Source organism: Streptomyces sp. NPDC023838 (genome assembly GCF_040639555.1).
Taxonomy (GTDB): Bacteria; Actinomycetota; Actinomycetes; order Streptomycetales; family Streptomycetaceae; genus Streptomyces.
In genome coordinates this window covers 57,672-115,342 of sequence record NZ_JBFAAD010000025.1, presented here as the reverse complement: position 1 = coordinate 115,342, position 57,671 = coordinate 57,672, and the positions used below count along the sequence as shown (strand labels likewise).

The 57,671-nt window shown below is 73.1% G+C and carries 38 protein-coding genes, 1 tRNA gene and 1 pseudogene (1 of these 40 only partly in view); 25 read left to right on the top strand and 15 right to left on the bottom strand.

Annotated features, from left to right (window positions below; all coding sequences use genetic code 11):
- The first annotated feature begins 195 nt into the window (after positions 1–195).
- Entirely contained in the window at positions 196–3,270 is a 3,075-nt protein-coding gene (locus tag AB0G17_RS26610) for a beta-N-acetylglucosaminidase domain-containing protein (protein ID WP_361387818.1), read from the top strand.
- 69 nt (positions 3,271–3,339) lie between these two features.
- Here AB0G17_RS26610 and AB0G17_RS26605 read toward each other — a convergent pair whose 3' ends face one another.
- Positions 3,340–3,876: an HNH endonuclease gene (locus AB0G17_RS26605; protein ID WP_361387815.1), complete on the bottom strand. Its 537-nt coding sequence runs from the start codon at positions 3,874–3,876 to the stop codon at positions 3,340–3,342.
- A gap of 271 nt (positions 3,877–4,147) precedes the next feature.
- Here AB0G17_RS26605 and AB0G17_RS26600 point away from each other — a divergent pair, with 271 nt between their 5' ends.
- The 15 genes from AB0G17_RS26600 to AB0G17_RS26530 all read left to right on the top strand — a co-directional run bounded on the left by AB0G17_RS26600 (position 4,148) and on the right by AB0G17_RS26530 (position 24,963).
- A complete protein-coding gene (locus tag AB0G17_RS26600; RefSeq protein WP_361387854.1) occupies positions 4,148–5,212 on the top strand; it encodes a mechanosensitive ion channel family protein in 1,065 nt (354 codons plus the stop codon).
- A 154-nt stretch (positions 5,213–5,366) separates the two neighbouring features.
- Entirely contained in the window at positions 5,367–6,707 is a 1,341-nt protein-coding gene (locus AB0G17_RS26595) for a tetratricopeptide repeat protein (protein WP_361387812.1), read from the top strand.
- A 642-nt stretch (positions 6,708–7,349) separates the two neighbouring features.
- Positions 7,350–8,609 carry an ROK family transcriptional regulator gene (locus tag AB0G17_RS26590; RefSeq protein WP_361387808.1) on the top strand — a complete coding sequence of 420 codons (1,260 nt, stop codon included), beginning with the start codon at positions 7,350–7,352 and terminating at the stop codon, positions 8,607–8,609.
- 74 nt (positions 8,610–8,683) lie between these two features.
- A complete protein-coding gene (locus AB0G17_RS26585; protein WP_361387805.1) occupies positions 8,684–10,030 on the top strand; it encodes an ABC transporter substrate-binding protein in 1,347 nt (448 codons plus the stop codon).
- Positions 10,031–10,065: 35 nt separating this feature from the next.
- The gene (locus tag AB0G17_RS26580) at positions 10,066–11,007 is read left to right on the top strand and encodes a sugar ABC transporter permease (RefSeq protein ID WP_361387802.1); all 942 of its coding nucleotides are present in this window, start codon (positions 10,066–10,068) and stop codon (positions 11,005–11,007) included.
- A gap of 4 nt (positions 11,008–11,011) precedes the next feature.
- Complete coding sequence (locus AB0G17_RS26575; RefSeq protein ID WP_361387799.1) at positions 11,012–11,899, top strand: carbohydrate ABC transporter permease; 888 nt, start codon at positions 11,012–11,014, stop codon at positions 11,897–11,899.
- A 6-nt stretch (positions 11,900–11,905) separates the two neighbouring features.
- A complete protein-coding gene (locus AB0G17_RS26570) occupies positions 11,906–13,171 on the top strand; it encodes a 6-phospho-beta-glucosidase (RefSeq protein ID WP_361387796.1) in 1,266 nt (421 codons plus the stop codon).
- On the top strand, positions 13,168–14,142 hold the full coding sequence (locus tag AB0G17_RS26565) for a BadF/BadG/BcrA/BcrD ATPase family protein (protein WP_361387793.1): 975 nt from the start codon (positions 13,168–13,170) through the stop codon (positions 14,140–14,142). Before AB0G17_RS26570 ends, AB0G17_RS26565 begins: the two co-directional genes overlap by 4 nt.
- Positions 14,143–14,579: 437 nt before the next feature.
- Complete coding sequence (locus AB0G17_RS26560; protein WP_361387851.1) at positions 14,580–15,854, top strand: hypothetical protein; 1,275 nt, start codon at positions 14,580–14,582, stop codon at positions 15,852–15,854.
- 58 nt (positions 15,855–15,912) lie between these two features.
- On the top strand, positions 15,913–16,890 hold the full coding sequence (locus AB0G17_RS26555) for a glutamate ABC transporter substrate-binding protein (RefSeq protein ID WP_361387790.1): 978 nt from the start codon (positions 15,913–15,915) through the stop codon (positions 16,888–16,890).
- Between the two features lie 59 nt (positions 16,891–16,949).
- Positions 16,950–18,278 (top strand): hypothetical protein, encoded by a 1,329-nt coding sequence (locus AB0G17_RS26550; protein WP_361387787.1) that lies wholly within the window; start codon positions 16,950–16,952, stop codon positions 18,276–18,278.
- 50 nt (positions 18,279–18,328) lie between these two features.
- Positions 18,329–20,959, top strand: coding sequence for a tetratricopeptide repeat protein (locus tag AB0G17_RS26545; RefSeq protein WP_361387848.1), 2,631 nt, complete (start codon positions 18,329–18,331; stop codon positions 20,957–20,959).
- A 4-nt stretch (positions 20,960–20,963) separates the two neighbouring features.
- Positions 20,964–22,280, top strand: a complete 1,317-nt coding sequence (locus tag AB0G17_RS26540) for a PP2C family serine/threonine-protein phosphatase (RefSeq protein WP_361387784.1) — start codon at positions 20,964–20,966, stop codon at positions 22,278–22,280.
- A 66-nt stretch (positions 22,281–22,346) separates the two neighbouring features.
- Complete coding sequence (locus AB0G17_RS26535; RefSeq protein WP_361387781.1) at positions 22,347–23,705, top strand: VWA domain-containing protein; 1,359 nt, start codon at positions 22,347–22,349, stop codon at positions 23,703–23,705.
- Between the two features lie 106 nt (positions 23,706–23,811).
- Positions 23,812–24,963 carry an FHA domain-containing protein gene (locus tag AB0G17_RS26530; protein ID WP_361387778.1) on the top strand — a complete coding sequence of 384 codons (1,152 nt, stop codon included), beginning with the start codon at positions 23,812–23,814 and terminating at the stop codon, positions 24,961–24,963.
- Here AB0G17_RS26530 and AB0G17_RS26525 read toward each other — a convergent pair.
- Positions 24,960–25,937: a methyltransferase domain-containing protein gene (locus AB0G17_RS26525; protein WP_361387775.1), complete on the bottom strand. Its 978-nt coding sequence runs from the start codon at positions 25,935–25,937 to the stop codon at positions 24,960–24,962. The genes AB0G17_RS26530 and AB0G17_RS26525 overlap by 4 nt on opposite strands.
- Before the next feature lie 168 nt (positions 25,938–26,105).
- Here AB0G17_RS26525 and AB0G17_RS26520 point away from each other — a divergent pair, with 168 nt between their 5' ends.
- The 4 genes from AB0G17_RS26520 (at position 26,106) to AB0G17_RS26505 (ending at position 33,693) form a co-directional block, all read left to right on the top strand.
- On the top strand, positions 26,106–26,510 hold the full coding sequence (locus AB0G17_RS26520; RefSeq protein WP_361387772.1) for a globin: 405 nt from the start codon (positions 26,106–26,108) through the stop codon (positions 26,508–26,510).
- A 166-nt stretch (positions 26,511–26,676) separates the two neighbouring features.
- Entirely contained in the window at positions 26,677–29,979 is a 3,303-nt protein-coding gene (locus tag AB0G17_RS26515) for an FtsX-like permease family protein (protein ID WP_361387769.1), read from the top strand.
- Between the two features lies 1 nt (position 29,980).
- A complete protein-coding gene (locus AB0G17_RS26510) occupies positions 29,981–32,692 on the top strand; it encodes an FtsX-like permease family protein (protein WP_361387766.1) in 2,712 nt (903 codons plus the stop codon).
- Positions 32,689–33,693 carry an ABC transporter ATP-binding protein gene (locus AB0G17_RS26505; protein WP_361387763.1) on the top strand — a complete coding sequence of 335 codons (1,005 nt, stop codon included), beginning with the start codon at positions 32,689–32,691 and terminating at the stop codon, positions 33,691–33,693. Before AB0G17_RS26510 ends, AB0G17_RS26505 begins: the two co-directional genes overlap by 4 nt.
- A gap of 309 nt (positions 33,694–34,002) precedes the next feature.
- Here the strand turns inward: AB0G17_RS26505 and AB0G17_RS26500 are convergent, their stop codons facing one another.
- The 7 genes and pseudogenes from AB0G17_RS26500 to AB0G17_RS26470 all read right to left on the bottom strand — a co-directional run bounded on the left by AB0G17_RS26500 (position 34,003) and on the right by AB0G17_RS26470 (position 44,013).
- Positions 34,003–34,656, bottom strand: a complete 654-nt coding sequence (locus tag AB0G17_RS26500) for a hypothetical protein (protein WP_361387760.1) — start codon at positions 34,654–34,656, stop codon at positions 34,003–34,005.
- A gap of 146 nt (positions 34,657–34,802) precedes the next feature.
- A pseudogene (locus AB0G17_RS26495) lies at positions 34,803–35,201 on the bottom strand (thioesterase family protein); the annotation flags it as partial.
- Positions 35,202–35,206: 5 nt separating this feature from the next.
- Positions 35,207–36,871: an energy-dependent translational throttle protein EttA gene (gene ettA / locus AB0G17_RS26490; protein WP_361387757.1), complete on the bottom strand. Its 1,665-nt coding sequence runs from the start codon at positions 36,869–36,871 to the stop codon at positions 35,207–35,209.
- 211 nt (positions 36,872–37,082) lie between these two features.
- Positions 37,083–38,438, bottom strand: a complete 1,356-nt coding sequence (locus tag AB0G17_RS26485; protein WP_361387754.1) for an LAETG motif-containing sortase-dependent surface protein — start codon at positions 38,436–38,438, stop codon at positions 37,083–37,085.
- Positions 38,439–38,738: 300 nt separating this feature from the next.
- Positions 38,739–39,341 carry a single-stranded DNA-binding protein gene (locus AB0G17_RS26480; RefSeq protein WP_361387751.1) on the bottom strand — a complete coding sequence of 201 codons (603 nt, stop codon included), beginning with the start codon at positions 39,339–39,341 and terminating at the stop codon, positions 38,739–38,741.
- Between the two features lie 377 nt (positions 39,342–39,718).
- Entirely contained in the window at positions 39,719–41,674 is a 1,956-nt protein-coding gene (locus AB0G17_RS26475; protein WP_361387748.1) for a GTPase, read from the bottom strand.
- A 740-nt stretch (positions 41,675–42,414) separates the two neighbouring features.
- A complete protein-coding gene (locus AB0G17_RS26470) occupies positions 42,415–44,013 on the bottom strand; it encodes a dynamin family protein (RefSeq protein ID WP_361387745.1) in 1,599 nt (532 codons plus the stop codon).
- Between the two features lie 342 nt (positions 44,014–44,355).
- On the opposite strand from AB0G17_RS26470, the gene AB0G17_RS26465 reads away from it, so the two are divergent.
- The 3 genes from AB0G17_RS26465 to AB0G17_RS26455 all read left to right on the top strand — a co-directional run bounded on the left by AB0G17_RS26465 (position 44,356) and on the right by AB0G17_RS26455 (position 47,182).
- A tRNA-Arg gene (locus AB0G17_RS26465) sits at positions 44,356–44,428 on the top strand.
- 332 nt (positions 44,429–44,760) lie between these two features.
- Positions 44,761–45,270 carry a hypothetical protein gene (locus AB0G17_RS26460; protein WP_361387742.1) on the top strand — a complete coding sequence of 170 codons (510 nt, stop codon included), beginning with the start codon at positions 44,761–44,763 and terminating at the stop codon, positions 45,268–45,270.
- A gap of 571 nt (positions 45,271–45,841) precedes the next feature.
- Positions 45,842–47,182 carry a hypothetical protein gene (locus tag AB0G17_RS26455; protein ID WP_361387739.1) on the top strand — a complete coding sequence of 447 codons (1,341 nt, stop codon included), beginning with the start codon at positions 45,842–45,844 and terminating at the stop codon, positions 47,180–47,182.
- A 76-nt stretch (positions 47,183–47,258) separates the two neighbouring features.
- On the opposite strand, the gene AB0G17_RS26450 is transcribed toward AB0G17_RS26455, so the two are convergent.
- Complete coding sequence (locus AB0G17_RS26450; protein WP_361387736.1) at positions 47,259–49,481, bottom strand: ATP-binding protein; 2,223 nt, start codon at positions 49,479–49,481, stop codon at positions 47,259–47,261.
- A 456-nt stretch (positions 49,482–49,937) separates the two neighbouring features.
- Between AB0G17_RS26450 and AB0G17_RS26445 the strand changes: the two genes are divergently transcribed.
- Together AB0G17_RS26445 and AB0G17_RS26440 are read left to right on the top strand one after the other, a co-directional pair.
- Positions 49,938–50,126: a hypothetical protein gene (locus tag AB0G17_RS26445; RefSeq protein WP_361387733.1), complete on the top strand. Its 189-nt coding sequence runs from the start codon at positions 49,938–49,940 to the stop codon at positions 50,124–50,126.
- Positions 50,126–50,638 carry a hypothetical protein gene (locus tag AB0G17_RS26440; protein WP_361387730.1) on the top strand — a complete coding sequence of 171 codons (513 nt, stop codon included), beginning with the start codon at positions 50,126–50,128 and terminating at the stop codon, positions 50,636–50,638. Before AB0G17_RS26445 ends, AB0G17_RS26440 begins: the two co-directional genes overlap by 1 nt.
- Positions 50,639–50,674: 36 nt before the next feature.
- Here AB0G17_RS26440 and AB0G17_RS26435 read toward each other — a convergent pair whose 3' ends face one another.
- From AB0G17_RS26435 to mmsA, 5 genes are all read right to left on the bottom strand, one after another.
- Positions 50,675–51,562: an ABC transporter permease gene (locus AB0G17_RS26435; protein WP_361387727.1), complete on the bottom strand. Its 888-nt coding sequence runs from the start codon at positions 51,560–51,562 to the stop codon at positions 50,675–50,677.
- Positions 51,559–54,180 carry an alpha/beta fold hydrolase gene (locus tag AB0G17_RS26430; protein ID WP_361387724.1) on the bottom strand — a complete coding sequence of 874 codons (2,622 nt, stop codon included), beginning with the start codon at positions 54,178–54,180 and terminating at the stop codon, positions 51,559–51,561. The genes AB0G17_RS26435 and AB0G17_RS26430 overlap by 4 nt, the downstream gene beginning before the upstream one ends.
- Positions 54,181–54,318: 138 nt before the next feature.
- Entirely contained in the window at positions 54,319–55,113 is a 795-nt protein-coding gene (locus AB0G17_RS26425) for a maleylpyruvate isomerase family mycothiol-dependent enzyme (protein ID WP_361387721.1), read from the bottom strand.
- A gap of 81 nt (positions 55,114–55,194) precedes the next feature.
- The gene (locus AB0G17_RS26420; RefSeq protein ID WP_361387718.1) at positions 55,195–56,592 is read right to left on the bottom strand and encodes an APC family permease; all 1,398 of its coding nucleotides are present in this window, start codon (positions 56,590–56,592) and stop codon (positions 55,195–55,197) included.
- Between the two features lie 394 nt (positions 56,593–56,986).
- Positions 56,987–57,671: the 3' end of a CoA-acylating methylmalonate-semialdehyde dehydrogenase gene (gene mmsA / locus AB0G17_RS26415; protein WP_361387715.1), read on the bottom strand. It continues 818 nt past the right edge of the window; 685 of the gene's 1,503 nt are visible here — the last part of the coding sequence; the start codon falls outside the window, past its right edge; it ends in the stop codon at positions 56,987–56,989.

Below are 57,671 nucleotides of genomic sequence, written 5' to 3'. Positions count from 1 at the left end.
CCCCGTGGGCGGACTCCCAGACGTACAACGTGGGGCATGTCGCAGTCGTCACCCCACTCCTGTGACTCAGGTCACCGGAACGGGCAATTCCGGCACAACAGTCACGCGCATTGACACCCTCACCGCGGGGGTGGTGGGCTCGGGGCCGGTTGCGGCGCGGGGGTCGCAAGGGCGGGGCCTAATCGAGGAGATGGCGTGCAGTTCGGGCGCGGAAAGCGGGCGGCGGCCGTCGCGGTCGCCGTCGTCGGCGGGCTGCTCGGCGCGGCGCCCGGCGCCCTCGCGGCACCCGCGGACCCCCCGACCCCCGAACAGCCCTCCGCCACGGGCGCGTCGAAGGACGCGGTACGGGACGACGCGGTACGGGACGGCACCCCGGCGGTCTGGCCCCGGCCCCAGTCCGTCAGGCACGCCGGACCGGCGCTGCGCTTCGGCTCGGAAGCCGCCCTGGTGGCCGCCCCCGACGCCGATCCGTACGCGGTGGCCGCGCTCGCGGACGTACTGGACCGGGCCGGTGTCACCACCCTGCACACCGAAGTCCGGGGCGCGGGGCCGGTGTTCCGCGTCGGCGGGAGCGGCGCGCAGGACGCGTTGCGCGCCCTGCGGGTCGCCGAGCGCGGGGACCTGCCGCCCGGCGGGTACCGGCTCGGCGTCGGCCGGGTCGGCGGACGGGACACGGTCGCGCTCGACGGGGTCGGCGAGGACGGGCTCTTCCACGCCGTACAGACCCTGCGTCAGCTCCTGGGCCAGGACCGGCGGGGCGACGCCACGCTGCCCGGCGTACGGGTGCGTGACTGGCCCGCCACGGCCGTGCGCGGCACGACGGAAGGTTTCTACGGGCAGCCGTGGACGCGCGCACAGCGTCTGGACCAGCTCGACTTCATGGGCCGCACCAAGCAGAACCGATACCTCTACGCGCCGGGTGACGACCCGTACCGCCTGGCCCGCTGGCGCGACCCGTACCCGGCCGACCAGCGCGCCGACTTCCGGGCGCTCGCCGCCCGCGCCGCCGCCAACCACGTCACGCTCGCCTGGGCGGTGGCGCCCGGCCAGGAGATGTGCCTGTCCTCGGACAAGGACCTCAAGGCGCTGCTGCGCAAGCTCGACTCGATGTGGGCGCTCGGCGTGCGCGCCTTCCAGCTCCAGTTCCAGGACGTCAGCTACAGCGAGTGGCACTGCGGGCGGGACGCGGACACCTTCGGGCGGGGGCCCGCCGCCGCGGCCCGCGCCCACGCGCGCGTGGCGAACGCCGTCGCCGCCCACCTGGCCGAGCGTCACCCGGGCGCGCAGCCGCTGTCGCTGATGCCGACCGAGTACTATCAGGAGGGCGCCACCACGTACCGGAGCGCCCTGGCGGAGGGGCTCGACGCGCGCGTACAGGTCGCCTGGACGGGCGTCGGAGTGGTGCCGCGCACCATCACCGGGCGCGAACTGGCCGGCGCGCGCGACGCGTTCGGGCATCCGCTGGTGACGATGGACAACTACCCGGTGAACGACTGGGCGCCGGGCCGGATCTTCCTCGGCCCCTACACGGGCCGCGAGCCCGCGGTCGCCACCGGTTCGGCCGCGCTGCTCGCCAACGCGATGGCGCAGGCCTCCGCCTCCCGCATCCCGCTGTTCACAGCGGCCGACTACGCCTGGAACCCACAGGGTTACGAGCCGGAGGCCTCCTGGCGGGCGGCGATCGCGGACCTGGCGGGCGGCGACGCGCCGCTGGGCGAGGCGCTCACGGCGCTGGCGGGCAACGACTCGTCGTCGGTCCTCAGCAGCGCCGAGTCGGCCTATCTGCGCCCGCTGCTCGACGCGTTCTGGAACTCGCGCGGCTCGGCGGACGCGGCGGTACGGGACGGGGCCGCGGCGCGGCTGCGCGCGGCGTTCACGGTGATGCGCCAGACGCCCGCGCGGCTGGCGGACAGCGGCGCGCTCGCCGACGAGGTGCGGCCCTGGGCCGACCGGCTCGCCCGCTACGGCCGGGCCGGGGAGAGTGCCGTGGACATGCTCCAGGCGCAGGCGCACGGCGACGGCGCGGCCGCCTGGCGGGCCACGCTCGCCCTGGAGCCGCTGCGCCGGGACGCCGCGACCGGTTCGGTCACCGTCGGCAAGGGCGTCCTGGACGCGTTCCTGACCCGCGCGGCCGGGGCGTCGGCGACCTGGACGGGCGCGGACCGGCCGCCCGGGGACGTCAGCGTCTCGCCGGACGCGTACACCGTGCGCCTGGGCCGGGTCCGCCCGGTGGAGGCGATCACGGTCATGGACGACTCCGGCGCCGGGCCGAGCCCCTCGGTCGGCCCCGGCTCGGGCCCGCCGGCCTGGGCCACGGCGGGCGCGCGGCCCGCCGAGGACGCTGCGTGGGGGCCGGGGCCCGGTCCGGGGCGGGTCGCCTGGGCCGAGGGCGGGGCGCTGGTGCAGGCGCATGTGCCCGGGGTGGGCTGGCGCAGCCTCGGGCCGCTCTCGCCCAGTGGCTGGACCCAGACCGCCGCGCACGGCGTGCGCGCCGACGCCGTCCGCGTCACCGGCCCGTCCGCCTCCGTACGCTCCGTACGGCATCTGGTCCCGTGGTTCGCGGACGAACCGCGGGCCCGGCTCGATCTGGCCCGGGACGAGGTGGACGCGGAGATCGGCGGGAAGCCGCAGCGGGTGACGGCCGTGCTGACATCCACCCGGCCCGCGGACGTACGGGGCACGCTCAGCGCGAAGGGCCCCCGGGGCATCACCGTCCGGGCCCCCGGCGCGCTCGTGGTCCCGCGCGGCGCGGCGGCGGGCGTGCCGGTGGAGGTGTCGGTGGCGCCGGGCACCCCGGCGGGCGAGTACCGGGTGCCGGTCGCCTTCTCCGGACAGGAGCGCGTCCTGACCGTACGGGCGTATCCGCGCACGGCCGGCACCGATCTGATCGCGGGGGCCGCGGCCTCCTCGTCGGGCGACGAGACTCCGGCGTTCCCGGCGCGCGCGGCGTCCGACGGCGACCCGTCGACGCGCTGGTCGTCCCCGGCGCAGGACAACGCCTGGTGGCAGGCCGAGCTGCCGGCCCCGAGCCGGGTCGGCCTGGTGGTGCTGACCTGGCAGGACGCGTACGCGAGCGCCTACACCGTGCAGGTCTCGGCGGACGGGCGCACCTGGCGCACGGCGGCGACCGTGCGCGACGGCAAGGGTGGCCGGGAGGCGGTCCGCATGGACGCGCGCGACGCCCGCTTCATCCGGGTGCAGGGCGTGACGCGGGCGACCCCGTACGGCTATTCGCTGTGGTCGGTGGAGGCGTACGGCGTGGCGCCGTAGCCGGGCGCGCACGAGCTGGGGACCGGCGGACCGGTCCCCAGGGACACCTGGGACGACGAAGGCCCGGACTCAGGCGGAAATGCCGTCGATCCGGGCCAGGGCGTCGTCCGCGCCGAACGGTTGGAGGTAGGGGAGCCAGCGTGGGTCCCGGTGCCCCGTGCCGATGATGCGCCAGGCCAGGCCGCTGGGCGGGGCGGGCTGGTGGCGCAGGCGCCAGCCGAGCTCCAGCAGGTGCCGGTCGGCCTTGACGTGGTTGCAGCGGCGGCAGGCCGCCACCACGTTGTCCCAGACGTGCTGACCGCCGCGGCTGCGCGGGATCACGTGGTCGACGCTGGTTGCGACGCCACCGCAGTACATACAGCGGCCGCCGTCACGCGCGAAGAGCGCACGGCGGGTCAGTGGAACGGGCCCCCGGTAGGGGACCCGCACGAATCTTTTGAGCCGGACCACGCTGGGCGCGGCGACGGCCCGGGTCGCGCTGTGCATGAAGGCGCCGGATTCCTCTAGGCAGACTGCCTTGTTTTCGAGCACGAGGACGAGCGCGCGGCGGAGCGGTACGACGCCGAGGGGCTCGTACGACGCGTTGAGGACCAGGACGTGCGGCACGTGGATGCCTCCTTGTACGCCGGCGGCGCGTGGCTCGCGCCGGGACGATCTGCCTTCAGTCTCTCCTCATGCCTGGTCGAAGCGCCACCACGTCCGGGTAACGGCCTTGAAGTGTTTTCGACCACACCCCACTACATCCCCAGCTCCGGACGTCCTCTCCCCCGAACACGGCAACGGAGCACACACGTTGCCCCGTTAGTGTGGTTGGTCTGCCGTCGCACCGTCGGCAGCGCAATGCCTGGAGGTTCCCGCCGTGCACTGGCCCGCCGTACTGGCCGCCGGATCCCCGTCCGATCCCACCGCTCCGCCGACCACGCCGGTCACCCTCGACGACGCCCAGAAGTCGGCCACGGAGGCCGCGGGCTGGGTCGAGGAGAACTGGTCGACGTGGCTCGCCATCGGCCTGCGCATCCTCCTGATCGTGATCATCGCCTCCGTGCTGCGGGTGCTGGTCCGCCGGGCACTGACCAAACTCATCGACCGGATGAACCGCAGCGCCCAGGCGGTGGAGGGCACGGCGCTGGGCGGCCTGCTGGTCAACGCCGAGCGCCGCCGCCAGCGCTCGGAGGCCATCGGCTCGGTGCTGCGCTCGGTGGCGTCCTTCCTGATCATGGGCACCGCGGCCCTGATGGTCCTGGGCGTCCTCAACATCGACCTGGCGCCGCTGCTCGCCTCGGCGGGTGTCGCGGGTGTGGCGATCGGTTTCGGCGCGCGCAACCTCGTCACGGACTTCCTCTCCGGTGTCTTCATGATTCTGGAGGACCAGTACGGGGTCGGCGACTCGATCGACGCGGGCGTGGCCTCCGGCGAGGTGGTCGAGGTCGGTCTGCGCGTGACCAAGCTGCGCGGCGACAACGGCGAGATCTGGTACGTACGCAACGGAGAGATCAAGCGCATCGGCAACCTCAGCCAGGGCTGGGCCACGGCGGCCGTCGACGTCCAGGTCCGCCCGACGGAGGACCTGGACCGCGTCCGCGCGGCCATCACGGCGGCGGCGGAGTCCATGGCCAAGGACGAGCCGTGGAACGAGCGTCTGTGGGGCCCGGTCGAGGTCCTCGGCCTCAACGAGGTGCTGCTCGACTCGATGGTGATCCGCGTCTCGGCGAAGACGATGCCGGGCAAGGCGCTGGGCGTGGAGCGCGAACTGCGCTGGCGCATCAAGCGCTCCCTGGACGCGGCGGGCATCCGCATCGTGGGCGGCGCCCCCCTCCCGCTCGAGGACCCGACCCCGGACCCGTCGGCCGCAGTGGCCGCCCCTTCGGCCCTGAACAACCCGACTTCTCCGCAGTCGCTGGCTACGGCGCCGATACCGCCGGGGCAGAGCCTGTCGAAGTAGGCCAAACCTGCCCGCACACCCGCACCGAGGCGCCCCTGCCGGATTCACCGGCGGAGGCGCCTTTTGGCAGCGACGGCCAAGAGCTCGCAATCGTTATCCGTCGAATGAACCTCTACGTCTCATAACAGTCAAGCATTTCCAACAAATGACGGGCATGGCCAAGCGTGAACCGAACGTGGCGCTTGGGCGCCTACTCGCCGAGGGCCGTTGGACTCACCGCCAGTTCGCGCGGGCGGTGAACCGCGTCGGCACCGAGACCGGAATCCCTCTGCGCTACGACGAGTCGGCGGTGAGCCACTGGCTGGGCGGCACCGTCCCTCGGGGTGCGGTGCGCGCATGCATCCTCGAAGCCCTCTCCCGTCGCCTCGGCCGCCCCGTCATCCATGCCGAGGCCGGGCTGCCCGTTCCACACGATCGCTCCTCCGCGGCTGCGGATACCGTGGAAGGGGTGATCGACCTGGGGAGGCTGGATATGGACCCGTCCCGCCGCAGCGTCCTGGGTGTCGGCCTGTTCTCCGTGGCCGTCACCATTCCCGGCTGGCCTGATGTGGTTGGGCGTGCAGATGCCGTCCAGTCCGGCCGCACAGCACGCATCGGCATGAACGAAGTGGACATGGTCGTCGCCATGACCGAGCGTGTCTCGGAGCTGGACGATGAGTTCGGCGGCCGTCACGCACGTCCCATGGCGGCCTCGTTCATGGTCAACACCGTGGCCGCCTACCTGCGCGCCGACGCACCCGAGGACGTACGCAAGGCGATGCTGTCCGCCGCCTCGGACCTGCTCTACCTGACCGGCTACATGGCCGTGGACGAAGGGCTGCACGGTCTCGCGCAGCGCTACTACGTCAAGGCTCTGGAGCTGGCGGGAGCTGCCGAAGACCACCTGACGTACTGCACCACCCTGCGAGGCATGAGTGTCCAGGCAGTTGACCTCCGTCACGGGGCCAAGGCCATGGAGCTGGCCGACGCCGCTGCCGCCGCCTCCCCGAAAGCCGGCCCCCGGATGCTGGCCTTCCTCGTAGGCCAGCAGGCGCACGCCGCCGCGCAGACCGGCGACCGTGCGGGCGCGCTGCGCTACATCCGGGAGGCCGAGGCAGCCATGGACCGTGCTGAGTCACGCGGAAAGGCATTCGGCTCGTATGACCCCTCTTCGCTCAACTACCACGTCAGCCAGGTACGTTACGAACTCGGTGACAAGGCCGGAGCCGTCGAAGCCATGCAGCAAGCGGACCGGCTCCGCCCCAGCGTGTACCAGCGCACACGCGTACACCGTCGTGGCCTGTTGGCAGAGCGGCAGTTGGAACTCGGCCACCTGGAAGCGGCCTGCGTCACCTGGCACCAGGCCCTCGACGACTACCCCAAGGTGCAGTCCGGCCGCGCCGACGAACGCGTGAAGGCAATGTTCGGTTTCTTGCGCCCTCATCTGAAGAACGCGACGGCCCGCGACCTGTACGACCGAGCGCGGACGCTCGCACCACCGTCACTGGTCACCTGATCCCCGTCGCACCTTCAAGCTCAGCCACAGAAAGTCAGCCACGACGGCGGGTGCGCCGAGAGATCACCCGCCACGTGTGCTTCCAGCAACCCCGCACCGACCTCAACCACGCCTCTTCCTTCCGTCACGGCATCCGCCCTGCTCCGGCCTGGCCGCTCGGCAGCGGGATGGGCTGCTCGATCTGTGGCCACGCCTGCGACCGCACGCCGACGACGATCGCGGCTTTCGGCTGCCGCGGCCTGACGTGGTGCTGTGCGGCGTTCGGCGGAGTCGGCCTGGCGGCGCCGCTGCGGGCCGATGCGGTTGCTTCCGGGATCGGGGCCGGCTCGCTTGCCTTGCTTGCGGAGCTCGTCCGCAGTCCGCACGTACGGGGGGCCACCCGCTACTACTCCTACGCCGGTCAGACCGTCGCGGTCCGCCTTCGTGGTGGCGACCAGGGCCGCAGAGCCACTGGCCGCCGCTTTCGAGGTTCGACACTCCCGCGATCACCGCGCGCTCCGCCCAGGTAACGCTTTGGTAGCCGCCCGGGTGCAGGTCATTGACGGCCCCATGGCTTGCGGCCTACTTTCCTTCCACCGGATAGGAAACTTTCCTAACAGTGGGGTTGGGGGAGCCGGGACGGGAAGGGCAGGTGCAGCCGTCGTGGCCGGTACTACCCCGGGAACGCCGCGCGTACTCCGCGCCATGAACGACCGCGCCGCCCTCGATCTGCTGCTGGAGCACGGGCCCCTGTCCCGTACCCGGATCGGGAAGCTCACCGGGCTCTCCAAGCCGACCGCGTCGCAGCTGCTCGCGCGGCTGGAGGCGGCGGGGCTCGTCGTCGCGACCGGGACCACCGAGGGGCGGCCGGGGCCCAACGCCCAGCTGTACGCGGTCAACGCGCGCGCCGCGCACGTCGCCGGGCTCGATGTGACGCCCGAGCGGATCCGGGCCGCCGTCGCGGACGTCGCCGGGGACGTGGTCGGGGAGTTCGAGGTACGCGCCCCGGGGCGGCGGGCCGCCGAGTCCGTGGTGCGGCAGGTCACCGACGCGCTGGACGGGGCCGCGAAGGCCGCCGACCTCGTCCGGGGCGATCTGCACCGCGTCGTCATCGGCACCCCCGGCGCCTTCGACCCCGGCACCGGGCGGCTGCGGTACGCCTCCCATCTGCCCGGCTGGCACTCCCCCGCCCTCCTCGACGAGCTCGCGGCCGCGCTGCCGATGCCCGTCGAGTACGAGAACGACGTCAACCTCGCGGCCATCGCCGAGCAGCGGCTCGGCGCCGCGCGCGGCCACGACGACTTCGTGCTGCTGTGGAACGAGGGCGGGCTCGGCGCCGCGCTCGTCATCGGCGGGCGGCTGCACCGCGGGTTCACCGGCGGCGCCGGCGAGGTCGGCTTCCTGCCGGTGCCGGGCGTCCCGCTCGTACGCCAGGTCACCAAGGCGAACGCGGGCGGCTTCCAGGAGCTGGCGGGCGGGCAGGTACTGCCCCGGCTGGCACGGGAGTTCGGCGTCCCGGACATCCCCGGCGGCTCGCCCGTCGAGGTCGCCACCGCCCTGGTCACCCGCGCGGCCGAAGTCGCGGCTAGGGAAGCCACGGCGGCCGGAGCCACGGAGGGCCCGGCGGGCGAGGGCTCCGACGGCCCCTACCGCCGTCTCCTCGAAACCTTCGCCACCGGGCTGGCCACCGGTCTCGCCTCCATGGTCGCCGTGCTCGACCCCGAGCTCGTCGTGCTGTCCGGCGCGCTGATCTCCGCCGGTGGCGAGCCGCTGCGCGCGCTCGTGCAGCACGAGCTGGGCGAGCTCGCCGCCTCCCGGCCCCGGCTCGTCATCGGCGAGGTGCGCCACCAGCCCGTGCTGCGCGGCGCGTTGGAGAGCGCCCTCGCCGCCACCCGCGACGAGGTCTTCGACACCTCCCGCTAGTCGGCGCGCCTGACACCCACTCGTCCCGTACAACCACCCCGACCCAGACACCCCCTGCCCCGGGAGACTTCGCCATGTCCGGAAACCGCGCAAACCGCCGGAAGTCAGCCGTCGTGCTCGCCGCGACCGCCTCCATCGCCCTGTTCGCCTCCGCCTGTACGGGCCAGAGCGCCTCCTCCGCCGAGGACGACGCCTCCAAGGAGACGACAATCACCTTCTGGCACGGGTGGAGCGCCCCCGAGGAGGTCAAGGCGATCCAGGCCGATGTGGACGCCTTCCAGAAGGCGCACCCCAACATCCATGTGAAGGTCGTCGGCGACATCAACGACGACAAGATCAACCAGGCGCTGCGCGCGGGCGGTTCGAACGCGCCGGACGTGGTCTCCTCCTTCACCACCAACAACGTCGGCAAGTTCTGCTCGTCGAAGGCCTTCGTCGACCTCGCCCCCTTCCTGAAGAAGGACGGGATCGACCCGGCGAAGACCTTCCCGAAGGCGATGAACGAGTACACGCAGTTCGAGGGCGCGCGCTGCACGCTCCCGCTGCTCGGCGACGCGTACGCGCTCTACTACAACAAGGACGCCTTCAAGGCCGCCGGGATCGCGAACCCGCCCAAGACATGGAGCGAGTTCGCCGCCGACGCCAAGAAGCTGACCAAGGCGAAGGGCGACTCGTACGAGCAGCTCGGGTTCATGCCGGACTACCACGGCTACGAGTCGACCACCGAGCACTACATCGCGCAGTGGTCGCCCACGTACTTCGACTCCAGCGGCAAGTCGAACATCGCCAAGGACCCGGCCTTCGCCAAGGGGCTCGCCTTCCAGAAGCAGCTGGTGGACGACCTCGGCGGGTTCCGGAAGCTGGAGAAGTTCCGGTCGGGCTTCGGTGACGAGTTCGGCGCCAAACACCCCTTCCACCTGGGCCAGGTGGCCATGCAGCTGGACGGCGAGTGGCGGCTGGGGATGGCCGAGGACACCAAGCCGAAGTTCGAGATCGGGGTGGCCCCGCTGCCCGTGCCGGACGACCAGCTCGCGACGTACGGCAAGGGGTACATCACCGGCACCATCGCCGGGATCGCGGCCACCTCCACCAAGAAGAACGCGGCCTGGGAGCTGGTCAAGTTCATGACCACCAACACCGACGCGGTGGTGGACTTCGCCAACGCCATCCACAACGTGCCCTCCACCCTCGACGCGCTGAAGTCGCCGAAGCTGACGTACGACCCGCGCTTCAAGACGTTCCTGGACATCGCGCAGAACCCGAACTCGACGACCACCCCGGCCTCCGTCAACGGCGGCCAGTACCTGGTGTCCATCCAGAACCTCGGCTACGACGTCGAGAAGGGCAAGCAGGGCGACATCCAGGCCGGTCTGGAGAAGACCGCCAAGGAGATCGACACCGCGATCGACCAGGCCAAGTAGGCCCGGGCCGAGCCGAGAAGCGTCGCGGAGCACCCATGACCACGTACACACTGCGCGCCAAGCGCCGCCGGGCGGCGCTGCGGACCGCCGCCTTCATGTCCCCGTGGCTGATCGGTTTCGGCGTCTTCTTCGCCTACCCGCTGATCTCCACGGTCTACTTCTCCTTCACGCACTACGACGGGTTCTCGGACCCCACCTTCAACGGGCTCAAGAACTGGTCGTACGTCTTCCACGACTACCCGCTCTTCTGGCCCGCGCTGCGCAACACGCTGTGGCTGGTGGTGGTCATGGTGGCCTGCCGGGTCGCCTTCGGACTCGGCGTCGGGCTGCTCATCACCAAGATCAAGACGGGCACCGGGGTCTTCCGGACCCTCTTCTACCTGCCCTATCTGGCGCCGCCCGTCGCTTCCACGCTCGCCTTCGTCTTCCTGCTCAACCCCGGTACGGGACCGGTCAACTCGGTTCTGGCCGACCTCGGGATACCGGCGCCGGACTGGTTCACCGACCCCACCTGGTCCAAGCCCGCGCTGACCATGCTCGCGGTGTGGGGCGTCGGGGACCTGATGGTGATCTTCATGGCCGCGCTGCTCGACGTACCGAAGGAGCAGTACGAGGCGGCCGAGCTGGACGGGGCCTCGTCCTGGCAGCGGTTCCGGTTCGTGACGCTGCCGAACATCTCGCCCATCGTGATGTTCGCGGTGGTCACCGGGATCATCCAGACCATGCAGTACTACACCCAGCCGCTGGTGGCCGGGAAGGTCGCCTCGGGGCACATCGGCAACTCCGGGCAGCAGTTCGAGCCGGGCTACCCGGACAAGTCCACCCTGACCCTGCCGCAGCTGGTGTACAACCTCGGCTTCCAGCGCTTCGACTACGGCTCCGCCTGTGTGGTCGCCCTGGTCCTCTTCGCCCTCTCCATGGCCTTCACCGCACTGCTGATGCGGCGCCGTGGCGGACTCGTCCAGGCAGGTGACTGAGCCGATGACCGACCTGACGTACCCGCTCGACGCCCCGGTGGCGACCCCGGCGGCCCGCGTGGCGCGCCGCAAGGCGCTCCTGCACTGGATCGGCGTGCACGCCCTCGGCGTCGCGGCGGCGCTCTTCTTCGTGCTGCCGTTCGTGTTCATCGTGCTGACCTCGCTGATGGACGACCAGCAGACGCTCACCCGCGACCTGGTCCCCGACCACTGGCAGTGGTCCAACTACAAGAAGGTGTTCGACACCCCCGGCTTCCTCACCTGGTGGCGCAACACCCTCGTCTACGCCGGCCTCGGCACCGTCCTGACCGTGGTCTCCTCGGTCCCGGTCGCCTACGCGCTCGCCAAGTTCCGCTTCCGCGGCCGCAATCTGTCGATGATGCTGGTCATCTCGATGATGATGCTGCCGCCGCAGGTGATCATCATCCCGATGTACCTGTTCTGGGCGAAGCAGCTGGACCTGTCCGGCACGCTCTGGCCGCTGATCGTCCCAATGGCGTTCGGCGACGCGTTCTCCATCTTCCTGCTGCGGCAGTTCCTGATGACCATCCCCGACGAGTACCTGGACGCGGCGAAGGTCGACGGCTGCGGGGAGCTGCGGACCCTGCTGCGGATCGTGCTGCCGATGGCCAGGCCGGGAATCGCCGCGGTCGCGCTCTTCCAGTTCTTCTACGCCTGGAACGACTACTTCGGGCCGCAGATCTACGCGTCGGAGAACCCGGGCGCCTGGACGCTCTCGTACGGCCTGGAGTCCTTCAAGGGCGCGCACCACACCGACTGGAACCTGACCATGGCCGCGACCGTTCTGGTCATGGCCCCCGTGATCCTCGTGTTCTTCTTCGCGCAGAAGGCGTTCGTCGAGGGTGTCACGCTCACCGGAGTGAAGGGTTAACCCTGTATGAAGCTCACCGTGGTCGGCGGAGGTTCGACCTACACCCCCGAACTCATCGACGGATTCGCCCGGCTGCGGGACACCCTGCCCATCGAGGAGCTGGTCCTGGTCGACCCGGCGGCCGACCGCCTGGAGCTGGTCGGCGGGCTCGCCCGGCGCATCTTCGCCAAGCAGGGCCACCCGGGGCTGATCACCACCACCGGCGACCTGGACGCGGGCGTCGAGGGCGCCGACGCGGTGCTGCTCCAGCTGCGCGTCGGCGGCCAGGCGGCCCGCGAGCGGGACGAGACATGGCCGCTGGAGTGCGGCTGCGTGGGCCAGGAGACGACGGGCGCGGGCGGCCTCGCCAAGGCGCTGCGGACGGTTCCGGTGGTCCTGGACATCGCGGAGCGGGTGCGGCGCGCCAACCCGGACGCCTGGATCATCGACTTCACCAACCCGGTGGGCATCGTCACGCGCGCGTTGCTGCAGGCGGGCCACAAGGCGGTCGGGCTCTGCAATGTCGCCATCGGCTTCCAGCGCAGGTTCGCGCGGCTGCTCGGCGTCGCACCCGGCGAGGTGCACCTGGACCACGTGGGCCTCAACCACCTCACCTGGGAGCTCGGGGTGCGCCTGGGCGGCCCCGGCGGGGAGAACGTGCTGCCGAAGCTGCTCGCCGAGCACGGGGACGCGGTGGCGGACGACCTGCACCTGCCCCGGCAGGTCCTCGACCGGCTCGGCGTCGTCCCTTCGTACTATCTGCGCTACTACTACGCGCACGACGAGGTCGTACGGGAGCTGGGCACCAAGCCGTCCCGCGCGGCGGAAGTCGCCGAGATGGAGCGACGGTTGCTGACGATGTACGGGGACCCGGCGCTGGACGAGAAGCCGGAGCTGCTCGCCAAGCGGGGCGGCGCCTTCTACTCGGAGGCGGCCGTGGACCTGGCCGCCTCGCTGCTCGGCGACGGGGGCAGCCCGGTGCAGGTCGTCAACACGTACAACAACGGCACCCTGCCCTTCCTCGCCGACGACGCGGTGATCGAGGTGCAGGCGCGGGTGGACGCCGGCGGCCCGGTGCCACTGGCCGTGCCCGAGCTGGACCCGCTGTACGCGGGGCTGATCGCGCACGTCACCGCGTACGAGGACCTGGCCCTGGAGGCCGCGCTGCGCGGCGGGCGCGACCGGGTGTTCCGGGCGCTGCTCGCGCATCCGCTGGTCGGCCAGTACGCGTACGCCGAGGGCCTCACCGACCGGCTGCTCGCGAACAACCGGGAGCACCTCGCGTGGGCATGAGCGTGCTGGCGATCGACGCCGGCAACAGCAAGACCGACGTCGCCCTGATCGGCCCGGACGGCACGGTCCTGGGCACCGCCCGGGGCGGCGGCTTCCGGCCGCCCGCCGTTGGCGTCGAGCCCGCGGTGGACGCGCTGGCGGACGCGGTGGCGCGGGCCTGGGCGGCGGCGGGGAACAGTGGGCCGGTGGCGGTCGACCACGTCTCGGCGTGTCTGGCCAACGCCGATCTGCCCGTCGAGGAGCGCCAGTTGGCCGGGGCGCTGGCGGCCCGGGGCTGGGGCGGCACGGTCCAGGTGTACAACGACACCTTCGCGATCCTGCGGGCCGGGTTGCCCGTCGGCGCCGAGCCGCGCGGGGTGGCGGTGGTGTGCGGGGCGGGGATCAACTGCGTCGGGATGACTCCGGACGGCCGCACCGCCCGCTTCCCGGCGCTCGGCAAGATCTCCGGGGACTGGGGCGGGGGCGGCGGACTCGCCGAGGAGGCCCTGTGGTTCGCCGCGCGGGCCGAGGACGGGCGGGGCGGGCCGACGGCGCTGGCGCGGGCGCTGCCGGAGCACTTCGGACTGCCGTCCATGTACGCGCTGATCGAGGCGCTCCACCTGGAGCGCGTGGCGCCCGCCCGCCGCCACGAGCTGGCGCCGGTGCTCTTCGCGGTGGCGGCGGAGGGGGACCCGGTGGCCCGGGCGCTGGTGGACCGCCAGGCCGAGGAGATCGTGGCGCTGGCCGTGGTCGCCCTGGAGCGCCTGGACCTGCTGGAGGAGCAGACGCCGGTGCTGCTCGGCGGCAGCGTGCTGGCCGCCCGCCACCCGCAACTGGACGGCCGCGTCCGGGCGTTGCTGGCGGACCGGGCACCCAAGGCGGTCCCGCTGGTGGTGGCGGCCTCGCCGGTGCTGGGGGCGGGTCTGCTCGGGCTCGACGCGGTGGGGGCATCGGCGGAGGTGTTCGAAAGGCTGCGCGGGCAGTACGCGTAGGGGCTTTCCGGCGGGCGCGGGGGGCGGTGCGCGCGTAGGTGCGGGGGTGGTGCGCGCGTAGGCACCGGGGGGGTGCGCGCGTAGGCACAGGGGGTGGTGCGCGTAGACGGGGCGGGCGCCGTCGTATCCGTTCGCGCCAGGTGGAACCGATCCGTTCCCAGGGACGTATACATGGTGGGGAGGCAGCGGGGGCAGGGGCGGAGCAAGCGGGTAACAAGATCAGGTCAACCCTTGTGTGGTGGCTGGTCCCTGCGTCCATACTGCTGGCCAGGGCACTCGGTGACCCAGGGGGAGGTCAAGTGGCACACCCGCCGAGCACACGCGCACCGCGGCCGCCGGTGACGGCACCGGCACCACCGGCTCCGGCACACCCGGCTGAGGCACACCCGCCCGCCCCCGCACCGCGCCGGGGCGGCTGGGCCGAGGCCCGGGAGCGGCTGCGCGCCGCCGCGACGACCGAGCCGGGACGGCTGTGGATCATCGGCACCGTGGTCGCGCTGCTCGTCGTGGCGTTCGGCGCGGTGACCGCCTGGGAGGTCTCCGACCGGGCGGCCGCCGCCGACGACGTGGTGAGCCGCAGCCAGCCGCTGAGCGCCGACGCTGCCTCCATCTACCGCTCGCTCGCGGACGCGGACACCGCCGCCGCGAGCGGCTTCCTCGCGGGCGCGCAGGAGCCCCGCGATGTGCGGCTGCGGTACGAGTCGGACATCGCGACCGCCTCCCGCCTGCTGGTGAAGGCCGCCGCCAACACGACGGGCGCCTCCGACTCGGGCCGCTCGATAGCCGCGCTCAACGAGCAACTGCCGGTCTACAACGGCCTGATCGAGCAGGCCCGCGCCAACAACCGGCAGGGCTTCCCGGTCGGCGGCGCCTATCTGCGGTACGCGAACGAGCAGATGACCAGCCGGCTGCTGCCCGCCGCCCAGAAGCTCTACGAGGCCGAGACCGGCCGGCTCTACGACGACTACGACCAGGCGGAGACCTGGCCGTACGCGGCGCTCGCGGTCGGCCTCGTCGCCCTGGGCGGGCTGTACTGGGCCCAGCGGCGCCACTACCGGCGCACCAACCGGGTCTTCAACCACGGGCTGGTCGCGGCCGGCGCGGCCTCGGTGGTCATCCTGCTGTGGCTGGTCGCCGGGCACGCGGTGGCCGCCGCCGACCTGTCGACCTCGCGCTCGCACGGGCAGGAGTCGCTGAAGGTGCTCAACGACGCCCGCATCAGCTCGCTCCAGGCCCGCGCCAACGAGAACCTGACACTGGTGGCGCGCGGCGCGGTCCTGACCAAGGACGGCAAGGACGACAAGTACGACGCGGACTACAAGGCGGAGATGAAGGACCTGGTGGCCAAGATCGACTCGGCCGGCAAGCTCGCCGACGACAGCTCGGGGCGTACGCCGGTCGAGGACGCGCGGCGAAGCGTCACCGAGTGGCAGCAGCGGCACGCCACGGCGCGCGCGACCGACATCCACGGCGACTACGACGACGCCCTCCGGCAGGTCATCGGCGCGTCCGGCTCCACCGGCCAGTCCTTCGACGGGGTCGACGCGGCCCTGGAGAAGGCGATCGGCCACGAGCAGCGCGAGTTCACCCGGGCCGCCTCCGACGGCAAGGGCGCGCTGACCGGGCTTCCGCTGGGCGCCGCGGTGCTCGCGGTGCTCGGCGCGGCGGCCGCCGGCGTCGGCGTCAGCCGCAGGCTCGCGGAGTACAGGTGAGCACCGTGGGGTACTGGGGAACGGCCCGAGGGGCACAGCGGTCCCGGGAGGAGGCGCGATGAACAGGAACGGCAGGCTCCGCGGCTGGGGCGGCGTCGGTGGGATGGCGCTGGCCTGTGTGGCCGCCGCTTCCCTGCTCGTTCCGGTGTCGCGGCACGGAGCGGGCGAGGACGGCGGGCGGGTCGGCGGGTCCGGGGTCGCGCAGGGCGTCCAGGCGAAGGCCGACACCTGCAAGGACCCGGAGGCCAGCCTGCCGCCGTCGAGCGGCGACGGGCCGAGCATCCAGAAGATCAAGGACAAGGGCAAGCTGGTCGCGGGCGTCGACCAGAACAGCTTCCGCTGGGGATACCGCAACCCGGCGACGGGCAAGCTCGAAGGGTTCGACATCGAGCTGGTGCGGGCGATCGCCAAGAACATCCTGGGCGACCCGGACGCGGTCATCTACCGCGCCATCCCCACCAGTCAGCGCATCCCGGCCCTGGAGAAGGACCAGGTCGACGTCGTCGTACGGACGATGACCATCACCTGCAAGCGGATCAGCCAGGTCGCCTTCTCCTCGGCGTACTTCACGGTCGGGCAGCAGGTGCTGGCGCCCAAGGAGTCGACGATCACGGGCTTCAACTCCACGCTGAAGGGCAAGCGGGTCTGCGTGGCGGCCGGCTCGACCGCGTACGACGCCCTGGAGAAGGAGTCGTACGGCGCCGTCTACAAGGACCTGACCGTGCCCAACCAGCTGGACTGCCTGGTGCGCCTCCAGCTCGGCCTGGCCGACGCGGTGGTCACGGACAGCGCGCTCGCCGCGAGCCAGGCGGCGCAGGACCCGACGGTCCGGCTCAAGGGCGTCCCGCTGACTCCCGAGTACTACGGAGTGGCCACCAAGCTCGGCAACGACGACCTGGTCCGGCGGATCAACCAGGTCCTGGTGGACTACCGCAGCGGCGGCGCCGACAGCCCGTGGATGAAGGCCTACCGCGACTGGCTCGCCCGCGACCTGCCCGGGATATCCGGCCCGCCCGAGCCCAAGTACCGTTCATAGCACCCGGCTTGACCCCGGTTTCGTACGACCGCAGAGAACGCAGAGCAGAGAGGTGATCGATGGGCGCGGGATCCTTCCCCGGCTCCTCCTCGGGGAGGCCCGTCCGGCCGGTGCTCGACCGGGACGAGGTGGACCGTGCGCTGACCCGGCTCGACGCCGAGCACGAGGCGATCGAGACCTCACTGCTCGCGCTCCAGGACCACGCGGGAAGGCGCCTCCTGGAGGGCGCCGAGCTGACCGGGGTCACCCGGGAGCGCTGGGCGGTGGCCGAGCAGTCGATCACCTTGCTGTGGGCGCACTTCGACGCGTACAAGGCGGCCCTGGACGGCGCGCGTGAGCTGCGCGAGCGGCGCCGCTGGCCCTCGCGCGAGGACCTGGTGGAGCTGACCGAGCGGCTGCGCGGCGAGTCCGTGACGGTCGCCGGTTCGGCCGCCCAAGCCGCCACGCTGACGGGACCCGCCCGGCTGACCGAGCGGTTCACGCTGGAGCAGCTGGTGAACCGGATGAACGAGCTGTACGCGCGCTCGCTCGACCTGGTCGTGGCGGCCGACGCGGTGTGGTCGGCGCTGCCCGCCCGGATAGACCTCCTGGCGGCCGAGCTGCACCGCACCCGGGGCCTGGCCCACTCGGTGGGCGTGCGCCCCGGGGAGCATCCGGCGGGCGACGACCTGGAGTCGATCACCGAGGAGCTGGCTTCGCTGCGCGCCCAGGTGGTGTCGGACCCGCTGGCGTTCTGGCTGCCCGCGCCGGGCAGCTCCGCGCCCGGCGGCGGCCGTCCGGACACCGAGCGCTACGACCGGGCGGCCCGCGCCCTGGAGGACGTACGCCGGGAGATCGACGCGGTGCTGACGGTGCGTCAGGATGCGGAGATGCGGCTGCTCCGGCTGCGGGACGTGCTCTCGCGCGCGGACCGCACACTCACCGAGGCGCGGGCGGCGCGCGGCGAGGTGCTCGCGAAGATCGCCGCGTCCGAGGTGCCCGCGGTGAGCGGCCCGCCGACCGCGCTCCAGGAGCGCCTGGTGGCCGCCGCCGAGTACCGCAGACACGCCCAGTGGCACCGGCTCTCGCCGCTCCTGGAGTCCCTGGAGCGGGAGGCCGAGGACGAACTGCTGCGCGCCCGCGAGTCGTTGACGGCCGTCACCGCGCCGCTGGCGGTCCGCGCGGAGCTGCGCGGCAGGCTGGACGCGTACAAGGCGAAGGTCGCGCGGCACGGCATGGCCGAGGACCCGCTGCTCATCGAACGGTACGACGCGGCGCGCCGGATGCTGTGGTCCGCGCCCTGCGATCTGCGGGTCGCCGAGGAGGCGGTGCTGCGGTATCAGCGGGCGGCGGCGGAGATGCTGGTTCCCCGGCAGCCCGGGCCCGTTGACCAGAGGGGGGAATCGTGAGCGACCAGAAGAAGTGCCAGCGCCCCGGCTGCGAGGGCTCCTACGAGGACATGGGCGGCGGCGAGCTGTACTGCGACACGTGCGGGCTCGCGCCCGTCGTGTCCGTGAACGGATCGCTCTCCTCGCCCGCGACGGGGATCACCGGCGGCGGCCGCAAGGACAGCGGCTCCTCGTCGGCGCGGTCCGCGCGCTCCTCGACCTCGTCCCGTTCCTCGCGCTCCTCCACGTCCCGCCGATCGGTGTCGGGGCGCCTCTCCCGCTCCCTGACGGGGGCGGGCAGCGCGCGGTCGGTGTCGGTGCGCAGCTCGGGCTCGGCGGCCGGCACCTCCGGGCGCAGCAGACTCGGGGCCGGGCTCGTCACCGTGCCGGGAGTGCCCCGCCCCAACCCGGCCACGGCCGTGATGGAGCACCCGGAGGTCCCCGAGCGGAAGCGTTTCTGCTCGCGTTCGGACTGCGGGGCGCCGGTGGGCCGCTCGCGCGGGGAGCGGGCCGGGCGCACCGAGGGCTTCTGCACCAAGTGCGGCCATCCGTACTCGTTCGTACCCAAGCTGCACCAGGGCGACATCGTCCACGGCCAGTACGAGGTGGTGGGCTGTCTGGCCCATGGCGGCCTGGGCTGGGTCTACCTCGCCGTGGACCGCGCGGTCTCGGACCGCTGGGTGGTCCTCAAGGGCCTGCTCGACACCGGTGACCAGGACGCGATGGCGGCCGCGATCTCCGAGCGCCGCTTCCTGGCCGAGATCGAGCACTCCAACATCGTGCGCATCTACAACTTCGTGGAACACCTCGACCAGCGCACCGGCTCCATGGACGGCTACATCGTCATGGAGTACGTGGGCGGCAAGTCGCTCAAGGAGATCGCCAACGAGCGGCGCGGCCCGGACGGCAAGCGCGACCCGCTCCCGGTCGAGCAGGCGTGCGCGTACGGGATCGAGGCCCTGGAGGCGCTGGGCCATCTGCACAGCCGCAACCTGCTCTACTGCGACTTCAAGGTCGACAACGCGATCCAGACCGAGGACCAGCTCAAGCTGATCGACATGGGCGCGGTGCGCCGGATGGACGACGACGAGTCGGCCATCTACGGGACGGTCGGCTACCAGGCGCCCGAGGTCGCCGAGGCGGGCCCCTCGGTCGCCTCCGACCTGTACACGGTCGCGCGCACGCTGGCCGTGCTCACCTTCGACTTCCAGGGCTATACGAACGTCTTCGCGGACAGCCTGCCCGACCCGGACAACATCGAGGTCTTCCGGACGTACGAGTCGTTCTACCGGCTGCTCGTCCGGGCCACCGACCCCGACCCGGCGCGCCGGTTCGCCTCCGCGCAGGAGATGGCCGAGCAGCTGACGGGGGTGCTGCGGGAGGTCGTGGCGCTCCAGACCGGCCGCCCGCGCCCGGCCCTGTCGACCCTGTTCGGCACCGAACTGCGCGTCACGGACACGTCGTTGTTCGCGGAGCTGACCGGAGACGTCTCGGCGCTCGGGGCGCGGACGGTCCCCGAGAGCTGGTGGGCGCGCAGGCGCGGGGCGGCGAACGGCTCCCCGGCGCCGGACGCGGGCGCGAGCAGCGCGCTGGTGTACACGGGCGCGGGCGCCGTGCCCGTCGCCGTGGCGGGGCCGACCGTCACCGCCGCGCCGCACCCGGCCCCCGGCACCGGCGCCGCCGTCCCCGGCACCCCGACCGCGACCACCGTCGTCCCCGCTCCCCGCGCCGGCGGCGCCCCGGGCGCGTACGGCCGGGGAGCGGACGGCGACGGCTATCTGCTCCCGCTCGACGCGCCCGCCACGGCGCTCGCGCTGCCGGTGCCGCACGTCGACCCGGGCGACCCCAACGCCGGGTTCCTGGCGGGCCTGATGGCCGCCGCGCCCGCCGAGCTGATCGCCGCGCTGCGCACCGCACCCGCCAACTCCGTGGAGAAGCGGCTGCGCGAGCTGCGGGCCCGGCTCGACCTCGGCGAACTGGTCTCGGCGGCCCGGGGCCTGGAGTCCCTGGAGACCGACCACCCCGACGACTGGCGGGTCGTCTGGTACCGGGGGGTCGCCTCGCTGGTCTCCGGCGACCACGAGAACGCCGCGCTCTCCTTCGACGCCGTCTACGACGCGTTCCCGGGCGAGCCGACGCCCAAGCTGGCACTCGGCGTGTGCGCGGAGGTCCTGGGACAGCTGGACAACGCCGCCGAGTACTACCGGCTGGTGTGGACGACCGACCCCAGTTACGTCAGCGCCGCGTTCGGCCTGGCCCGGGTGCAGCTGGCGGCGGGCGACCGCACGGCGGCCGTGCGGACCCTGGAGTCGGTGCCGGAGGCCTCGATCCACTACACGGCGGCGCGGGTCGCGGCCGTACGGGCGAGGCTGCGGCGGCGCGCTCCGGGCGACGCGCTCCTGGACGACCTGCGGGCGGCCGCGGGCCAGGTGGACGCGCTGCGGCAGCAGGGCCTGGACGCGGTGCGCCGGGAGCGGCTGGCCACCGAGGTCCTCGGCACCGCGCTCGACTGGGTACTCTCCGGGAGCCGGGGCGGTGGATCCGGCGAGGCCATACTGCTGGGCAGCGGGCTGGACGAACGGGGGCTGCGGTTCGGCCTGGAGCGTTCGTACCGGATGCTCGCCCGGCTCGCCGGCACCGGCGAGGAGCGGATCGAACTGGTGGAGCGGGCCAACCGCTTCCGCCCCCGGACGTGGGTGTGAATTGATGGCGCAGATGCACCAGCCGGCAGCCGGGTCGACGTGCCCCGGCTGCGCGGAGCCGCTGGAGTCGGGCGACCTGTACTGCGGGGCCTGCGGATACGACCTCTCGGCCGTGCCCGAGCCGCCGGTGGACACCCCGACGGTCGTCATGGGCAGTCCCGTGGCGGGCGAGGCGTGGCCCGCCGCCCGCGGCGCCGATGGCTCCGGCGCGGCGGTGCACCTGCCCACCGATCTGCCCGGCACCGACTCGGGCGGCACCCCGCTGCCCTCGCACGTACGGTTCGACGGACCCGGCGCCGACCCCGACCCCGAGCCCGAGGAGTACCCCTTGCCGGCACCCGACCCGCGCGCGGCCGGCGCCGCCGAAGAGCAGGCCACCCATGTCAGTACGCCCGTGAAGGTGTGCGTGGCCTGCCGGGCCGGGCGGGTCGACGAGGACGGGTACTGCGAGAACTGCGGGCACGCCCAGCCGCGCGAGCGCGACCACATGGAGCAGGAGCTCGGCCCGGTGGCGGCGGTCAGCGACCGGGGTCTGCGCCACCACCGCAACGAGGACGCGTTCGCCGTGTCCACCACCGCGCTGCCCGACGGCTCGCCCGCGGTGGTGGCGATCGTCTGCGACGGCGTCTCCTCCGCGACCCGCCCCGACGACGCCTCGGCGGCGGCCGCGGCCCGCGCCAACGAGTCGCTGCTCCAGGCGCTGCCCCAGGGCACGCACCCCCAGCAGGCGATGCACGAGGCGATCGTGGCCGCCGCCGAGGCGGTCAACTCCCTTGCCGCCGAGCCCGGCACGGCCATGGAGCACGACCCGCACCGCCACCAGAACGCACCGGCCTGCACCCTGGTCGGCGCGATCGCGGCGGGCGGTCTGCTGGTGGTCGGCTGGGTCGGCGACAGCCGGGCGTACTGGGTGCCCGACGACCGTACGACGCCGCCCGCCCGGCTCACCGAGGACGACTCGTGGGCCGCGCAGATGGTGGCGGCGGGCCTGATGAGCGAGGCCGACGCGTACGCGGACGAGCGGGCGCACGCCATCACGGGCTGGCTGGGCGCCGACGCGTACGAACTGGACCCGCACACCGCCTCGTTCAAGCCGGACCGCTCCGGTGTCGTCGTGGTCTGCACGGACGGGCTGTGGAACTACGCGGAGGGCGCCGAGGAGATGGCCGGGGCCGTGCCCGCGGACGCGGCCGAACGGCCGCTGCACAGCGCCCAGGTGCTGGTCGGCCACGCCCTGGACGGCGGGGGCCACGACAACGTAACAGTGGCGGTCGTGCCGTTCGCGGTCCCGCTGCCCGGGGCAGGATCCGCCTACAACTAGGCGTTGGTACCGGATTCCACCACATTCTTGTCTCTTCAGGCCCAGAAGCCTCAAGGAGCCTTTCAGATGGCCAACTTCTCCAAGTCCAACGCGCCGCAGTTCTCCGTCGAGGTCTACCAGAACGAGTACCTGCCGGAGGGCGGCCGCGAGGTCAACGCGATCGTCACGGTGACGTCGACGGGCGGCGGGACGGTCGGTGGGGCGGTGCTGGCCGGAGCCGGGCTGACGCCCTCGTCCCTGCCGGGGCAGCCGCCGAGCGCCGCCGTGGTGATCATGGTCGACTGTTCGGGGTCGATGGACTACCCGCCGACGAAGATGCGCAACGCGCGCGACGCCACCGCGGCCGCGATCGACACCCTGCGCGACGGCGTGACCTTCGCGGTGGTCGCGGGCACCCACCAGGCCAAGGAGGTCTACCCCGGCGACGGGCGTCTGGCCACCGCCGACGCGCAGACCCGCGCCCAGGCCAAGGAGGCGCTGCGCAAGCTGAGCGCGGGCGGCGGCACCGCCATCGGCACCTGGCTGCGGCTGACCGACCGGCTGCTGAGCTCGGCCGACGTACCGATCCGGCACGGCATCCTGCTCACCGACGGCCGCAACGAGCACGAGTCGCCGGCCGACCTGTTGGCCGCGCTCGACGCCTGCGCCGGCCGCTTCACCTGCGACGCGCGCGGGGTCGGCACCGACTGGGAGGTCAAGGAGGTCACCCAGATCGCCTCCGCGCTGCTCGGCACCGCCGACATCGTGGCCGACCCCTCGGGCCTGGCCGACGACTTCACGCGGATGATGGAGAACGCGATGGGCAAGGAGGTCGCGGACGTCGCGCTGCGGCTGTGGACCCCGGTCGGCGTGGAGATCAAGTTCGTGAAGCAGGTCGCGCCCACCGTCGAGGAGCTGACGGGCCGCCGGACCGAGGCGGGGCCGCGCGCCGGGGACTACCCGACGGGCTCGTGGGGCGACGAGTCGCGCGACTACCACGTCTGCGTCCAGGTCCCGGAGGCCGGAATCGGCCAGGAGATGCTCGCCGCCCGGGTCTCGCTGATCCTGCCCGACCCGGCGGGCGGCACCCCGCAGACGCTGTCGCAGGGGCTGGTCCGCGCGGTGTGGACCGAGGACATGGCCGCCTCCACGGCGATCAACCCCCAGGTCGCCCACTACACGGGTCAGGCTGAACTGGCGCAAGTCATCCAACAGGGCCTCGATGCCCGCAAGTCGGGCGATATCGACGGCGCCACCGCCAAGCTCGGCCGGGCCGTCCAGCTCGCCGCGGCCTCCGGGAACGCGGATACGGCGAAGCTGCTCGCGAAGGTGGTGGACGTCGTCGACGAGGCGACGGGTACTGTGCGACTGAAGGCGAAGGTCGCGGAGGCGGACGAGATGACTCTCGAAACCCGCTCCACCAAGACCGTACGCGTGAAGAAGTAGCCCGAGAAATGCCCAGCAGCAACGCCGCACACAGCGGTACGCGGTAGCGAAACCACTTGAGTGCCTCGGCCCGAGGGGCCGGACGAGGAGAGGGGGAAGCGACTCCATGCCGACCTGCCCGAACGGACACCAGTCGGGTTCCGACGACTGGTGCGAGGTCTGCGGCCATCGCATGGGCGCCGTGCCGCCGCCTCCCCCGCCCCCGCCGGCCTTCCCCGGCCCGCCCCAGCAGGGCGGCTACGGCTACCCCGCTCCCGGGGCCCCCGCCGCCCCGGCGGAGCTCTGCCCGCAGTGCCGCACGCCCCGGGAGGGCAACACGCCCTTCTGCGAGGAGTGCCGCTGGAACTATCTGACCCAGACGGCGACCTCGTACACGCCGCTGGCGCCCAACCCGTCCCCCGGGCGGGGCGAGGGCCTCAATCTGCCGCCCGGGTTCCAGTCGCCGCCGCCCCCGCAGCAGCGCGACCCGTTCGAGTACCAGAGCTCGCGGCCCTCGCAGGTCAACCGGCCCGCCGAGCCGCTCACCGGCGACCCCTCGCAGCAGCAGGGCCCGCAGCAGGGCCCGCCGTCGTTCCGCCAGGGGCCGCCGCCGCCCCCGCCGAACGGCGACCCGTCCCAGCGCCAGGGCCCGCCGCCGCACTTCCAGCAGGGCCCGCCGCCCCCGCCGGTCTTCCAGCAGGCGGGGCCGCCCGCGCCCCCGGCGTTCCCGCGGCCGCCCGCCAGGGCCGAGAACGACGACTGGATGATCCAGCCGCCGTCCCAGCCGCAGGCGCCGCAGCAGACGCAGGCACCCCAGGCCCCGCAGCAGCCCCAGCCGCCCCAGCAGCAGTTCCCGGCCCCGCCGCAGCAGCCGCTCGGCTGGACGGTGACCATCGGGCCCGACCGGGACTACTTCATGGCGATGATGCAGCGCAGCGGCCCCGAGGCGGCCGGGCTCAACCTGCCCGCGTACTCGCCGGAGCAGCAGCGCCCGCTCACCGGCAACCAGCTCACCATCGGCCGCCGCCGCCACTCCACCGGCGAGGCGCCCGACATCGACCTGGCCGTGCCGCCGGAGGACCCGGGCGTCTCGCACCAGCACGCGGTCCTGGTCCAGCAGCCCGACGGCGGCTGGGCGGTGGTCGACCAGAACTCCACGAACGGCACCACCATCAACGGCGCCGAGGAGCCCATTCAGCCGTACGTTCCCGTCCCGCTCCAGGATGGGGATCGCGTGCACGTGGGGGCGTGGACGACGCTGACTGTGCGGCGGGGCTAGACGCTTTTCGGGACGACGTCCCGCAGGGGCCACCTTCGTGGCCCCCGCGGGTCGTCCAGCCATGCCCACTGGCCCTCGTCCGTGACCGTCACCCCGAACCGCTCACGCCGGGGCCGCCCCTCGCGCCGCCACAGCGCGTACGCCTCGTACGGGTCCAGGCTGTCGGCGGTGAGCGCGAGCAGGAAGCGGAAGAGTTCGTCCTCCAGGCTCGGGCGGGGCAGCTCCGCGGCGTACGGGGCGCCGGGCGCGGGCGCCACGCCCCGCAGCGGCACGAAGTAGGCCGGGGTGTGCAGGAAGTGCCCCTCCGCGTGCCCGGCGTCGCGGACCTCCAGCAGGATCAGCCCGGTCGCGAGCGGGGCCTCGATCAGCGCCCCCGGCGTGCACTGCGCCAGCCACCCCGTCGGCACCGACGGCAGGGTGCAGGTCGCGATGATCCGGTCGAAGGGCGCCCGGGACGGGCAGCCGCGCGCCCCGTCGCCGGTCACCACCGCCGGGTGGTAGCCCGCGGCCGCCAGATGCGTACGGGCCGACTCGGTGATCTCCGGCTCCAGGTCGACCGTGGTGACCAGCTCCTCGCCCAGCCGGTGGCTGAGCAGCGCCGCGTTGTAGCCGGTCCCGGCGCCGATCTCCAGGACCGCGTGCCCGTCCCGGACGTCCAGGGCCTCCAGCATCCGGGCCATCAGCGACGGCTGGCTGCTGGAGGAGAGCAGCTCCCCGTCGCGCACCCGGGTGGCCAGCGGCATGTCCGTGTACACCCCGTCCAGCCAGCGCGCCCGCCGGTCCGGGTCCGGGTCCTGGCCCCACAGCCGCTCGTAGCCGCCGGGGCGCCCCACGAAGTAGTACGGCACGAAGAGGTCGCGGGGCACCTCCTCGAAGGCGGCCCGCCAGGCGGGGTCGGCGAGCTCGCCCCCGGCCACGATCTCCGCGACGAGGGCCGCCCGCGCCGTGGCTGCCGGATCCCGGTGTGTGCCCATATGTCCACTGTGCTGCGCCCGGGGCCGGGAGGCGAGTGGTCCTACGTCCCCGGTCCTCGGCCGGCCCATCTGAGACCATGGACTCGTGCTGCATTTCCCGGGGACGACCCCCGGCCCCCCGGCCGAGTCCAGGGGGCCGGGCCGAATGACATTGCGAGGCATACACAGGTGAACGAGATTCCGCGCGGCACGCTTCAGGAGCAGACCTTCTACGAGCAGGTCGGCGGCGAGGAGACCTTCCGGCGCCTGGTCCACCGGTTCTACCAGGGCGTCGCCGAGGACCCGCTGCTGCGGCCGATGTACCCGGAGGGCGATCTCGGCCCGGCCGAGGAGCGGCTCGTCCTCTTCCTGATCCAGTACTGGGGCGGCCCGCGCACCTACAGCGACCACCGCGGCCACCCCCGGCTGCGGATGCGCCACGCGCCGTTCACCGTCGACCGGGCCGCGCACGACGCCTGGCTGGCCCATATGCGTACGGCCGTCGACGAGCTGGGGCTCTCCCAGGAGCACGAGACGACGCTCTGGAACTATCTGACGTACGCGGCCGCCTCGATGGTCAACACGGCGGAGTAGCCCGGAAGTTCGCATTCCGCCCGCCGCAAACCCGGAATGCGCGAATCCGTCATCGCATTCCGGTCACGATCGGGCAAGATCGCCCCGCAAGCGGTTTCCACCGGCCCGCGCCCTCTGAAAACATCCGGACAGACTTTCGGGGGCAGGGCAGGGGTCTGGGGGCCGTGTGGCGGGGTTCGTGTTTCTGCGGGTGCGCGCGCACCGACTGCTGCTCGCCGCCGCGCTGCTGGCCGTTCTGCTCACCACCTCGGTATTGGCGGCGCTGACCGCCTTCTCCGGCTCCATCGGGGACGCGGCCCTGCGCCACACCCTGGCCACCCGGTCGGCCGCGCCCGCCTCACTGATCGTCAAGGCGACCGTCCCCGAGGCGAAGCGGCAGGACGCCGACGCCGCCGTACGAGCCGGCGCGAGCCGCACCTTCAACGGACTCCCGGTCACCACAAGGACGTTGACCCAGTCCGGGCCGTACGCGCTGCCCCGCACCCTCCAGTCGCCGGACGCCCGCAAGGGCACCGACCCCGACCTCACGCTCTTCGCCGCCGTCGACCGCACCCGCGTCCGGCTGACCGGCGGCAGCTGGCCCGCTCCGCCGGGCACCGGCCACGAGATCCAGGCCGCGCTCCCCGAGAACGCCGCCGCCCAGCTGGGCCTGCGCCGCTGGCCCGTCCCGCTGACCCTCGCCGACCGGCTCGGCGGACCGCCCGTGCAGGTCCGCGTCACCGGCGTCTACCGGCCCGTCGACGCCACCGACGCGTACTGGCAGCTGGACGACCTCGGCGGCCGGGGCTCGCGCCGGGTCAACTTCACCACGTACGGGCCGCTGCTCACCGACCCCACGGCGCTCACCGGCGGGCGGCTGAGCGCGGGCCGGACGTCCTGGCTGGCCTCCGCCGACTTCTCCACCCTGACCACCCGCCGGATCGGCGCCCTGCGCACGGCGGCGAGGAGCGGCCCCAAGTCCCTGGTGGAGGGCGGGGTGTTCGCGGGCGACGCGAGCGCCGCCACCGCTCTGCCCGACGTGCTCGACCAGGCCGAGCGCTCGCTGCTCGTCTCGCGCTCGACGCTGCTGATCGTGGCCCTGCAACTGGTGCTGCTCGCCGGGTACGCGCTGCTGCTCGTGGCCCGGCTGCTGAGCAGCGAGCGGACCGGTGAGAGCGAGCTGCTGCGGGCCCGCGGCGGCTCCCGCGCCCGCCTGCTCGGCCTGTCCGCGACCGAGGCGCTGCTGCTCGCCGCCCCGGCGGCGGTGTGCGCGCCGCTGCTGTCCGGCCCCCTGACCCGGCTGCTCGCGGGGCACGGCCCGCTCGCCCGGATCGGCGTCCACCTCGACACCGGCCCGACGGGCACGGTGTGGCTGGTGGCGGGGCTGGTCGCGCTGGGGTGCGCGGCGGCCGTGGTGGCCCCGGCCCTGTCGGCCGGGCGGTCCTCCCGTGCCCGGGCGGCCGCGCTGCCCGCATCCGTGCGCGCCGGGGCCGACATCGGGCTGCTGGTGATCGCCGGGGTCGCCTACTGGCAGCTGGACCGGCAGACCTCCGGCTCCGGGGCGCTCACCGGCGACAGCAAGGGCGCCCTCGGTATCGACCCGCTCCTGGTGGCCGCGCCCGCGCTGGCGCTGCTCGCCGGGACCGTACTGACCCTGCGGCTGCTGCCGCCCGCCGCCAAGCTGGCCGAACGCCGGGCGGCGGGCGGGCGCGGGCTCCCGGCGGCGCTGGCGGGCTGGCAGTTCAGCCGCCGCCCGCTGCGCGGCGCGGGCCCGGTGCTGCTCCTGGTGCTCGCGGTCGCCATGGGCATGCTGGCGCTCGGGCAGTCCGCCTCCTGGGACCGCTCGCAGCAGGACCAGGCGGACTTCCGCGCGGGCACCTCGGTGCGGGTCTTCGGGTCGAGCCTGAACGGTTTCGGGCAGGCCGGTTCGTACGACGCGGTCCCCGGCGTACGGGCGGTGGCCCCGGCCGCACGCTCCTCGGTCCAGCTCTCCGGCGACCGCTCCGGGACGCTGCTCGCCCTGGACACGGCGCGCCTGGACGGGCTGCTGCTCCGCCATGACCTCGGCGGCAAGCCCGCCCGCGCGCTCCTGGCCGAGCTCACCCCGCGCCGGGCGCCCCGGCCCGGCGTGCCGCTCCCGGCCGACACCGCCGAGCTCTCCCTCAGCCTGCGGCTCGACGCAGAGGGGGCCCCGGGCGGGGCCTCCCCGAGCGAGCTGACCGCGAACGTGACGGCCGTGGTCGAGGACCGCTTCGGCATCCAGTACCGCCTCCCGGCCGGGCCCCTGGAGGCCGACGGGCGCCAGGCCGAGCGACGGATCTCCCTCGACCTGGCGGCGGGCGCGCCGGTGGGCCGCCCGGCGGCGCCGCTCGCGCTCACCGACGTCGAGGTGGACTTCTCCGTGCCGGTGGACACGGCGGAGCAGCACCGCTTCACCGTGCGGGAGCTGCGGACCGTGGCGCGGGACGGGCGCACCGCCCCGCTCGCGCTGCCCGCCGCCGACCGCTGGCGGGCCTCCTCGGTGGCGTCCGGCGGCGGCCCGACGGCCCTGACCCCGCGGACCGACGGACAGGGCCTCGCGGTGGCGTACGGCACGGGGTCGAGCCCGCCGCCCAACTTCTCGGAGGCGCTACCGAGCCGCACGGTCCGGCTCACCGCCGTGCGGCCCGCGCCCCCCGCGCTGACGGCGATCGCCACCGACCGGTTCCTGGCCTCCAGCGGGACCCGGGTCGGAGAGACCGTCACGGCCGTCCTGTCCGGGCAGACCCTGCGCGCGAAGGTCGTCGACCGGATGGCCGAGGTCCCGACGACCGGGCCCGGCGCGGAGACCGCCGGTGGCGGCGGCCGCGACGGCGGCGCGCTCCTGCTCGACCTGCGCGCGGTCAACGAGCGGCTCGCCGCCGACGGGAGCGGCAGCCTCGCCCCGACCGAGTGGTGGCTCGCCACCGGACCCGGCGACGCGGCCCGCGCGGCGGCGGTGCTGCGGGCCCGGCCGGACATCGACCCGCAGCAGGTGGTGGTGCGCACGGAGGTCGCCGAGCGGCTGCGGGACGACCCGCTGGGCGCCGGCCCGCAGGCCGCGCTCGCCGCCGCCGCGATCGTGGCTGCGGCGCTCGCGGCGGTCGGCTTCGCGGTGAGCGCGGCGGGCTCGCTGCGCGAACGCGGGGCGGAGTTCGCCGTGCTGCGCGCCCTGGGCACCCCGCGCCGCCAGCTGGCCCGGCTGATCGCGGCCGAGCAGGGGGTGCTGATCGCGCTGGCGCTGCTGGTGGGGCTGGCTCTGGGCGAAGTGCTGACGCGGGCGGTGGTGCCGCTGATCGTGCTGACCGGGCAGGCCACCCAGCCGGTGCCGAAGGTGCTGGTGGAGCTGCCCGCCGGGCGGCTCGCCGTGCTGCTGGCGGGAGTCGCCGCCGTACCGCTGCTGATCGTCGCGACGCTGGCGCTGCGGCGGACCGACCCGGCCGTCTCACTGCGCCACCAGGGGGACAACTGACATGAGTACCAAGGCCGTTGCCCCCTGGGTGCGCACCCGGCTGCGGACCGCGCCGGGTGCCGCGGGCGCGCTCGCCCTGCTGGTGCTGCTCACCGCGTACCTGGCGGCGGCGCTGCCGCGCGGCATCGACGTCTACGAGGACCGGGGGCTGCGCCACGCGGTGGATTCGGCGGCGCCGGAGAACTCGGTGCTGCGGCTCTCCGGCCCGATGCCCCTCGACGGCGACTCCGCGCTCGGCCCGCAGGCCATGGCACGGGCCTACCGGGACCAGCTCAAGACGATCCCGGCGCCGCTGCGGGCGGACACCGGGCAGTCGGCGTACGGGGTGCGCACCACGGCAAAGGTGATCGCCGGCTCCCCGCTGGACTCCTGGCTGCCGAGGCCCGAAGGACTGCCGCCTCGCCTGATGATCGCCTCCCGTTCGTCGCTCTCCGACCACGCCCGTCTGGTGAGCGGGCACCTGCCCACCGCGAAGGCGGACGCGACCTCGCACACGGCCGAGGCGGCGGTGACGGCGGTGACCGCCAAGGCGCTCCACATCTCCCCCGGTTCGGTCATCCACGTGCCGGGCGCGGGGGGCGAGCCGCTCGCGATCCGCATCACCGGCGTCGTACGGCCGCTGCTCCCGGACGACAGCTACTGGGCCACCGAACCGGTCCTGCGCGACGCGCAGTTGATCCCGGTGAGTCCAAAACCCGACGAGCCGCACTACTGGTACGCGGGCCTGCTGCTCGGCCCCGAGTCGGCGCCCGTGCTCCTCGGCGCGGCGGGCAGTCCCGAGCTGTACGCGGACATCGCCCCGGACGCGGGCCGCATGAACGCCCGCCGACTGCACGGCCTCGCCACCTCCGTGGCCTCCCTGGAGGGCGGCCCGGCACTCGCCACGCTGCGCGAGCAGGTCGGCCCCGGCACCACGGTCTCCACCGAACTCGACGCGATCCTGGAGGAGTACACCTCCGTACGCGAGTCGATCACCCCCGTCGTCGCGGTCGCCACCTTCGGCACGGCGACGGTCGCGGCCGTGGTCCTGCTGATGGCGGGCGGCCTGGCGGCGGCCCGCCGCGGCACCGAACTCGCCCTGCTGCGCGCCCGGGGCGGCTCGCTGCCCGGCATCGGCGCCCGCCTGACGGCCGAGACGGCGGTGGTGACGGTCCCGTCGGCGGCCCTGGGCCTCGGCCTCGCCGTCCTGACCGTACGAGGCGGCCGGCTCGGCCCCGCGCTCCTCGCCGTGGCCACGGTGACGGCGGTGTCCTGCCTGGCCCTGCCGGTACGGGCGGTGCTCGCCCACCGCAGGGTCCGCACCGCCGCCGACCGCGACGACCTCGTACGGATCAGGCCCTCCCGGCGCCGTACCGTGGCCGAACTGACGCTCCTCGTCCTGGCGGTGGGCGCGGTGGCGGCGCTGCGCCGGCGCAGCACGGCGGCGGGCTCCGACTCGCTGGTCAGCTCGGCGCCGGTGCTGGTCGGCGTGATCGCCGCGCTGGTCCTCGTACGGCTGTATCCGCTGCCCCTGCGCTGGGCGGCTCGCCCGGCGGCCCGGCTGCGCAGCACGGTCGGCTTCCTCTCGCTGGCCCGCGCGGGCCGCGCCCCCGGCGGCGGAGTGCTCCCGCTGCTCGCCCTGCTCACGGCGCTGACCACGGCCGCGTTCGGCGGCTCGGTGCTGGCCGGGGTCGCGGACGCGCGGGACCGAGCCGCGCTGTACGCGACGGGCGCGGACGCGCGGATCGACAGCATGGCGCCGCTGCCGCCGGACCTGGCGGACCGGGTCGCCAAGGTGGGCGGGGTGTCGCGGGTGACGGCCGCCCGTGTGGAGTACGGCGTGGAGATGCCGTACCGCGACGGCGACAGGATCGCGGTGGTCGGCGCGGACCCGTCCCCGTACGCCCGCCTCACGGCCGGCACCGGCCTGGGCGCGTTCTCGGCCGGCGACCTGAAGGCCCGCCCCGGCAAGGCCCTCGCGGCGATCGCCTCGCCGAGGGTGGCGGCGGGCCTGGGCCGGGGGCCCAGGGAGGTGCGGGTGGCGGGCTACCGGCTGACGGTCGAGGTGGTGGCGGTCCGCGAGCGCACCCCCGCAGTCCCGCACAGCGACTTCCTGCTGGTGGACAGGGCGGGGCTCGCCGGGGAGCCGACGACGCTGCTGGTGACGGGGGCGGGAGTGGACGGCAAGGAGCTGCGCGCGACGGTGCCCCCTCCCAAGACCGCGGACGCCCCGACGGTCCAACTGCGCGCGGAGACACGCCGCAAGCTGGTCGACTCACCGCTCCAGTCGGGGGCGGAACGGGTGTACGGGGCGGCGGTGGCGGCGGGCACGGGGTACGCGGTGCTGGCGCTGCTGCTCTCGCTGCTGCGGGGTGCGCCGGAGCGGTCGGCGCTGCTGGCGAGGCTGCGGACGATGGGGCTGACCCGGCGTCAGGGCCGCCGCCTGCTGATCCTGGAGGCGCTGCCTCAGGCGGTCCTGGCGGCCGTGGGCGGCGCGCTGACGGGCTGGGCGGCGACGGAACTCCTCGCCCCCGGCGTGGACTTGACCGGCCTTGCCCTGGCCGCGTCCCCGTCGACGGCCGCGGCGGGCGGCGGCCTGCGGACGGATCCGCCGTCGCTCCTGATACCGGCGGTGTGCGTGGTGGCACTGACGGCTGGGGTCGCGGCGACACAGGCGTGGTGGACGAGCCGGCGTGGATCGGTGACGGAGCTCAGGGCGGGAGACGCGAGATGACGGGGACGCGGGCGACGGCGGGTTCGGGTGCGGAAGCCCGGACGCTGTCCGAACTGGAGGAACGGGCGACGGCGCGGCGCGACCGCCCGGCGTACGGCCATGACGCGCTCATCGCCTGCGACCGCCTGGTACGGATCTTCACGACGGACGGCGTGGAGGTCCAGGCCTTGCAGGGCCTGGACCTGCTGGTGACGGAGGGCGAGCTGATGGCCCTGGTCGGAGCGTCCGGCAGCGGCAAATCGACGCTGATGAACATCCTGGCGGGCCTGGACGTCCCGACGGCGGGCCAGGCGAAGGTGGCGGGCCGGGACCTGCTGTCGATGGACGCGAAGGCGAGGCTGGACTACCGCAGGGAGGTGGTCGGCTTCGTCTGGCAGCAGACGGCGAGGAACCTGCTCCCGTACCTGACGGCGGCCCAGAACGTCTCGCTCCCTCTGCAGCTGCGAGGCCGCCGAGCGAGCCGGGCGACCCGGGCGAGGGGCAAGTCGACCCGGCCGGACGAGCTCCTCACCCTCCTGGGAGTGGCCCACTGCCGTGACCGCCGCCCCCACCAGATGTCCGGCGGCGAACAGCAGCGGGTGGCGATCGCGGTGGCCCTGGCCAACAACCCCTCGGTCCTCCTGGCCGACGAGCCGACGGGCGAACTCGACTCCGCCACGGCCGAACAGATCTTCGCCGCGTTCCGCACGGCCAACGCGGAGCTGGGCACGACGATCGTCATCGTCACCCACGACCAGACGGTGGCGAACGAGGTCCGCCGCACCGTGGCCATCCGCGACGGCCGCACCTCCACGGAGGTCCTGCGCCGCACGCACCTGAACGAGCAGACGGGCGAGGAGTCAGTGATCTCCCGCGAATACGCCATGCTCGACAGAGCGGGCCGCCTCCAACTCCCCACGGAGTACACGGAGGCGCTAGGGATGGAACGAAGGGTGCTGCTGGAACTGGAGCAGGACCACATCCAGGTGTGGCCGGACGGGACGGACGGCCCCGGGGAGTAACCCGCCCCGGGGCACCCCTTCTTGGCCGGGCGTTAGCCTGCGGACGGGCCCTTCAGGGGCGCGGGGAACTGCGCGATCAGCCACAGACGGGCCCGCACGTGACCAACGACCGGTCCTTTAGGGGCGCGGGGAACTGCGCGATCAGCCACAGACGGGCCCGCACACGAAGGGGCCCGGGGCGCAGCCCCGCAGCGGGGTGCAGGGGCCGCAGGCCCCGCGACGGGGGTCCGGGGGCGGAGCCCCCGGGAGAGCCACCTTCACCCCCACCCACCCCCGGAGGGTCTAGGGAAGGGGCGGGGTGGGGAACCCTCAAAGCGGAGACAACGGCAGCGCCCCAGCCCCCACCCTCCGAACCGCAACCGACCCATACGGCGTACGAAGCCGCAACCACGGCCCCGCCCCCAGCAAAGCCAACTCCCCACCACCCCGCAGGAACCCCAGCGACTGCGCCGCATGCACCACCCGCAACGGCACCTCCGTCACCCCCAGCGTCCGCGACCAGATCTCCCGCCCGATCCGGTCCCGCTCCGCCCGCGTACGCGACGGCTCCGGCAACGCCTCGTCCCGCGCCCGGAACTCCGCCACCGCGGCCCCGACCGCACCCCGTATCTCCGAAGCCGACGGCAGCCCGGGCAGCCGGCTCCAGCCACCGCGCGGCGGCAGCACGCCCGCCCACGGCGGGCCGGTCACGGAGGAGGGGACCACGACCGCGGACGCGGGCTCGTCGAGCGCCTCAAGGAGCTCACCCGCCGAGACGGTGACGTCGAGCTCCACCACCGCGTCCAGCCGCACCGTACGAATCGCCAGCACCTCGAACGCCGGCGGACGCCCGAACACCGCCAGCGCCCCACCCCCGGCCTGCAGCCGTACGGCCGCCGACCGGTCGTAGTGGATCAGCCGCGCCAGGAAGGCGGCGAGATCCGCCACCTCCCCGGCGTCGGCGAAGCCCAGCTTCACAGTCATGCCGCGGCCTGCTCCGACCCCGAGGGCTCACCCACGACAACGGATCCAGAGCCAGATCCAGAGCCAGATCCAGAACCGGCAGAAGCCCCCTTGGACGCACCTCTAGAGGCCCGGGCCCCGGCCCCGGCCCCACCCCCAGAACCGTCGACGTACTCCTGCAGCAGCGCCTTCTCCTCCGCAGTGATCCGCCGAGGCCGCCCCGCCGCGAGGTCGAACGGCACCACGACCGTCGACGCCCGCACATACACCTGCTCGGGATCCTTGATCTCGTACGCGATCGTCAGCGACGCCGCGCCGATCTTGGTGACCCACGACTCGACGGTCACCGGTGCGTGGCGGTGCACCAGCGGCCGCACGTAGTCGATCTCGTGCCGGGCCACCACGGACCCACCCGAGAACGACGGCGAGCCGTCCCCCGGCGCCAGCCGGAACATGAAGTCGATGCGGGCTTCCTCCAGGTAGCGGAGGAAGACCACGTTGTTGACGTGCCCGAAGGCGTCCATGTCCGACCAGCGGAGCGGGCAGCTGTAGATGTGGCGAGCCAAGAAGATCAGCCCCGGGTGAGCTTCTTGTAGGTGGCGCGGTGCGGACGCGCCGCGTCGGCCCCGAGCCGCTCGATCTTGTTCTTCTCGTACGACTCGAAGTTGCCCTCGAACCAGTACCACTTCGAGTCGCCCTCGTACGCCAGGATGTGCGTCGCGACCCGGTCCAGGAACCACCGGTCGTGGGAGATCACGACAGCGGCGCCGGGGAACTCGAGGAGCGCGTTCTCCAGCGAGGACAGCGTCTCCACGTCCAGGTCGTTGGTGGGCTCGTCGAGGAGCAGCAGGTTGCCGCCCTCCTTGAGCGTCAGCGCCAGGTTGAGGCGGTTGCGCTCACCACCGGAGAGCACACCGGCCGGCTTCTGCTGGTCCGGGCCCTTGAAGCCGAACGCGCTGACGTACGCGCGCGACGGCATCTCGACCTGGCCGACGTTGATGTAGTCGAGCTCGTCCGACACCACGGCCCAGAGGGTCTTCTTGGGGTCGATGTTGGCGCGGCTCTGGTCGACGTACGAGATCTTGACGGTCTCGCCGACCCGGATGGAGCCCGAGTCGGGGGTCTCCAGGCCCTGGATCATCTTGAACAGCGTGGTCTTGCCCGCGCCGTTCGGACCGATGACGCCCACGATGCCGTTGCGCGGCAGCGTGAACGACAGGTCGTCGATGAGGACCTTGTCGCCGAAGGCCTTGGAGAGGTTCTCGACCTCGACGACGATCGAGCCCAGACGCGGGCCCGGCGGGATCTGGATCTCCTCGAAGTCCAGCTTCCGCATCTTGTCGGCCTCGGCCGCCATCTCCTCGTAACGGGCGAGGCGCGCCTTGGACTTGGTCTGCCGGCCCTTGGCGTTGGAGCGGACCCACTCCAGCTCTTCCTTGAGCCGCTTGGCGCGCTTCTCGTCCTTGCGGCCCTCGACCTTGAGGCGCGAGGCCTTCTTGTCGAGGTACGTGGAGTAGTTGCCCTCGTACGGGATCGCGCGGCCGCGGTCGAGCTCCAGGATCCACTCGGCGACGTTGTTCAGGAAGTACCGGTCGTGGGTGACCGCGACGACGGCGCCCGCGTACTTCGAGAGGTGCTGCTCCAGCCAGTTCACCGACTCGGCGTCGAGGTGGTTGGTGGGCTCGTCGAGGAGGAGCAGGTCGGGCGCCTCGATCAGCAGCTTGCAGAGCGCGACGCGGCGCTTCTCGCCACCGGAGAGGTTGACCACAGGCCAGTCGCCGGGCGGGCAGCCCAGCGCGTCCATGGCCTGCTCCAGCTGGGCGTCGAGGTCCCAGGCGTTGGCGTGGTCGAGGTCCTCCTGGAGCTTGCCCATCTCCTCGAGGAGCGCGTCCGAGTAGTCCGTCGCCATGAGCTCGGCGACCTCGTTGAAGCGCTTGAGCTTGCCCATGATCTCGGCGGCGCCGTCCTGTACGTTCTCCAGGACCGTCTTGGACTCGTCGAGCTGCGGCTCCTGCATGAGGATGCCGACGCTGAAGCCCGGCGACAGGAAGGCGTCACCGTTGGAGGGCTGCTCAAGGCCCGCCATGATCTTCAGAACGGTGGACTTACCGGCACCGTTGGGACCGACCACACCGATCTTCGCGCCGGGCAGGAAGCTCAGCGTGACGTCGTCAAGGATCACCTTGTCGCCGTGCGCCTTGCGCGTCTTGCGCATGGTGTAGATGTACTCAGCCAAGAGAAACCGTCCGGCAGTGTGAATCGGGCTGTGGGCAGATACACCCCATCTTGCCGTACCGCCACCCCCAGGCGGAAACGGGTACTTCCACGGGACCCGGCCCGGCGGCGCCCGGGAACGCCAGTGGCCCCGGTGCGCCTGCGCTCACCGGGGCCACTGTCACAGGGTGGTCACTCTGAGTCCACGGTGCCGTGTCTCAGAGCCGCGGGGGTCAGTGCCCAGCGGTCCCGGCCTTCTTGCGGCGGAGGAAGAACACCGCGCCGCCGCCTATGACGACCAGGGCGACAGCGACGCCCGCGATCATCGGCGTCGAGCTGGAGGAACCGGTCTCGGCGAGGTCACCACCGGTGGTGGAGCCGGACGAGGTGCCGCCCGCGGAGGCGGGGCTGGGCTGCGACGACGGCTTGGTGCTGGGGGTACCGGCGGTCTTGCAGTCCAGGACGCCCTTGAACTCCTGCTTGAAGCCGTTCGGCCCGGTGATCACGAAGTCGTAGGCCTGGTCCTCGGCGACCGGCACGGTGACGGTCTTCGACTTGCCGGCGTCGATCGTGTACGAGAAGCCGGCCAGCTTGAAGGTGAACGCCTCGTCGCCCTTGTTGGTCGCCGTGACGTCCACGCCGCCCTTGGCGCAGTTCTTCGCGGCCGTCAGGGCCGGAATGGCACCCTGCTTGGCCCAGGTCGCCTTGGCGGCGGCGGTCACCGTGGAGTCGCTGGAGCCGGCGAGGATCTGCGTCTGGCTCTTGGACTCACTGGCGAACGCACGGCCGACCGGCACCTGGGTGGTGGCCTGGACGGTCAGCGAGCCGGAGCCAGGCTGGGCGCCCGCGGGCACGTCGAAGAAGAGCTGCGAGCCGTTCTTGGCGGTCGTGGCGGCCTTGCCCGCCTTGTCGACGACCTTGACGCCGGCCGCCTTGAGCTCCTCGGACGGGCTCACCGTGACCTTGTCGGCGTTGGTGTGGACGGTCACCGGGCCGAGCTTGGAGCCCGCCTTGCCGGAGACCGCCGGGTTGTCGAGGGTCAGCGACGCCTTGGGCTCGCCCACGTTCTGTGCGGACTTGGTCAGCCAGTCCGCCAGGTCCTTGGCCTGCGTGTCCACCGCGTCGACCTGGGCGTGGTCCGAGTAGCGCCAGATGGCGACCTGGGTGGCCGCGGCGGCCGTGCCGTTGGTCAGCTGGCCCTTGAGGCCGGCCGACTTGGCGAGCGCGGTCAGGTCGTTCACCTGCGGGTACGAGTGCTCAAGGATCCAGCGGATCTTGCCCGCGTCGGGGTTGCCGCTCAGCGAGGTGCCGCTCCAGGGGGTCTCCTGGTACTTCGCGGCGGGCTGGGTCGGGTTGTGGATGTCGATGCAGTACGTACGCAGGGTGCCGCCGCCGTCGACGACCATCTGGAACAGACCGGCCGAGACCGGCCGGTCGCCGCCCTGCTGGTGGATGACGGCCTTGCCCGAGGCGTCCGGGTCCAGGCCCTTGATGGTGGCGACCGCGCCGCCCTGGTGCTGCTGGCCGGGCGTGTCGGCGACGGCCGTGCCCGCGCCGGCTATGGCGCCGCCGGCGACCAGACCCGACACGGCGACAGCGGCAGCGAGGCGTGCGGCGCCGCGCTTGCGTACAGACTTGGGTACAGAAAGCCCGTGAACGACTGAAAACACAGAATTCCCCTTCGGGCGAGGAGCTTTCGCGTACGTGCGCGTGGGGGAAGTGCCTCGCCTGCTGACTCAAGTGCCCCGTGAGTAACGGGAATCCTATGGAGGTCGGGCCTCCTGATCCCCTGTCATGCGATCAGATAACCATTCCGAATCGGAATCGTTATCGCTCGCACCACTCTCCACCTGGAGATATCGACAAATCTCCGGCACAGAACGGGGCGTTCAGGGCGCTGCGGCAGCCACGGCGGGTGGCTCCGCGGGAGCCGCCCCGCGCCCCTCACCAGGGCTTTCTCCGGCCCCTCCGGGCCTCGCCCCAGCAGCCTCGTCACCCCCCGCTACCACATCCGCACCGCCCGTTCCGGCCGTCGCCGAAGTCGCCGAAGTCGCCGTCGAGGGCGGGGGCGAAGTCGGGGGCGGAGCCGTCAGAAACGGGTCCGCCGGGGACGAATCCGTCAGGGACGGGTTCGCCTTCATCACGCGCCGGAACGCCGACGTCCCCCGCGTCAGATCGTGGCCCACCGCGATCGCCTCGACGTCCGCCGAGAATCTGCGCTGTCCGTCCTGGTCCTCGTCACGCACCCGCAACCTGCCGTGCACCACCAGCGGTTCGCCCACGGCGACCGAGCTCGCCAGGTTCAGCCCCAGCGTCCGCCAGGCCCGGACCGTGTAGAAACTGGAGTGCCCGTCCACCCAGGCGTCCTTCTGCCGATCGAACCGGCGCGGAGTCACCGCCAGCCGGAACCGGGCCACTCCGCCCGTCGCCGTCTCCCGGTACTCCACCCGCGTCGCGGCGTTGCCCACCAGCGTCACCAGCGTGTCGTTCATCCCCACCACTCCCCCGTCATGCCTGCCGCGCGCGCCCGTCGCGCGCACGGCTTCCCCATCGCGGCTCCGTCCGGCCCAGGCGGCCGATCGAACCCTTGCGCTGTCGATCTCCATGCTGGACCGGACGGAGGACCTCGTGCCGGGGGCTGTGGACCACCCAGCGGTTGTGGAAAACCTCGTCACTCGTACGGGGGTTGAGGGCTGGGCGGGGTGCCTCGCGGAGCGCGCCCCGATCGCCTCACGTCACTCTCGTCACGTCGCACATGTCAGGTCACTCTCGTCACGCTGCACCTCTCACATCACTCACTTCATGCCACACCTCTCACATCACTCACCTCACGGCACACCTCTCACATCACTCACCTCACGGCACCCCCTCACGACACCCCCGCCCGCACCCCCGTCCCACCGCGCACCGCCACGTACTGCTCGCGCACCTCGCGGTAGCGCAGCAGCTCCGCCGCGATCGGGTCCAGGACCCTCGCCCGGCCGCACCCGGCCGCCGCCTCCCGCAACCGCCGCTCGGCCTCCTGCCCGTACCGCCGGCCGGGCCCGCGCGCCGCGACCCCGCAGGCCCACTCGACCAGCGGGCCCCCGACGATCCCCGCCAGCATCACCAGCGCGGGCACCAACAGGCCGGGCTCCAGCACGCCCGCGATCTGGCCGACGAGCCAGAGCCCGCCCACGATCTGCACCAGCGTCATGGCCGCCTGTACCAGCACGGCCGCGGGCCACCAGGCGGGCCTGGGCGAGGTGCCCCGTTCGAGCTCCGCCCGTACCGCCAGCTCGTCGAGGGCCTGGGGGAGCCCCTCGGCGCCGCGCACCGCCGCCTCCCGTACCGCCTGCGCCCAGGGGGCGGGCAGTCCGGTGGCCGCCTCGTCCGCGACCAGGCGTACGGCCTGTTCGACCCGCTGGCGAGCCGTCACCTCCTCCTCCGGAGGAGGAACGGGCTGGGGCGACTCGCGGCCCGGGATGCGGATCCCCTCGTACCAGCGCCAGAGCCGCAGCCACGGGGTGCCGCAGGCGCGGCCGGCGTTGCGGCGCCACTCGCGCTCGGCCGCCTCCCCCGCCGCGGCCGCGCCCACAGCGGCGGCGAGCCGGTCGGTGAACGCCTCCCGGGCCCGCTCGTCGAGCCCCGTACGGCCGGCCGCGACGTACACCGGACGCAGTTCGGCGGCGGCCGCGTCCAGATCGGCCGACACACGGCGTTCCGGAGCGCCGCGCTCCTGCACGAACCGGCTGAGGAGGTCGCGCAGTTCACCGACTCCCTGGCCGGTGAGGGCGGAGAGGGACACCACGGTGGCGCCGGGTTCGCCGTGCTCGCCGACCGCCATGCCGTCCTCGTCGAGGAGGCGGCGCAGATCGTCGAGCACCTGGTCGGCGGCGTCACCGGGCAGCCGGTCCACCTGGTTGAGCACGACGAACGTGACCTCGGCGTGCCCGGCCAGCGGTCGCAGATACCGCTCGTGGAGCACGGCGTCCGCGTACTTCTCCGGGTCGACGACCCAGACCACCGCGTCGACGAGCGCCAGTACGCGGTCGGCCTGGCGGCGGTGTTCGACGACCGCCGAGTCGAGGTCGGGCAGGTCGACGAGGACCAGCCCCTGCAGGGCCTCGGCGTTCGGGTCGGTGGGCAGCGGCCTGCGCCGCAGCCGCCCCGGCAGCCCGAGCCGGTCCAGCAGGCCCGCGGCCCCGTCCGTCCAACTGCACGCGATCGGCGCGCCGGTGGTGGGGCGACGCAGCCCGGTCTCTGAAATGTGCGTACCAGCCAGGGCGTTGAACAGTGTCGACTTGCCGCTGCCGGTGGCTCCGGCGATGGCCACGACCGTGTGCCGCGCGGACAGTCGCTGCCGCGCGGCGGCCTCGTCGAGTACGCGGCCCGCCTCGGCCAGCGTCTTGCCGTCGAGCCGCGTCCGCGACAGCCCGACGAGCTCGCGCAGGGCCTCAAGGCGCCCGCGCAGCTCGCTTCCGTAGGGCCCGCCGATGGGTACGTACGCCTCGACCGGCTCGGGTTCCTCGACGGGAACCTCGTCCTCGGCCGGCTCGTTGACCCGTCGAGCGATCAACCCGTCGTCCCAGGCGGGTGCGGCGGCTCCGTCTGCCGCGTGGGCGTCGGGGGCGCGGCGGGACGGGGCGCGGGTCGGTCGGGCCGGGACCGGCGGGAGCGCTGCTGCGCGGCTCGGTGCCGGTGGGGTCGCCGGTGGGGTCGTGGGGGGCGATTCGGGACGCGGGGGTGTGTCAGTGCGGGTGCGGGTGGCGGGGGTGCTTCGGGTGGGACGACTCTTTCCGGGTGCGGCGGAGGCTGGGGGCTGGGCTGTTCCGGCCGCCGACATGTCGACTTCTTTCGTCTTGGCCCCGGGCGTGTCGGGGGCGGACGTCTTGGCGGCGGGCGATTCGGGTTCGGACGTCTTAGCCCCGGGCGATTCGGGTTCGGACGTCTTAGCCCCGGGCGATTCGGGTTCGGACGTCTTAGCCCCGGGCGATTCGGGTTCGGACGTCTCGGATTCGGGCTTGTCGCCGGGTCGGGCGTCGGCTCCAGGCGTGCTGCGTTCGGGCGTGTCGGCCTCACGCAGAGCTGTCCGCTCAGGCGGCTCCGGCCGCCGGGCAGGCGGGCGCTCGGCCCACGGGCGGTCGAAGCCGAGCCACCCCGAGGTAGGACCGGCGGCCTCCAGTAGGCCGATCGGGGGTCGCCCGGCGGCCCGTACTTCGACCGTCAGGGACAGAGTCGCCGGCTGCGCTGACGGGCCCCCACCTGCGTCGGGACCGCCGGAGCCCGGCCGAGGAGACACGGGCTCGGCCCCGGAGTCCGGCGCTTCGGACTCCGACTCCGACTCTGACTCCGACCGTCCGGACTCGGCCCGCCCCGACGCCGCCTGCCCGGCCTCCGGCTGCCCCGGCTCCGACTCCGACTCCGACTCCGACTCGGGCCGGTCGGACTCGGGACCTTCGGAGGCGGGCTGGTCGGCCTCAGGCGGGGCGGAGGCGGGCCGTCCCGACTCGGGCCCTCCGGACTCGGGCTGGTCGGAGCCGGGCTGGTCGGCCCCCGGCCGATCCGTCAGAGCGGTCACCCCGCTCACCTCTCCTTCTGCAGTAGGGACAGCGCGGCGATCAGCCCGGCCTGGGGCTCGGGGGTCACCCGGAGCGCGTCCAGGGGGGCGAGCCGGCGGTCGCGTTCGGCGTTCAGGACACGGTCGATGTACGTCGTGACCAGCTCGCCGCCCTGGTCGCGCAGGCGCAGCGCACGCTGGGCGCCGATGCGTTCGGCAAGCCGTTCCCCGGCCCCGCGGGCGCGCCGGCCACCGAGGAGCGCGGCCGCCAGCAGGGCCGCCACGGTGTCGGAGGAGGGCGCGACGGCCCGGTCCATCTCCCGTACCTCTTCCTCGGCCAGCTCCTCCAGGACCCGGCGCCAGCGCCGTACGGCGAGCTCGATGCGCTCACCGGTCTCGCGGTCCCGTACGCGCGCGGCCAGCTGGGCGGCCGCGGGTTCGCGGCCCCAGGCCACGCGGACCCGTTCGTCGGCGGCGTCCGCGGCGCACCCGAGCAGCTCGGCGAGGCTCTCGCAGAGCGCGTCGAGGAGCTCGACGGAGGTCGCGTCCCGGGGGTACGCACGCCAGCGCGTGAGCGCGTCCCCGGCGAGTACGCCCCCCGCCTGCAGCCTGCGCCGCACTCGTGCCCCTTCCCGCTCGTACGCTCCCTCGACCGCACTCGTCATCCGTACGGCGGCGGCGTACTGGGCGGCGACGGCGGAGGCGAGCTCGGGCATACGGGCGTTGAGCGAGTCGATGACGCCGACAGCGGTACGGACGACGGCCTGCTGCCGGGCGGCCGGGTCCTGCGCCCGGTGGGTGAGCCACTGGCCCAGCGGGGCGACTGCGGTGGAGGGCAGCAATCCGCTTCCGCCACCGGCCGATTCGGGCAGCTCGGGGATGGTGAAGCGGGGCACCTCACCGAGCCCGGCCTTGGTCAGGAGCGCCGCGTACTGCCGGGAGACCTCACCGATGACCTGGTGCGGCACCCGGTCGAGGACGGTGACCAGCGTGGCCTTGTACTCCTTGGCCGTACGCAGCAGGTGCCACGGCACGGCGTCCGCGTACCGCGAGGCGGTCGTCACCATCACCCAGATGTCGGCGGCGCAGATCAGCTGGGCGGCGAGCAGACGGTTGCTGACGACGAGTGAGTCGATGTCGGGCGCGTCGAGCAGGGCGAGCCCGACGGGCAGGTTCCGCGAGGTCTCGACCCGCAGCGAGTTCTCCGCGTCATTGCCCCCGATGCCCTCCTCCACCTCCGCTTCTTCGTTCTGCTGGGGCAGCCATACGCGGGTGAGCTGGGGCAGTACGCGGATCTCGGTGAACCAGTGGTGGTCGTCGGGGTGGCAGACGAGTACGGGGGTGCGGGTCGTCGGCCGCAGCACACCGGCCTCGCTGACCCGCCGCCCCACAAGGGAGTTGACGAGGGTGGACTTCCCGGCGCCGGTGGACCCGCCGACGACGGCGAGCAGCGGCGCTTCGGGATCTTTGAGCCGGGGCAGCAAATAGTCGTCGAGCTGCGCGAGCAGCTCGGCCCGGGTCTGCCGTGCCCGCGCCGCCCCCGGCAGAGGCAGCGGAAGACGCACGGCGGCGACCCTGTCGCGCAGGGCGGAGAGTGCGTCGATGAGCTGAGGCCGTACGTCCAAGGTCACCACATGCGAAGAATGCCCAATTTTGGCGCCTTTTTGAAGCGTATGGAAGCCTTCGCGCGCCGATCGGACACACGGGACAGACGGGATGAGTGGGACGCAGGCATAACGAGTGCACAACACCCGGCGCCACGAGCGTCAAAAGCGCTGCGTCTTCCGCGCTCGCCTGCGATTATCGGTTCGCTTCACCGAACCTCCACATCGTGCCACGCAGGTGAAGCAAACGGGACGAGGCGAGAGGAGCCCTATCCTTGTCCCCGGCAAGGTCACAGCCCGGAGCCAGCTCCGGACCACACCCTTGCCCGCCCGGGGGCTCCAGGCCACCGCGGCCGCCATCCGGCCCCCGTAGCTCAGTGGATAGAGCAGGCGCCTTCTAAGCGCTTGGCCGCAGGTTCGAGTCCTGCCGGGGGCGCTCCAGCCCATGCAGTGTCAGGCCCTCCCTCCAGGAGGGCCTTTTTGCTGCTCGGCAGCACCGTAGCGAGTGGGCCGTAGAGCCCGCGTAAGCGTCGGATCCGGGCCCTGTGAGGGCGCGGGGAGGGTCCGGAGCATATGGAGATCCACGAGCGCTGGGCGGCCTCCGTCCTGTGCACCTGCACCCTGGATCACCCGGCCCGGCCGGTCGGCCGAGGATGCGGTGCCCCGCCCCCGCAAAGCCTGACCGTCCACGCGTCTCCCCCGTGCGGGGGAGGTGGTTGACCCCGCAGGGGGAGGGGCGGCGACGTCCTCGTGATGAGAATGGATCACATGCTGAGAAGGAACGTACTGCCCGATGTGCCGCGCTGGGCCGCCCTCGCCGCCTACGCCGTGCCCCTGGTCACCCTGCCGTCGGGGTTGTGGCGGATCGCCCTGGTCGCCGGACTCCCGGTGGCCTCGGAGCCCGTCCGCACCGGCTGGGGCGTGGCGTACGTCCTCACGCTGACGGCGGTCTCCGAAGGGCTCGCCCTGCTCGCACTCGGCCTGGTACAGCCGTGGGGCGAGGTCGCGCCTCGCTGGATCCCACTGATCGGCGGCCGTCCGGTGCGCCCGCTCGCAGCCGCGATACCGGCGCTGCTGGGTGCGGCCGTGCTGTTCCTCCTGAGCATCGTGGTCGGCACCGTCCAGTCCAACAGCCTGGCGTCGGGCAGCCTCACGAACTCCGCGGCCCAGGAGGTCGTCCTCGTCGCCTGTTACCTCCCGTTGCTCGCCTGGGCCCCGCTGCTGGCGGTGTCGGCGATCGCGTACTACCGGCGCCGGGCACCGGCCCGGCTAAAGTGATCGCGTGGTAGCGCCACACACCCTCGGGAGGGGCACACGTGCGGGCTGAACCCCTGCCGATACGCGTGCCGGTCGGGCACGAGTCGGAGCGTTGGACCAGCCGTACGACTCGGCGTCGGGTTCTGCTGGTGGTCCACAACGTCACCTCCGCCGGGCGCCTCCTGGACGTGGTGTCGCTGTTCCACGACGACTTCCGGGTGCAGTTGCTCGTCACCTCCACGGGGTCCTCCGCCTTCCAGGACGGAGTCGAGGAACTCTTCGCCGACCTGGGCCTCCCCGTGCTGCCTTGGGCGCAAGCCCTTTCAACGCCGGTGGACCTTGCGGTATCCGCCAGTTTCGGCGGGGAACTCCCGTCAATTCAGGGCAAGTTGACTATTATTTCTCATGGAGTTGGATATACTAAGAAACTAACCAAGCCCGGGAGCCGGGAGCCGGGAGCCGGGAGCCGGGAGCCGGGAGCCGGGAGCCGGGAGCCGGGAGCCGGGAGCCGGGAGCCGGGAGCCGGGAGCCGACGTTCGGGCTGTCTCCGGAGTGGCTCCTGGCGGACGGCAAGCCGTTCATGGACGGCCTCGTGCTGTCGCATCCGGAACAGCTGGAGCGGCTGCGCCGCGTGTGCCCGGAAGCCGTGGACGTCTCCGTGCTCGCCGGCGACCCCTGCTTCGACCGGATGCTCGCCGCGCGCCCGTACCGCGACCGCTTCCGACGAGCCCTGGGCGTACGACGGGGCCAACGGCTCGTCGTACTGAACTCCACGTGGAATCCGGAGGGGTTCTTCGGCAGCGGCAGCGGTAGCGGGGGCGGTAGCGGCCACACGGGCGGGGGCGGTCAGGACGTGTTCCCGAGTCTCCTTCCCCGGCTCGCCGCCGAGTTGCCCGCCGACGACTACCGGCTCGCTGCCGTACTGCACCCGAACATCTGGTACGGGCACGGGCCCGGCCAGCTCCGGGCTTGGCTGGACCAGGCCCTGCGCAGCGGGCTGACCCTGATCGACCCCGCTCACGCCTGGCGGCAGGCCCTGCTGGCGGCCGACGCCGTCATCGGTGACTTCGGTGCCGTCTCGTACTACGCGTCCGCTCTGGGCACCCCCGTGCTGCTGGCAGCCGACGGGCAGGATCGGCTGGACCCCGAGACGCCGCTCGCCGCGTTCGTCCGCGACGCGCCGCGGCTCGATCCGTACGGGCCGCTGCGGCCTCAGGTGGAGCGGCTGCTGGCCGCTCACCGCCCGGCCGCCGACCCGGCGGAGTTCGTCACCTCGGCCCCGGGCGCCTCGGCGGCGCTCCTGCGGCGGCATTTCTACGCGCTGATGGACCTTCCCGAGCCCACGTCCCCCGCGCTGCTGGAACCGCTGCCCCTGCCACCGTACGACCCGCCGCGGCGAACCGTTCCGCTGCGCGTGCTCACGCGCGTCGCGGGCACCGACATCGTGGTCGAGCGGGCCACCGAGCACCCCTACGACGCGGTCGGCGACACGCACCTCGCGGTGCACGAGGAGACCCGGGATCCGGGCAGCCTGGAGCTGGCGGACGTGATCGTGCGCGAGGGACCGCCGGACGATCCGCGCCTGGGCGGCCCGGAGGTGTGGACGGCCGAGGCCCTGGGGCGGCACGCGCAGTGTGCGATGGCCGCGTACGTGACCGGCCCGCACGACTGCACCGTACGCAGCCGGGAACACGGTTTGCTCCGGATGACCGCACGTCCGGGCGCGGACCCGGATCCGGGCGCGGGCGCGGATCCGGCGGCGTATGCCTCGGCACTGTACGCGTGGCTGGCGAGCGGCGGCGGCGTGCCGCCCGGCGGTGTCGTCACGCTTCGGGTGCACGTTGCCGCTGGCGTGCACCCGGTCGCCGTGACGGCCCCGAACGGGCCGCCTGGTCGCCGTGACGGCCTCCAACAGGCCGCCTGGTCGCGCTGACGGCCCGGCCGTGACGGTCGCCCGTGATGACTCGACCGTGCCGACTCGACCGTGCCGACTCGACCGTGACGGCCTGTCAGCCGCCGTCCTCGCAGCGCACCCGCAACCCCGCGAGATACCGCAGGTGCGGCGCGGCCTCCGGAGGGAGCAGGCCCTCCGCCTCGGTGATCCTCGTCAGCGCCTCGGCGTACGCGTGCGCGTCGTGGAGCGTCTCGGCCAGGTCCGTGAGAGCGCGGGCACGGTTGTAGCTCTCTCCCCGCTCCTTGAAGAAGTCCGCCGCGGACTCCAGCAGCCGCTGCGACTCCGTCAGCCTCCCCATGCCCCGCAGGGCACGCCCCTGGTGGCGCTCGGCCAGCGCGAGGGCGCGCGGCACGTCCTGCGCGCCCTCCTGCCCGGGAGCGATCCGCCGGTAGATGCGCTCGGCCTCGACGAACCGCTCGTAGGCGGCCTCGTACTGCCAGTTGTACAGATGCAGGAGCCCCAGCAACTCGACCGACGAGGCCTCGCCCCGTACGTGTCCCGACGCACGCTCGCAGTCGACGGCGGCGCGCGCCTCGCGGTCGGCTTCCTCCCACCGCTTGAGTTCTCCCAGGCAGTGGCCGAGCTGGAAGTGGAGCCCCGCCGCCGTACGGGAACGAGGTCGGCGCTCGTCGGCACACCGGGCCGCCAGGCGCAGCGCCGGCAGTACGTCGTCCCAGTAGCCCGCCTTCAGCTGGAGCGGCCACAGGGCGCGGGCCAACCGTAGCGCCGTCGTGACGTGCTGGTACTCCACGGCCACGGACACCGCTCGCACCAGATTGCCGAGCTCCGCCGCCAGCACCGCCACGCCCTGCGCTTCATCGCGGTACGGGACCCCGTCCTCCGGCGCGGGCTCGGTGCGCCAGCTCTGCGGCAATGCGGCATGGGCCGCGTGCAGGGCACGGTTCAGCAGGGCGTCGAGGGCGCGACCCACAGCGGCGGAGCACTCGGGAACGCCGTGCTCCGGGCCCGCGGTGTCGGCCAGAAAACGCCGTACCTCGGGACGGAAGCGGTAGCGGTCGTCCCCTGCCGGATCGGGATCCAGCAACTGGACGTCCAAGGCCTCGGTGAGCATCCGGGCCGCCTCGCCGGGCAGGACGTCCGCGGCCGCGCCGGCGAGATGGGCGTCGATGGAGGGCCAGCCGCCCAGCGCCGTCAGCCGGAGGAGGCGCGCCGTCTGCGGGCGGAGGCGGTCGCAGGCGCTCTGGACGGCGTCGCGGACCGGGTTACGTACGGGATCACGGACCGGGTTACGTACGGGATCGCGGCCCGGGTCGCGTACGGGATCGCGGCCCGGCGCTCCCCCTGCCCCGTCCCCCGGCCCTCCGGCGTCCGGCCTTCCGGTGTCCGGCTCCGGGTCATCCTCCTCGGCCCGCAGACGCAACGCCTCCGCCTTCAACGCGAAAGCGTTCCCCCCGCACCGCTCCAGCAGCTCCGGCATCCGGGCCTTGACGCGCGCGACGTTCTCCGGCCCGGCCGCCTTCCGCAGCATCCGTACCGCGTACCGGTCGCTCAGGGGAGGTACGGGGACGCGTTCGGCCTCCAGGGCGAAGGGGCGGCCGGAGACGACCACCAGCAGGAGGACATCGGGCGTGGCCGGGACGAGGGCGCGGACCTGGGCGGCCGAGGAGACGTGGTCGACCACCACCAGGGCCCGGCGGCCCGCGGTCAGGTGACGGTAGAGCTCTTCACGGCCCGAGGCGGACGGCGGCATCCGCTCCGGCGGAACGCCCATCTGCCGCAGCAGACGGAGCAGAACAGCGGCAGGCTCCGGGCCGTGCCCCCCTGAGGGGTCACGCAGGTCGACGTAGAACTGCCCGTCGGGGAACTGGGCGTAGAGCACCGCGCCGAAGTGCAGCGCCACCGCCGTGGTGCCGATCCCCGGCGGCCCGTGGAGCAGGGCGACGCGCGGCCGCCCGGCGGCGGGGCGGGTCGCCTCGCGCTTCAGCTGTTTCAGGACCTTCTGGTGGTTGGTGAAGTCCCTTGACGCCGGTGGGAGTCCGGCCGCCGGGGCCAGGGGTAAGGCCTGGTCGGGGAGGCTCCGCAGGAGCAGCGCCCACTCGCCCGCCCGCTGGGGGTCCTGGCCCAGCCGCGCGTGCAGCTGCCCCGCCAGCGCCTGCCACTCCTCCGGGCCGGACGGCATCGGCGTCTCCCGCCCCAGGGTCCTTCTCGCCAACGCCCCGGCCGACAGGAGGGTGTTCTTGCCCATCTCGCCTGCCGCGCCGTTCCACGCGGAGGTGAGAAAGGACGTCAGCACACTCAACGCCACGGTCTCCAGCACGTCCGCCCCTCCCCTGTCACCGATGCGACCGCGCCACCGACCCGACGTGGTCACTGATCCGGCCTTCCGCCGGACTGTATCGCCGCGACCACAGCCCGTGGAAAGGTTTGAGCTCGTCAACTGCGCTTGGCCGAGGAGTCCATGGCGCGAACGCACCCGTCGCCCCCAGCCCGGCCGTCTCCCGACTCACGCTCGGTAAGGCTGTCACCGGGCCGCGACCACCAAACACGGCAACCAGCCCAACCGACGCAAGATCGACACTGTCCAGAGATGAAGCGATGTCGCCGTGATCGATGGGACCACGGCCTCAGGGCCGGCGCGGCTGCAGCGCCAAGGGCGGACGGCCACTTGAAGTAGGCAGGCCCCTTGGCCAAACCCGCCCTGTTCCCTGCGCACTTGCGCACCCGGCTCCCTACTGTTGCCCGTGGAGTGATCAATGCTACGGAGGGGGAGCGCATGGCTTGGGAAGAATGGGAACAGATCAAGACTGGTACGGCCACCCGACATGGCGCCGGGACACGACTGAACCAGCTCGCGCCCGCAGGCGGTAGCGGTGGCGGCGCGCCGGATCTGGTCTCCTCTCCTGCGCAGAAACAGGCCGCGGCGAAGGCGATCGAGGAGCGTTTGGACCCAAAGAACCGATGATGCTCGCCCTCACCCCGTCGAGGCGCCTCGCCGCGGCCTCGGCGGCCGCCGTCACCGTGGGGCTGCTGCTCGGTGCCTGCACCGCCGACACCGACGGTGTCACCCGCCGCTCCTCCAGCTGGAAGAAGGGGGCAGGCGCCCCTGACGCGGCGGCGTTCATGAAGATCCGCATTCCTCGGGGCGCGACGGAGGTGACGGGCGCGGTACGCGTCCAGCCACAGGAGGACGTCTACCTGCTGTCATTCCTCACCGACGAGAAGACCGCCGAATCGATCACCGCGGACTTGCGGCCCGACCATCCCTTGAAAGCTGTGCACAGTACCTCGTCCCTGAGCGGGGATGGATTCCAGCACCTGGGTCTCAAGCCGCCCCAGGACCTTCCCGGCGTACGGACGACAAGCGCCTGTCCCCCCTGTGTCGGCGACTCCAGGCGGAGCGGTGTCCAGGGGGTCGAGGTCCACGTCGGTGGGGGTGGGGGCGAGCGCGTGCGGCTGTATCTGGCGGCCTATTGAAAGAGGCCTGCTGAGGACCGAGGGGTACAGCCCCCCCTACGACACGATGTCCTTCTTCTCGAACCCCCGGAACGCCAGTGCCACCAGCACCAGGGCGTACCCCACCGACACCCCCGCCCCCTGGGCCATGCCGCTCCACTCCAGGTGGGGCTGGAGCGCGTCCGCCCAGGCGAACTGCCAGTGTGCGGGCAGGGCGTCGCGCCAGTCGCCCAGGGCCGTGATCGCGTCCAGGACGTTGCCCACGATCGTCAGGCCCACCGCCCCGCCGACCGCGCCCAGCGGCGCGTCCGTCTTGGTGGAGAGCCAGAACGCGAGCCCAGCGGTGACCAGTTGGGAGACGAAGACGAAGGCCACGGCGATGGCCAGGCGCGGTATCGCCTGGCCGGCGCCGAGTGAGCCGCCGGTCGGGATCTCCAGCGGGCCCCAGCCGTACGCCGCCGTGCCCACCGCCAGCGCCACCAGCGGCAGCAGGACGATCGCCGCCGCGCTCAGGCCGAGCGCCACCGCCAGCTTGCTCCACAGCAGCCGCGCCCGGGGCACCGGCGCGGCCAGCAGATAGCGCAGCGAGGACCAGCCGGCCTCCGAGGCGACCGTGTCGCCGCAGAACAGGGCGACGGGCACCACCAGGAGGAAGCCCGCCGAGACGAACAGGGCGGTCGCCGCGAAGTTCGCCCCGGACGCCGTCGCCGTGTCGATCAGGGTGATCCGGCCGTCCCGCCCGGACGGCGTGCCCCCGATCGCGAAGGCCGTGACCAGGATGAACGGGAGCGCGGCGAGGATGCCTCCCATCACCAGCGTGCGGCGGCGGCGCAGCTGGCGCGCGGCCTCCACCCGCAGGGGCAGGGTGCGGCGCGGGCGGTAGCCGGGGGCGGTAGCCCGCAGGTCCGGCGCGGCCTCGGCCCCGGTGTGCGTCGGCGCACTCATGCCGATCCTCCGATCAGGGTCAGGAACGCGTCCTCCAGGCGGCGGTGCGGGCCCACGCCCGTCAACGGCACGTCGAGGCGGACCAGTTCGGTGATCAACTCCGTGGCCGTGGCGCCCTCCAGGCGCACCAGCATGCCCTCGTCGGTGCGCGTCGCCGCGCCGACGCCGGGCAGCGCGGCCACCTTGTCGGCGAGCACCTCGGCGACCGGGCCGTCGACGGTGACCAGGAGCGTGTCGCTCTCGCCGGTGATCTCGGCGACCGGGCCCGCCTGGATGAGCCGGCCCCGGTCCATGACCACCAGATGCGTGCAGGACTGCTCCACCTCGGAGAGGAGGTGGCTGGAGACGATGACCGTGCGGCCGCCCCGGGCGTAACGGATCATCACGTCCCGCATCTCGCGGATCTGCGGCGGGTCCAGGCCGTTGGTCGGCTCGTCCAGGATCAGCAGGTCCGGCAGGCCGAGCATGGCCTGGGCAATGGCGAGGCGCTGGCGCATGCCCTGCGAGTACGTCCGCACCGCGCGCGACAGCGCGTCGCCCAGGCCCGCGATCTCCAGGGCCTCGTCCATGTGCGAGTCCTCGGCGGGGCGGCCGGTGGCCTGCCAGTACAGCTCCAGGTTGGCGCGGCCCGACAGGTGCGGCAGGAAGCCCGCGCCCTCGACGAAGGCGCCGACCCGGGAGAGCACCGGCGCGCCCGGCCGGATGGCGTGGCCGAAGACGCGGATCTCGCCGCTGTCGGGGCGGATGAGACCCATCAGCATGCGCAGAGTGGTGGTCTTGCCCGCCCCGTTGGGCCCGAGCAGGCCCAGGACCTGGCCCTGCTCGACGCGGAAGGAGAGGTCGCGGACCGCGTACCGGTCGGTCGACTTGGCGTACTTCTTGGTCAGGCCGGTGATCTGGAGCGGGACCTCGGCCAGCTCCGGGTCGGGGGCGGGGGCCGTGGCGCGGCGGGTGGCCAGCAGGCCGAGCGCGATCACCGCGCCCGCCAGCGGCATTCCCCATGCCCACCAGGGCACTCCGGCGGGCTCGGTCTTCACGGCGGGCGCGGTCGGCACGGCCAGCGAGCCGTCCACGAGCGAGACCTTGTACGTGGCGGGCGCCGCCGGGGAGGCGTAGCCGAGGTCGGTCGCGGCGACCACCAGGCGCAGCCGGTGGCCCGCCTCCACGTTGTGGTCGACGGCGGGCAGGGTGACCTCGACCTCCTTGCCCTCCTTGGCGCCGTCCACCCGGACGGGCGCGACCAGCTGGGCCGGGAGCACCTGCTGCTTGCCGTCGGGGCTCACGTCGTACACCTTGCCGAAGAGCACCGCGTCGTCCCCGCTGGAGGTGACCTTCAGTCGGACCGTGGGCGAGCCGGTGACGCGCACGCCGGGCTTCAGCGGCTCGGAGTCGAAGCGCGCGTACTGCCCGGGGAAGTCCATGGAGAGGCCGCCCACGCCGAGCGAGGACAGGCCCGCGAGGCCGCCGCCGACGCCGGGCACGGCGGAGATGGCGGGCGGGGCGGCGCCCGCCGGGTTCTCGAAGGTCTGCTCGCGGCCGGTGAGCTTCACCTTGCGCGTGCCGTTCGTCAGGCCCGGGTAGCTGCCGCTGGTGGCGCCGCGCAGCTGGGCGGCGCCGTCGGTGGAGCTGATGCCGCCGGTCCTGGTGACGCGGAAGGCGGGGCCGGTCGAGGCGCCCTCGTCGTCCTTCAGATAGTGGTCGAACCAGGAGGCGATCCGGGCGTCGATGCGGCCCGACTCCCGGTCGCCGCCGTCGTGGCCGCCGGTGATCCAGTCGACCGCGACCGGGGCGCCGTTGGCGCGGATCTTCCGCGCCATGGCGTCGGCCTGGCCGAGCGGGAAGAGGGAGTCGCTCTGGCCCTGGACGATCAGCGCGGGCACCTTGATGCGGTCGCCCACGGCGGACGGGGAGCGGGCCGCGAGCAGGTCGCGCGCCGGCGCGTCCGGCTTGCCGCTGACCGCGACCCTCTCGTACATGTCGCAGAGCTGCTTCTCGAAGGTCTTGCAGCCGCCGCCGCTGGAGAAGAAGATCCCGGCCCAGAGCTTCTTGAACACGCCGTCGGGGAACAGCGCGTCCGCCAGGTTCCAGTAGGTGATCTGGGGCGCGATCGCGTCGATCCGCTTGTCGTACCCGGCGGCCAGGAGCGAGATCGCGCCCCCGTAGGACGCGCCGGTGACGCCCACGCGCGGGTCGCCCGCCGCGTCGAGCCTCACCTCGGGGCGCCCGGCCAGCCAGTCGACGAGCCGCGAGACGTCCTTCACCTCGTACGCCGGGTCGTTGAGGCCGATCTCGCCCGTGGAGTCGCCGAAGCCGCGCGCGGACCAGGTCAGCACCGCGAAGCCCTCGCGCGCGAGGCTCTGCGCCTGGGCGCGGACGTCGTCCTTGCTGCCGCCGAAGCCGTGTCCCAGGAGAACGGCGGGGCGCTTGTCCTTCGCGTCGCCCGCCGTGAAGTACGACGTGTCGATCTTCGCCCCGGGCATCTCCATGACCCGGTCCTCCCGGTGCACCGCGGGCGTGCCGCCCGCACCGGTGGCCGTCCAGACGCCGGCACCGGCGAGCACCGCGAGGGCGGCGGCCACCCCGGCCGCCGCCCTCCCACGAGGTCTGCGCAATCTCATGCCTCCACCGTAAGCGCCGGGTCCGACAACCGAGCCTGCCGCCAGGTGGAGGTCCCGGGTGTACTCACGGCGTACGGGAGGCGGTTCCCGTACCGCAGCGGGAGTAGGACGCCCGCCTGCGGGCCGGGGAACGCGTGCTCAGCCGAAGGACGCCCGCTGGAGCCAGAAGTCCAGGAGCTCGGCGTCGCCGAGGACCTCGACCTGGGGGCTGTCGGCGGGCAGCCGCCGGTAGAAGACGCTCAGGACGTCGGTGAGCGGGCCGCGCAGCGCCACCGTGGCCTTCTCGTGGCCGCGCCGCCAGCTCACCCCGTCCTCGCCGAGCTCGATCAGCCACTCGGCGCCCGGCGCGTCCGTCGCGTGCAGATGGATGCTGCGGCCGGGGCCGCGCAGTTCGGCGGCGGCCGGGGCCAGCTTGGCGGCCTGGACGTACGTGACGATCTCCAGCCACTCGTCGATCGTGTCCGCCGCCACCTGGGGCGCGAGCCGGTACTCCGCGCCCACGGTGAGGGCCGCGTCCGCGCGGTGGACCACCGTCTCGTGGGTCATGCGGCGCGACCAGAACCCGGCGGTCGCCTCGCCCGCCCAGGTCCAGGCCGCCTGGTCGGCCCCGGCGGTGCGCAGGGTGTCCGCGCAGAGCGCGGCGCCCTCCGCCAGCCAGGCCTCCAGCGCCTCCGGTTCGTCCTTCTCGGGGCCGGCGAAGCCGGGCACGCGCTCCTGGGGGACGACGGCGGTGGCCTTCGTACGCACGATCTCGGCGACCCAGCGGTGCGCGCCGCCCACGTGGACGGCGAGCTGCCTCAGCGTCCAGTCGGGGCAGGTCGGTACGGTGACGGAGAGGTCGGCACCGGTGAGGTGGGCCCTCAACTCGTCGGTCTGGCGCAGGATTTCGGCACAGTAGAAGTCGTGGTCGAGGGGCGTGTGCGCGGCAGTCATGCCCCAAACCCTAGGCGGGGCCCGCCCGTTGCGTCCCGCGGAAACACCGCCGGATCCGGACAGACCCCGCCCCGGGCCGGCTCAGGCCTGCTCGTCCTCCGGGATGCTCACCAGCCACCGCGTCTCGCGGCGCGGGCGCAGGTAGAAGGCCCAGTAGAGGGTGGCGACGGCCGTGATGCCGCCGGTCCACAGCAGGTACTGCGTCTCCTGCTGGGTGAGGATGTACGCGAGGACGGCGATCAGGACCACCGGTACCGCGGGCCACAGCGGCATCCGCCAGGCGGCCGTCTCGCGGTGCGCGCCGCGCCGGCTGAGCAGGGCGGCGACCGCGACCAGCAGGTACATGCCGGTGACCGAGACGCCGGTGACGCCGTAGAGGGTGTCGAGGTTGACGAAGCAGAGGGCCGCGCCCGGGACGCCGACCAGGAGGGTGGCGACCCACGGGGAGCCGAACCGGCCGAGCCGCGAGAGACCGCGGTTGACCGGCTCGGGCCAGGCCTTGTCGCGGGCGGAGGCGAACAGGACGCGGGAGTTCTGGATGACCATCACGATGCCCGCGTTGACGATGGCGAGGGCGACGCACAGGCTCACGAAGGTGCCGACGGCCGAGTTGGACCAGGCGGTGACCATGCCGCTGATGTCGCCGGAGGTGAGCGCCGAGAGGTCGGAGGCGCCCAGGGTGATGGCGATGACGGGGACGAGGATGACGGCGGTCGAGATGGCGAGGGTGGCGAGCACGGTGCGGGCCACGTTGCGGCGCGGGTGCTCCAGCTCCTCGGAGAGGTAGACGGCGGTCGAGAAGCCCTGGGTGATGAAGAGGGCGATGGCGAGGCCCGAGACGACCATCATCGCGGTGACCGTGGAGTGCGTACCGCCGTCACCGGCGACCGTGCCGTGGACGAGCGAGGAGGCGCCGCGGTGGCTGTGGGAGAAGCCGAGGACGGCGACGAGGGCCGCGGCGACCACTTCCAGCACCAGGAAGATGCCGGTGATCCAGGCGTTGGCCCGCAGGTCGAGCAGTCCGGCGAGGGTGGCGAGGAGCATCACGCCGCCGCCCGCGACGGGCGCCGGGATGTGGACGAGCGGGGCCAGGTAGTCGGCGGTGCCCATGGCGATGACCGGGGGGACGATCATGACCACGAGCAGCGAGAGGACGAAGACCAGCCAGCCCGCGAGCCGTCCGGCGAGGGTCGAGACCATCGCGTACTCGCCGCCCGCGCTGGGGATGAGGGTGCCCAGCTCCGAGTAGCAGAACGCGACGCCGATACAGAGCAGCGAGCCGATGGCGATGGTCAGCGCGGTGTAGGTGCCGAGGCTGGAGAAGAGGTCGGGCACGACCACGAAGAGGGTCGACGCGGGCGTCACGCAGGAGAGCGTGAGCAGGGTCCCGCCCACGACGCCGATGGAACGCTTGAGCTTCTTGGGGGCTTCGCCCGTGGCCGGGGAGAGGACGTGGGGCGGGCTGAGCGTTTCGGTCATCGAGGGTGCGTCCGATCGGCGGGGTGTGTGGGTGCTGAGCGGGGAGCGGTATCGACCTCCGGGTGGTGCTCCGGGGCCCGTCCGGCCCCGGTGGTGAGTGGTGGGTCGCTCCCGGGCCGCCATTTCAATCTCCACTCGATCCGCAGGTCAATAGCTGTTCACCTACGGAATTCGTCGCTCCGGCACCCTTGTGACACTGATCCGGCGTTAAGAGGGCAATAAAAGGGCGCGTTCGGGTGGTACGGGAACCGCAGCGCGGCCGCGGAAAAATTTCGGCTGATTCCGAATGCCGGAACAGCACCGGCGACCCGGGCGGCCCTTCCGGTTACCCCCGGTCACCAAAAAGGCCCGTACCGCCGGATCGGCGGTACGGGCCGGACTCCCGCGAGGGGGGTCAGTGGTTGCGCGGGAAGCCCAGGTCGACGCCGGCGGGGGCGTCGGAGGGGTCCGGCCAGCGGGTGGTGACGACCTTGCCGCGGGTGTAGAAGTGCGTGCCGTCGTTGCCGTAGATGTGGTGGTCGCCGAAGAGCGAGTCCTTCCAGCCACCGAAGGAGTGGTAGCCCACCGGCACCGGGATCGGCACGTTCACGCCGACCATCCCGGCCTCGACCTCCAGCTGGAAGCGGCGGGCCGCGCCGCCGTCCCGGGTGAAGATCGCGGTGCCGTTGCCGAACGGCGATGCGTTGATGAGCGCCAGGCCGTCGTCGTACGACTCCACGCGCAGCACGCACAGCACCGGGCCGAAGATCTCGTCCCGGTACGCGTCGGCCGACGTCGGCACCTTGTCGAGCAGCGAGAGGCCGATCCAGTGCCCGTCCTCGTAGCCCTCCACCGTGTGTCCGGTGCCGTCCAGGACGACCTCGCAGCCCTGCTCCGCCGCGCCCTTCACGTAGGAGGCGACCTTGTCGCGGTGGGCGGCCGTGATCAGCGGGCCCATCTCGGAGGCCGGGTCGTCGCCGGGGCCGATCTTGATCTTCTCGGCGCGCTCGCGGATCTTCGCCACCAGCTCGTCGCCGATGGCGCCCACCGCCACGACCGCCGAGATGGCCATGCAACGCTCGCCCGCCGAGCCGTACGCG

Bases quoted from the DNA above. Each gene is read 5' to 3' on its own strand.
- AB0G17_RS26595 (WP_361387812.1), top strand. From the start codon at position 5,367: ATGGCCAAGCGTGAACCGAACGTGGCGCTTGGGCGCCTACTCGCCGAG.
- AB0G17_RS26585 (WP_361387805.1), top strand. From the start codon at position 8,684: ATGTCCGGAAACCGCGCAAACCGCCGGAAGTCAGCCGTCGTGCTCGCC.
- AB0G17_RS26580 (WP_361387802.1), top strand. From the start codon at position 10,066: ATGACCACGTACACACTGCGCGCCAAGCGCCGCCGGGCGGCGCTGCGG.
- AB0G17_RS26575 (WP_361387799.1), top strand. From the start codon at position 11,012: ATGACCGACCTGACGTACCCGCTCGACGCCCCGGTGGCGACCCCGGCG.
- AB0G17_RS26570 (WP_361387796.1), top strand. From the start codon at position 11,906: ATGAAGCTCACCGTGGTCGGCGGAGGTTCGACCTACACCCCCGAACTC.
- AB0G17_RS26565 (WP_361387793.1), top strand. From the start codon at position 13,168: ATGAGCGTGCTGGCGATCGACGCCGGCAACAGCAAGACCGACGTCGCC.
- AB0G17_RS26555 (WP_361387790.1), top strand. From the start codon at position 15,913: ATGAACAGGAACGGCAGGCTCCGCGGCTGGGGCGGCGTCGGTGGGATG.
- AB0G17_RS26550 (WP_361387787.1), top strand. From the start codon at position 16,950: ATGGGCGCGGGATCCTTCCCCGGCTCCTCCTCGGGGAGGCCCGTCCGG.
- AB0G17_RS26545 (WP_361387848.1), top strand. From the start codon at position 18,329: ATGGGCGGCGGCGAGCTGTACTGCGACACGTGCGGGCTCGCGCCCGTC.
- AB0G17_RS26540 (WP_361387784.1), top strand. From the start codon at position 20,964: ATGGCGCAGATGCACCAGCCGGCAGCCGGGTCGACGTGCCCCGGCTGC.
- AB0G17_RS26535 (WP_361387781.1), top strand. From the start codon at position 22,347: ATGGCCAACTTCTCCAAGTCCAACGCGCCGCAGTTCTCCGTCGAGGTC.
- AB0G17_RS26530 (WP_361387778.1), top strand. From the start codon at position 23,812: ATGCCGACCTGCCCGAACGGACACCAGTCGGGTTCCGACGACTGGTGC.
- AB0G17_RS26525 (WP_361387775.1), bottom strand. From the start codon at position 25,937: ATGGGCACACACCGGGATCCGGCAGCCACGGCGCGGGCGGCCCTCGTC.
- AB0G17_RS26510 (WP_361387766.1), top strand. From the start codon at position 29,981: ATGAGTACCAAGGCCGTTGCCCCCTGGGTGCGCACCCGGCTGCGGACC.
- AB0G17_RS26505 (WP_361387763.1), top strand. From the start codon at position 32,689: ATGACGGGGACGCGGGCGACGGCGGGTTCGGGTGCGGAAGCCCGGACG.
- AB0G17_RS26500 (WP_361387760.1), bottom strand. From the start codon at position 34,656: ATGACTGTGAAGCTGGGCTTCGCCGACGCCGGGGAGGTGGCGGATCTC.
- AB0G17_RS26480 (WP_361387751.1), bottom strand. From the start codon at position 39,341: ATGAACGACACGCTGGTGACGCTGGTGGGCAACGCCGCGACGCGGGTG.
- AB0G17_RS26475 (WP_361387748.1), bottom strand. From the start codon at position 41,674: ATGTCGGCGGCCGGAACAGCCCAGCCCCCAGCCTCCGCCGCACCCGGA.
- AB0G17_RS26460 (WP_361387742.1), top strand. From the start codon at position 44,761: ATGCTGAGAAGGAACGTACTGCCCGATGTGCCGCGCTGGGCCGCCCTC.
- AB0G17_RS26445 (WP_361387733.1), top strand. From the start codon at position 49,938: ATGGCTTGGGAAGAATGGGAACAGATCAAGACTGGTACGGCCACCCGA.
- AB0G17_RS26440 (WP_361387730.1), top strand. From the start codon at position 50,126: ATGCTCGCCCTCACCCCGTCGAGGCGCCTCGCCGCGGCCTCGGCGGCC.
- AB0G17_RS26435 (WP_361387727.1), bottom strand. From the start codon at position 51,562: ATGAGTGCGCCGACGCACACCGGGGCCGAGGCCGCGCCGGACCTGCGG.
- AB0G17_RS26430 (WP_361387724.1), bottom strand. From the start codon at position 54,180: ATGAGATTGCGCAGACCTCGTGGGAGGGCGGCGGCCGGGGTGGCCGCC.
- AB0G17_RS26425 (WP_361387721.1), bottom strand. From the start codon at position 55,113: ATGACTGCCGCGCACACGCCCCTCGACCACGACTTCTACTGTGCCGAA.
- AB0G17_RS26420 (WP_361387718.1), bottom strand. From the start codon at position 56,592: ATGACCGAAACGCTCAGCCCGCCCCACGTCCTCTCCCCGGCCACGGGC.